The sequence below is a fragment of the Elusimicrobiota bacterium genome, assembly GCA_028718185.1.
GTDB lineage: Bacteria > Elusimicrobiota > UBA8919 > UBA8919 > UBA8919 > JAQUMH01.
In genome coordinates, this window is the sequence record JAQUMH010000001.1 from 57,672 (window position 1) to 115,342 (window position 57,671).

The following is a 57,671-nucleotide window of genomic DNA, read 5'->3' on the forward strand; positions in this document are numbered from 1 at the left end:
TGACTTCAGTTATTATCCTGGCAACAAAACTTCCTATAAGCGGCATATCTACCATTTTATGTAATATAAGAATTATTAACGTTACAACAATAGCACCAATAATAGTCATGCCAAGAAGCAACCCTACTCCTCTAGCAACACCTATCAAAAAGTTAGCCCATATAAGCTTCCATGGTTTTTTTACAAAATCAAGTATATCCCTGAATTCACATGTAACCATGTTTTTCACCTGTTTTGAAATGTGCTCATATTGTTGGTCTGTATCTTCTTCTTTATCCGGCATATACTCTCCTTAATTCAAATTCCAACAATCTGAATTACCTTATGTCTGGATTTTTCACCTCTTTTAATAAAAATACTGTTTTTTCTAACATTAAAACTTTCAGATAAAAATTCTATCAACTTTTTATTTGCTTTTCCCTCAACTGCAGGTGCAGTTATGTAAATCTTATATTTATCTCCTTCTTTTTTTATCTCGTTCTTTTTAGCATTAGGAATAATTTTTATCTCTAAAATCATTTCTTCTCCAACTTTTTTACCATTTTAAGAAGTGCTTTATTAACTGGAACCTCTACTTTAATCTTATTAGCAATATCTACTACCGCACCATTTAAATAATCAATTTCTGTTTTATGACTAGCAACAACATCCGCAAGCATTGAATTTATATTTCGGGAAGTTGAACTGCATACTTTTTCAATCTTTTCTGAAATTTTTGAAAATAATATTTTAATTCCCAGCACTTTCGCTACTTTCATAACCTCTTTCCCTGATTCTACCGCTACCTCTTTGTAATTTTTATTTTTAGCTATCTCTCCGTTTTTAACACCTGTAACAGCAGCAACAGGGTTTATTGCACAATTCAAAATAAGTTTTGACCATATTACCGAATCAATACTCTTACTTAGACTTGTTTTTATACCGCAATGATTAAAAATATTGCAGATCCTCTTTGATAGTATATTATCATTTTTATCAATTATTGTATCACCTTTCCCCGTATGAATAACTTCTCCATATTTAACAAATATTGCTGATTCTAAAGTCACCCCTCGTATTATTCTGTTTTTAGTGATATATTTTGAAATATTCTCATAATTTCTTAAACCATTCTGAAGGGTTAATACAACTGTGTTTTTACCCATCATTTTTCTTATTGATGGAATTACTGAACTTGTATCATAAGATTTTACAAAAATTATTATTAAATCCTGGGAACTTACAGAATCGGGCAGCGAAGTAATCCGCACTTTTGCGGGTGATATGAAGAATTTAGATAGTCCTGTAATTTTTATTCCTTTTTTTTTAAGGATTATTTCTTTTTTTTTATCTCTTGCTAAAACCGTGACATTATTTCCGCCTTTTGCCAAAAATCCCGCAAAAAGTGTCCCCATTGCACCGGCACCGACAATTACAATATTCATTTTTTATATTGAGTTATATATTTTTCTATAGACCTGTCATATGTCTTCTCCAAATCTTTAGAAAAGAAACAGCCCGGCAATTCGCTGTTTTTTAAGTGATATGCCACGCATTCGCAGCACTTTCCTCTCCTTGAACAGGAATTGTACGTGCATTTACATTCTTTCAGATTTCTATCTACATTACAATTAGGCATTTCCAAATCCAATTTTTCGGTCTAATTCACTTGAAACTTTTATCGTTCCAAATTTATCTTCATATTTTTTAATATTTTCGGAAAGCGCCTGCAAAAATCTCTTGGCATGTACCGGACTTGAAATTATCCTGGCCCTGACTTTTGCTTTAGGCTGCTGTGGTTGTACATAAGTGAAATCAAAAACGAATTCCATATCGTTATGTGTAATAAGCGCAAGATTAGAATATAATCCTTGAGCTGTTGCATCATCTATCTCAATCTGTATCTGGACCTGTTTTTGAACATTTTCTTCCGGCATACTCTTTACCTCCTTTATGTTGGGACCCCACTTCGTATAAATATGTTTCCCTTTTTTATATTTTTTTAGTTCTGACATAAAATTCAGCCGGTCTCTTGCTCCTCAATCCAAAATAAAACTCAATATATTCAACAGTTCTTAAAGCAGCAAACCCATCACCATACGGATTTACACTTTTGGCAATTTTTTCATAATATTTTTTATTAATAATAAGCTTTGAAACTTCATTAAATATTTTATGTTCATCAGGTCCTACAATCTTTACGGTACCCGATTTAACTGCTTCAGGTCTTTCTGTCACATATCTTGTTACAAGTACGGGCTTACCCAAAGCAGGCGCTTCCTCCTGTAACCCCCCTGAATCCGTTAAAACCAGATATGATATCCTTAAAAGATTTGTAAAATCAAGATAGTTGAGCGGTTCAATAAGGTATACATTTTTTATCTTATTTAATAACTTATAAACCACTGCTTTTATATTCGGATTAGGATGTACAGGATAAATAATACTATAAGTAGGAAATCTATACGAAATCCGTTTTATTGCTTTACAAATATTTTCAATGGGTTTACCGAAATTCTCACGGCGATGTGCGGTAACTAGTATTAGTTTAGAGTTTAAAGTTGAGAGTTGAGAATTAAACAATTCTTTTAATATTTGATTTTGAAATTTATGCTTCTTTTTCAAAATCATATATAGCGCATCTATAACCGTATTTCCGGTTATAAAAATATTTTTTGTATTTATGTTTTCTTTAACAAGTGCTCTTTTAGCAGTTAAAGTAGGACAGAAATGTATATCACAGACTGCATCTGTTAACCGGCGATTAACCTCTTCCGGATAAGGGTTGAATTTATCATACGAACGAAGACCTGATTCAACATGCCCGATAGGAATTTTTCTATAAAAAGAAGATATCGTGGATGCAAAAGTAGTTGTTGTATCACCATGAACAAGAATTAAATCCGGTTTTTCTGATATAAGAATTGGTTCTAAACGGTTAAGCACAGTAGAAGTTATATGAAAAAGCGTTTGATTATCTGTCATTATATTCAAGTCATAATCAGGTTCTATTTCAAATGTTCTTAAAATATCGTCTAAAAGATACCTGTGCTGGGCAGTCACACATACCTTAACTTTAAATCTTTTAGAATTGGCTTTCAGCTGTTTTACAACAGGTGCCATTTTTACGGCTTCAGGTCTTGTTCCGAATATACACAATATTTTTTTCATAATATTAACACTCACTTTTGTCTATATGTTTTAAAATATATCTTAGCAATTCTAATATCATCTTCAATTCTTTTAACAAGTTTTTCAACAGTAGGGAACTTTTCGTCATTTCTTATTTTTGAGATTAATTCTATAGTCAACTTCTTATTATAAAGTTTGTCTGAAAAGTTAATTATATATATTTCTATAGTCTTTTTATGCAATCCGAATGTAGGTCTTTTGCCTATGTATGCTATTGCCTGGTATTTTCTCTTGCCTACTTTGACATTGGCTATAAAAATTCCTTCAGGCAACATTTTATTATTATTCACTTTTAAATTTGCTGTAGGAAACCCGAGTTTTGCTCCTAAACCCCAGCCTTTAATAACATTACCCTCGAAATCATACCTTCTTCTTAGTAAATTATTTACACGCTCAATTTCCCCTGAAATCAACAATTCTTTTATGTTTGTAGATGAAATTATTTTGCTTTCATACTTTACCGGTTTTACCACAAGCGTGTGAACCGCTTGTGGTTTTACTCCCATCGTATTTTCATAAAATTGTTTTATTGTATTTATATTACCTTCTTTATTTTTACCAAATCTAAAGTTATATCCAACTACAATAGCGGAATAATTTTTAAGGTATTTCTTTAAAAAACCGACAGGTGAAAGGTTTTTAACTTTTTGAAAATAAATAATCTTTACTGTTTTTATACCAATGGATTTTATAAGTTTTATTTTTTCCTTTAAGGTGGAAAGATTTCCATAATTATTTTTTGGAATATTATCAAAAGTTAATACAACGCTTCTTAGTTTTTTATTTTTAGCATATTCAACCACTGTTTTTAACATTCTTTGATGTCCTAAATGAACACCATCAAACATCCCTATAGTAACTATTTCTTTTTCCATAAAACAGCTCTCTCTTTGCTTGAAAATACGAACTTATTACTAATATTAGCGTGATATTCGCGATATTTCTATTATTCGCATTTATTCGCGCGTATTAGCTTAAAAATAGGATACTATAAACTATTTAAACTAATTGCTTCGTCAATTGAGTATTTCCCGATACCTTCTCTTATTAGCTGACTGACAACGGCACAAGTCTTAAGTCTTTCCCCAATATCTTCAGCTAATTTTCTTATATAAGTTCCTTTTGAACAAGTAACATTCATTACAATTTCTTCTTCATTAAAATTCAAAAGCTTGATTTTGTAAATCTGAATCATCCTTGGTTTTATTTTTATATTTATTCCCGCTCTTGCATATTCATAAAGTTTCTTACCCTTATATTTTATCGCAGAATAGATATGAGGCACTTGTTTTATTTTACCTTCATATTTTTTTAAAACTGCTGATATTTTCTTCCTATCCAACACAGGCACGCGACATTTTTTTATTACCACACCTGCCAAATCCCCGGTATCTGTCTTAATACCCAACCTCATCTTTACAAAATATTTCTTTTTCATCTCCATAAACTTGTTTGATTCTTTTGTAGCTTCATTAATTAAAACAATTAGCAATCCGGAGGCAAGCGGGTCAAGGGTTCCTGCATGTCCTATCTTCTTAGGATGAAGTTTTCTTTTAATTATCCTTATAACATCATATGACGTAATTCCTGACGGCTTATTTATTAAAAGAACATTTTCCATTTAGTTATTCCAATTATGCAGTTTATTACAAGCGGTTTACTCGCTAATGATTTAATTCACTTTCAACATAACCAATAACAATGTCTATAACTTTATCCAAATTACCATTAATCGTACAACCGGAAGCATTTTTATGACCGCCACCACCGAACTTATTGGAAATTTTATTAACATCTATTTCCTTTGCAGAGCGAAAACTTACTTTTACTAAATTTTGTTTATGCATTTCTTTAAAAAGTAACCATACTTGAACATTCGGAATCATTCCGGCATAATTAATAATTTCTTCCGTATCTTCAATTGTAGTTTTTGTTTTATTTAAATCATCTTCCGTAATCGTTGTATATGCAATTCTGTTTGACCTACTCATTTTTATCTTAGTTAAGACAATGCCTAATAGATGAAGAGCATTAAGCGTTTTTGTTCCATAAATATGTTTATTAATTATATTAGTTTCAACACCGTATTTTAAAAGTTCAGAAGTTATAATATGTGATTGAGATGTAGTATTGGCATGCCTGAAATTATAAGTATCCGTAACTATTCCGGTATAAAGTAAAGTTGCCTCTTCTTTTGTTAAAGACATTTTTAAATATTTAAAAACATAATAAATCATTTCAGAAACTGATGAAGAAGTTGAGTCGAACCAGTTAATATCCGCCCACTCCTGTTGAAACAAGTGATGATCGATATTTATCGCTGTTTTTATATTTTTTTTTACATCTATCATATTGCCAAAACGGGAAATTTCCGAACACTCCAAAAACACACCTACATCGAATTTTTTATCAACTTTTTGAGTAACTACTATTTTTTCCGAATAGGGCAGAAACTTCAGAAAAGACGGGGTCGGATCATAATTGTATAAAAAAACGTCTTTTTTTAAACGTTTTAAAATCGAATACATAACAAGTGCAGCACCGATAGTATCGCCATCCGGTTTTTGGTGACCTGTTATAAAAAAACTTTTATTTTTTGGATTTTTTAGAACTTTTTTTATATCGGCGAGGTTTTTTAAAAACTGTTTCGGTACGTTCAAGATTTTCCTCCTCAATTTGATTCAAAAGCTCAAAAACACGCGATGCACGGGCAGGTGTGTTGTCATACTCAAATCTGATTACCGGGGTATATTTTATATGAAGGTCTTGTCCTATTTGCTTATTAATATACGCTCTGTAATTTTCAAGAACTATAGCTGTTCTTTTTCTTTCATCTTCATTTCCTAAAACACTGTAGGAAACCGTGGCATTCCTTAAATCAGGGGTTACTTTTACTTCAGTTATTGTAGTAAAACCCATCTTATCGCGCAAATCCCTAATTATAACTTCAGAGATCCTTGCTTTTAATATTTCAGAGATTCTTGCACATCTTAATTCATTCATATTTCTTACCATCCTTATAAATCAATTTATATTTAACATCAAACAAACATTATGTATGACTTTCAGCCCGTTATCAAAACAGAATTTCAATGCGGCTTCATTTTCCGCGCCCGGCTGCATCCATACATATTTTATATTTTTTCCTTTACAATCCTTGACTATTTGTTCGGTAACTTTCGGCGGAGTTACTATGTCTACAGCATCAATAGGATACGAAATATCATTTATAGTAGGATAACATTTAATATTTTCCACTTCCGACAAAGCCGGATTTACAGGAAAAGCATTGTAACCTTTTTCTATAAGTTTTAAAAATATCTTATATGCTATCTTGTCTTTTGAACAAAAAGAACCAATAACTGCGATGTTTTTCTGTTCCAAATATTCTTTAATTATATTTTCCATTAATAATTTTCTGATAATACTTCATAATAGCTTTGTGGATGTTTGCAGGCCGGACATTCCTTCGGCGATTCTTTGCCTTCATAAATATAACCGCAGTTGCGGCAGTGCCATTTTACGATTTTATCCTTTTTAAATAAACTATTCCCTTGCAGCTGTTTAGCAAGAATTCGATATCTTTCCTCATGAAATTTTTCCACTTTAGCTATCTGATTAAATGATTCAGCAATATTATTAAATCCCTCAGCTTTTGCTGTCTTTTCAAAATCCGAATAAATAGTTGTCCATTCCATATTTTCACCTACAGCGGCATGAAGTAAATTTTCCTCTGTTGATTTGATAATACCCGCGGGATAACTCGCTGTAATCTCCACATCGCCACCTGATAGATATTTAAAAAATATCTTAGCGTGTTCTTTTTCATTTTCTGCTGTTTCAATAAAAAGAGATGAAATTTGTTCGTAACCTTCTTTTTTTGCAGCAGATGCAAAATAAGTATACCTATTTCTTGCCTGCGATTCACCTGCAAATGCCTTCAAAAGATTTTTTTCTGTTTTACTTCCTTTTAATTCCATTCTTATTCTCCTTTAAAATATCTTTAACTTTATCCCATCTTTCTGCTCCGATACACTCTCTTGCAGACTTGCACCATTCGATACAAGACGGGATTTTATCTTTAAAAACAAACTTTTTGCATTTTGGACACTTGACCCGAAACTCATCAGAAAATATTTCAACTTCCTGAGCACAATAAGAACATTTATATATTCCTACTTTTAGATTTCTTGTCGATTGACCGGGACACTTTTCAAACATAGCCTTTTAATTACTTTTTTATTTTACTATCTCTGTAAAACTTGTACAATAACGGTTCATCAGAAGCGACAACATCACCATTAATAACATCCGCAACAATTATCATATGTGTGCCACAATCAATAAACATCTCTGATATAACTTTACATTCCATCCAGGCAAGAATATCGTCTAAAATAGGTGCTTTTACAGTAGAGAGGTTATATTTAACATTTTCAAATTTATTAATATCGCGCCCGGATTTAAGCCCAAAAAGAGAAACCAATTCTAACTGGCTCTGTTTTAATATATTTATCACAAAAACACCGCTTTCTTTAATAAGTTCATAAGTATAATTTTTCTTATTTATTCCAATGGCTACCCGTAAAGGCACTGACGTTATCTGAAAAACAGTGTTGCCTATTTGACCATTTATGCGACCGTCGCTACTTACTGATGTTATCACATAAAGCCCATAAGATATTTTATTTACTGCTTCGATTATTTTTTTTCTATTTTGTTCCATATTTATAAATTCATCCAGCTCCATGTTTTACTCTCTTCTTCCTGAAACCAATCGCCAGTTTTTGTTAAATAAAAATAAACATTGCTCAATGAATCCAAATGTTCTTTCTCTTGTTTCATTAATTGTCCGAAAAAATCTTTTTCTAAATCATTTTTAGCGTTCTCGCGAAAATTAGCATATGCACTGTAACCCTTTTTTTCCATTTCCATTGCAATATCATAACCGAAAACATTTTCAGAATCTTTTTTTAAATCTATGTTTTTTGCCCGAATAAAATATTCCTTAATTTCTTTTTCAATAGAAAAAACACTTTTCGACATATCTAATTCAGAATTATTATTTACTTTTATTTGTTCATATATCTCTTCCACATCTTTAGCATGATTAACTTCTTGTGATGCCAACGAATAAAAAAGCTGTTTAGATAGTATATTTTTAGTTTTTTTAGCAATCTTAAGATAAAGTATTGTTCCTTTTATTTCGAAATCAAGTGCAAATTCCAAAGATTTAATTTTTCCCATAATACCTCCATATGCCTTAAAATTGTTTAAGAAAATCCAGTTCATTCTCATAGAAAAGACGCATGTCATCAATACCATATTTCAACATGGCGATACGTTCAATACCCATGCCAAAAGCATAACCTGAATATTTCTTAGCATCATAACCCACGAATTCAAAAACCTTAGGATTCACCATTCCGCAACCCAGCAACTCAAGCCAACCGCTCTGTTTACAAACACTGCAACCTTTACCTTTACAAATCAAACATTGTATATCCACTTCAGCAGATGGTTCTGTGAAAGGAAAATAACTTGGTCTAAATCGTGATAATACATCAACTCCAAACATCCTTTTGACGAAAATTTCAAGCAGCGTTTTTAAATCAGCAAAAGTAATATCCTCATCAACAGCAAGACCCTCAACCTGATGAAATGTAAATGAATGTGAAGCATCAACAGCCTCGTGTCTATAAACCTTACCAGGTGCTATTATTCTTACAGGCGGCTTCTGTTTTTCCATCACATGTATCTGAACCGGTGAAGTATGTGTTCTTAAAAGCAAATCGTCTTTCCCTTCTATATAAAAAGTGTCCTGCATATCTCTCGATGGATGATCTTTTGGAATATTTAAAGCTGTAAAATTATAATAATCAGTTTCAATTTCAGGTCCCGTTGCAACTTTAAAACCAAGGCTTAAAAAAATATTTTTCACTTCGGACATTATCTGTGTGATAGGATGAATTTTACCTATTATAAAAGGTTTCCCCGGAAGCGTAACATCAATTAAATCTTCCGAGTTGTTAGTTGTTGTTTTCTTTTTATTTATTTCAACTATACGTTCTTCAATTATATCGCTTAATTTTTGCTTTAAGATATTCAGTTTCTTACCAAAAGTTTTTTTGTCTTCTAAAGATAATTTTGAAAGATTAGACAATTCTTCAGTAACTATACCTTTCCTGCCCAAATACTTAATCCGGATTTTTTCTATCTCTTCTATTGTTTGAGATTTAGATATCTCTTCGAGTGCTTCTTTTTCAATGTCTTTCATATTCCTACCAGCTTATCAAGATGTTTTTTTGCCGTTTTATGGTCCGGCTTTATTTCAAGGGTTTTTTCAAACATTTTCTTTGCACCATCAATATCATTCTTAGCTTCCTTGACAATCCCCATGTTAAAATATGCATCCGCACTTTTAGGATTTATTTTTATAACCTTTTCAAATTCCGAAATTGCCTCATCATATTTTTCACTCAAAAAATAAAACTTGCCCATCTCAATCAAATCAATTTCATTTTTTGAATCAATTTCTAAACTTGAATCTTTATCTTTCATATCTTTTTCACCCTATCGATATCAGTATAAGTCCCAATAATAACTATTGTATCACCATCCTGTAAAATATCTGATGCAGAAGGAGCAATAATCAATTCCTCTTTGAAATCGGTATCACCATCATCTTTTACATATGGTATTTTCCTTTTTATTCCTATAATATGTAATTTATACTTAGCTCTGATATCCAAATCTTTAATCGTTTTATTAATAAATTCTTTAGGAACTATTATTTCAGCTAAATTATATTCAGGTGAAAGTTCTATCTCTTCTATAATATTGGGTGATATCAGCATTTCAGCAAGTTTTATTCCCATATCTCTTTCCGGAAAAACAATTCTATCAGCACCAATCTTTTGGAGTACTCTTGAATGCAGCGGGTCAAGTCCTTTTACTATAATATGTTTTATGCCTAATTTTTTCAATATTAAGGTAGTCATAATACTTGCTTCACGATTATCCCCTGTAGCAACAACCACTGTCTCGCAATCATGTAATCCTAATTCTTTCATCGTTTTCTCATCAGTAGAATCTGCAACAATTGATTGTGTTACAAATGTAGAAATATCTTGTACTTTCTGCTCGTTTGTATCAATAGCTAATACTTGGACTCCTTTATCAGAAAGTTCCTTTGCAACTGCCACACCGAAAGTTCCAAGCCCGATCACTGCTACTTGTTTCATAATTAAGAACAGTTATTTAGTGACTTTATAACTATTCACTTTTTCACTGCCCCCTAACCGACAGCAATTTTATCTTCTGCGTAATAATATTTTTTATTACTGTTTTCTTCCATAACTGCAACCGCAATTGTTAAAGGACCTAATCGACCGACAAACATAGCAATTATTATTAAAAACTTGCCCAATGGAGTAAAAAATGATGAAAAAGAAAGTGGAGTTCTTAATGCTGCGGATAATCCACATGTAGCAAAAGCAGAAACTACTTCAAAAAGTGTCCTTAAAAAGTCCTTACCTTCAGTAACAAGTAAAGTAAAAGTTATGCCTAAAACAAAAATGAAAGATAGTAATGTCAAAATAAAAGATTTTTGAACAATTTCCGAAGAAATGGACCGTTTGAATAAAGAAACATTCTTCCTGTTCTTAAAGGTCGCCCTTATGGCTGCAAAAAGAGTAGCAAAAGTAGTTGTTTTTATTCCGCCGCCTGTACCCGATGGTGAAGCACCTATGAACATAAGTCCGATAATCAATAATAAAACCGGTGCATTAAGAACTGATATATCAACAGTATTAAAACCTGCTGTTCGCGGGGTTATAGCCTGAAAATAAGCAGCTAAAATTTTACCTTTAAGTGACAATGCTCCAATTGTCATAGGATTTTTATATTCAAGCCAAAAAATTAAAACAGTAGATGATATTATGAGAAAAATTGTTGTAACTAATACTATTTTTGTATGTAAAAGAAGTCTTTTTGTCCTTTTGTAAGAATGTAAATCACTTATTACTATATAACCAATTCCGCCTATAATAATAAGAATGGTTATCCCTAAATTTACCGGTACTGAATCAACATATTTCATAAGATTGGTTTCAAATGTTGAAAAACCGGCATTACAAAAAGCTGAAACTGAATGAAAAATAGAATGCCCTGAACCGGCTAAAAAACCATACTCCGGAATCCATTTTAAAGATAGAATTAAAGCACCTATAAACTCAAAAAACAACGTAATTTTTACAACATAAACAATAAATTTTCTTATTTCAGTAAATGAAAATGTTTGTATGCCTTCCACAAACGCCAATCTATCTTTAAGAGATATTTGTTTCCCAATCATTATAACAAAAAGAGTAGCTAGAGTCATATAACCTAACCCGCCAATCTGAATAAGTAATGCAATTACTATCTTCCCGAATAAAGACCAGTGTACTGCCGTATTAACAACAATCAACCCGGTAACACAAACAGCAGATGTTGTAGTAAACAAAGCATCTATAAAGCTAGTAAACAAACCTGATGCTGAAGAGATAGGTAAAGATAAAATAACACTTCCTGTAAAAATAACCGCAGCAAAACCAATTACTAGAATTTGTTGTGGTGAAAATTTCATCTTAGATTAAGCAGCCGGTAACGATTGCGATTTTGCAACATTAGCAAGTTGAGCAAAATCATCTGGCGAGGAAACAGCAATTTCTGCTAACATTTTCCGGTTTAGCAATATGCCTGCTTTTTTTATTCCGCTTATAAACTTACTGTACGTCAAACCATTGATGCGGGCAGCCGCATTAAGCGTCATAATCCATTGGCTTTTTTTATCTCGTTTTTTTTGTTTCCTGCCAACATAAGAATGAACCAATGCTTTATCTACCCGTTCAGAAGCATGAATATAAACATTCTTGTTTGATAACCGAAAACCCTTGGATTTCTTAAATAATCTCTTTTTTCTTCTTCTTGTAACAATACCGCCTTTAATTCGCATGATAAATTCAGTGATTAAGCAATTAAGTGATTAAGCGTTTAAGTAAAAACTAAACTACTTATCTGCTTATCTGCTTTTTATCCCCGCCTCCTTTATAGATAAGGTAGAATAGTCCTTATCATTTTCGTATCCGTCTTATTAAGTACACCAGATTTCCTTAAACTACGCATTTTGCTGGATGATTTATCTGTCAGAAGATGACGGGCAAATGCTTTTTTCCTTTTAATCTTTCCGGTCGATGAAATAAAAAATCTTTTTTTTGCGCCACTATGTGATTTTAACTTTGGCATTTTTCTCTCCTATAATAGAAACCCTGCAGACCCCTACTCAGTAACTATAAAAAACTAAACAGCCACTGAGACTCTAACTTGTGTAATCCAATTTTTAATCTATTGAATTACAATCCTTGTGCTTTTTCAACTAAAAACTATTTATAATTTGTCGGTATTTGCTATTCGTGTTTGGTTTTTGGTGAAAGAATTACATTTATAGAATTTCCTATTAAACGAGGCGAAGCATCAGGTGCACCATATTCACTAACTTCTGCAAGCAACCGGTTAATTATCTCTCCACCTATTGAGATATGCTCTCTTTCTCTGCCAAAAAACTGCATTAATACCTTCACCTTATTTTTCTCTTCAAGAAACTTTTGAATGTGCCGTATTTTAACTACTAAGTCATGTTCTCCAATTTTAGGCCTTATCTTTATTTCTTTCATTACACCTGTTTTATGCACCACTTTATTTTTCTTTTCCTGAATATACCTAAACTTTTTATAATCAATAACCTTACAAACCGGCGGAACCGCCTGTGGGGCTATTTCAACAAGGTCCAATCCTGCTTCTCTTGCCAGATGCAATGCTTCCTGTATAGGCTTTATTCCAAGCTGAGATCCATCTTCACTGACAAGCCTAACATTCTGTGCCCTAATCTGACCATTAATCCTTAAAAAACTTTTTGCGATTTTACACCACCCCCTATATAAAAAAGATAGCCCAGTGGCTATCTTAAATTCGGTGCTTTGCACCACCTTTTCTCCACTGGATTAAGGTGACTCATAAAACAAATGAGTTCTTATATTGCAATTATACAATTAAAAGTTTATTTGTCAAGCCCAATTGTGTTTTTTATTTTTTCAACAATTTTTTAGATTCGTTAAGTTTCTGTTGAGCATCTTTATAAGAAGGAGCTACTTTAAGAACATTCTTAAATTCAGCAATAGCAAGTTCATATTCTTCATTGTTAAAGTATATTACCCCTCTTTGATAAATTTCGTTCAACATTACTGCCATTTTTTTCTCTGAAGGTTCAGATGATTCACTACCAAACAACCGATAATAAAGTGCAATGTTACAAACAAATTCTACACCGTCAACTTTTACATCGTCAGAATTAAGGGCAATAAATGTCGGTGAAAAATCCAATGCAAGCGATAATTCTTCTGTAATAAAATACTCACTTCCAACAAACAATGCACCTTCATATCCTGTACCTTTGATATCCAAAGTGTCAAACCCTATATACCCGCCTTCAAGTCCTATGAATAACCTTAATTTATCAGCAGAATAAAAATTGTAATACAATCTTCCTGCATAAACATTTATTCCGTCACTTGTAGCAAACCTTCCTTCACCAACAAGTTTTGAGAAATCATATTTCAATCCAATATAAGGCCAACCAAGTCCGATACTAACCTCACCAGCATTAAGGACAGTGAGAAAACAAGAGAGTAAGAGGGTAAAAACAAAAAACCTATTAAAAAACAAGTGAGCAAAACTACGAATTTGAGACCGTTTTGAAAATTGATACATGTTCTTATATCCTGTTATTGAGCATTCTATCTAACGTTTCAGACTATATGAAGTCGGCGTAAACCTATTTGGGTGAATGCATTGAGCCATAATCATTAACCCCTAATTATTCTTATGTGAATTATACGGACTTGGATATACATTTACATTACTTAAATTATCTCCATGAATTATTTTATATTTTCTTGTATAGCTTTTTTATATGCATAGAATGCTGGTGTTTCTTTAAAATCTGTTGTATGTAGATTTCTTCCATAAAAGAGAACATATCCATCAAAATTATTTTTTTGTGCAAAATATATTGTAGCTTTTATGTAATCTTCTGCTAAACTATCTAAATACTGTCCAGCATTATCCCAAGTTTCTCCAATCCAAAGTTTTTTATTATTTCTGTTAGGAAGAATTTTTGACTCAATCCAATCTTTATATCCACTAAGCACATAAGGATTCAAACCAATAACATCTATGCTTTCCACTAATGATAACTTTTGAAATAATACGGTTGGATCATTACTGCATATAGAATTTATTACAATACATTGTGGTAAAAGTTGCTTTACTCTTTTGGATAAAACAGAAATAACATTTATCCATTCATCTACCGAAGGACTACCACTTACACGCGTTCCAGTCCATCCATAAGGTTCATTAGCTACTATAACATACTCTGGCATATAACGAGGGATTAATGCTTCAATTTCTTGCAGGCATATATCCTTATAGTTTTCAAGGGTTGTTGGAGTATCCCATTCCTTAAGCCCACGTATATCAAGACAAAATTTCTTATTATTTTTCCTTATTTGCTCAACCGCAGTATCAGTTTTATTAATTATCTCAGTATTATTATCTTTAAACCAAGTGTAAAAAACATCCAATCTAATTATATCAACCCCTGTATTACTTCCCATATCTATTTCGTTTCTTATATATTCTAATGTAACAGCAGAATCTTTTATATTATCGTAACTTGGTGGATCAAACTGAACTGCAAATTTCATCGGATGATAATTGCCAGGTGCATATTTTTCTATAAATGCTTTATACTCTGATGTAAGGTATTTTGCGCGTAACGTTCTTTCTAAAGGAATAATATTAATTCTTTTTTCTTTTACTTGTAAATAATCATTGTATAAAATATTTGCATCTGCGTCTGAAAGAGGTATACTCATACTAACAAGAGCATTTGTGGATATGTTTATAGCACTATCTACTTCTGCTTCTTTAAGATGAAGGTTGCTTACATCTTCAGAAGAGAATTTATTTTCTAATCCTAACAATAAAGTGATAGGATATACCCATTTTACCCTAACCCAGTAACTTAACACGCTGTTTTTATCAAAATCAACCCATAAGCGTAATTGTTCTTTTGATAATGAGAGAAACAAATCATTTATAGTAGTGTTTATATAATGTTGGTCGTAATCATTTGTTGTCCATAATATACCGATCGTTATTACATTCACGCTCCGTTGTGCAGTTCCGCCTTTACCATCCGAAACAATACACGAAACAATATAAGTACTTGAAGATGCTGGTGCAATCCAGTTAACGGATGAACCGCTACCAGAGATCGTTCCACTGGTGCAACTCCAAGTATACGTTAATTTATCCCCGTCAGGGTCAGAGGCAGTGCAGGTAATGGTAGTTACTGCAACTATATAAACATTTGTAGAATTTACAACAAGTGAAGATATTACCGGTGAGTGATTAGCAGATTTCTCTTCCTTTACTTTTTTCAGTTCTTTTACTTTAGTTTTAACTGCTGATGTTATTCCCAAATTAGTTTTTGCTACCATACATGTCGTAGGGAAAAAAACTAAAATACCTAAAACCAACAAAACCATTTTTACATTAAAACTCTTACCCATTTTGTTCCCTCCTTTAAAATCACACTTTTTTAGTGACCTTTGTATGTTTAATTTTATTTTACTAAAAACATAAAACTTGTAAAGCGAAAAAGGGCAATGTGTAAAAAGTCACAATTTGAGGTTCACCGAAAAAAAGCAAAGTTTTTTTAGAAATACTGATGGAAAGAAGCTATAACAGGGTTATCAAGATTTTGTAGGTTGAAAAGCAGTCTTCACAAATTGAGGTTCACTTAAAAACTTAGACTTAATCAAAAATGTAATATAAATTGATTAATTATTTGGTTAAAAAATTGGGGAGGAATTAAATATAAGACTGAGGGCTCTTATTATTTTGTTTTTTGACTTTTTAATTTCTCCTGATCTTTCTTCATTTGCTGTACTGTTGCTTTTGCGTCAAGGTAAACATCTTTACCTGATAATTTATATGCTATCATAAATTCATTTTCAGCATTATCAAGTTCCCCCGTAACTTCATAATATACTCCCAAATTATTATATACTTTGGGATATATTTTTTTAAGCGATGGGTCATTTAATATTTCCATCCAAATATTTTTTGCGTCCTCCCACATACCTCTTTTAACCAGATCATATGACTGCTTCATCTTCTTATGTCCGCTATTCTCAACATATCTCAATTCAGATACATAATAAGGCGCAATCTGTTGAATAAGGTAATCTAAAACCTTATTTGCAGCAAGTAATAACATCTTCTCAGAATCAGGAAGATTTGAAGTAGCTTCATCTTTTGCTTTCTCTTCAGAACTTCTAAAATCCTTATTAATAGCCTTTTCGGCAATTGATTCGAGACTGAAATATTCCTTCAACTTTTCAGGCTTGTATTCCACCCTTTCCGGCTCTGATACAATCTTCTCAGATTTGGATATTGTATGTAAAACCTTACCTGTTTCAGCACTGACTATTTTTAAAATAATATCAACCTTAGCTTCCCGTTGAACAACATAATAATTTTTCTTTACCTTTGTTTTAGTTTTTTTATCTTCGTATTCTTCTTCTTTTGCTCCCCCAACATCATTAAAAGAATAATCAATAACATTACCTGATATGAACATATCAACCTTTAATTGTTTACCAAGTTTTATTATTTCTTCTGAATCAGATAAGTCTATCTTTTGCTCTTTTGTTGTTTTAGAAGGTTGTTCCTTTTCAATAATTTCATAAGATTTATTATCTAAAAGTTTTTTGACAAATAAACCAGTAACCACTTCGCTTTTTTTACCTTCAAAATCAAGAACGGATATTCTTTTTATTCCGGCAAGATAGTTCGTCTCAGCCGGCTTTAAATATTTTATATTAATTTTTCCCGTTCCACAACCAACAATTAAAATTGGAAGTGTGAAAAATAAAAAATAACTAATTATCTTTTTTCTCATATGATGGCAAGAATTATTTATTTGCTACCGGATTTTTTTCTTTTTTTAATATCACCAATTACTTTAATACGGGCAGTAGCGCGTTGAATTGCCGCCTGGATTTGAATTGAATCAATATTAGGTTCTTTTAATTTCTCTTTTGCTCTCATCTTTGAGAGGTTCGCTCTTTCTATATCTATCTCTTCTGCTGATTCTGCTGTTTCACATAAAACAACAACATTCTTCGGGTGAATTTCAACAAACCCGCCGGAAATAGCAAGCAACTCTAAATCATCACCATTTTTTATTCTTATCTCACCGGGTGTAAGTAATGATAAATAATCTATATGTCCCGGCAAAACCCCTAATTCACCGTTATATGCCGGTACAACAACGCTTTCCACGTTGTTGCTATAAGCTACTTTATCGGGTGTTATTATTTCAAGTAAAAATGTCTTCATATAAATACCACGGAACCGACACGGAACTAATACACGGAACTTTTAGCGTTCTTTTCCGCATCCTACTGTTAATCGCGAAGCGAGGAAGAAATTTTCGCAGAGCATAGATTTGCGACTACGCTCTCAAGAGCAAATCTCAGAGCGAGTTGGTGCCGAGCGACTCAAGAAAATTTACTTCTGAGCGTTTACTTCGTCTATTGTCCCAACCATATAAAAAGCTTGTTCGGAAATTGCGTCGTGTTTTCCTTCTATAATTTCTTTAAATCCTCTTATTGTTTCCTTCAGCGAAACATATTTCCCCTCTCTACCTGTAAATTCTTCTGCAACAAAAAACGGCTGGGATAAAAATTTCTGGATTTTTCTGGCACGGGATACAACAATCTTATCATCATCAGAAAGCTCGTCCACACCCAAAATTGCTATTATATCCTGTAAATCCTTATATCTCTGTAAAACCTTTTGAACACCTCTGGCAACCGAGTAATGCTCTTCTCCTAAAATCTTTGGGTCAAGTATTTTTGAAGAAGAATCTAACGGGTCGACTGCAGGATAAATACCCAACTCAACTATTTGTCGAGATAGAACTGTCGTAGCATCAAGATGTGAGAATGTAGCAGCAACACCGGGGTCCGTTAAATCATCTGCAGGCACATACACTGCCTGCACAGATGTAATAGAACCGTTTTTAGTTGATGTTATTCTTTCCTGAAGCGCAGCCATCTCAGTCTGCAATGTGGGCTGATACCCGACAGCAGAAGGCATTCTGCCTAAAAGCGCTGAAACTTCACTGCCCGCTAAAACATACCTGAATATATTATCTATAAACAAAAGAACATCCTGTCCTTCGACATCCCTAAAATATTCGGCTTGTGTCAATGCGGATAGTGCTACACGAAATCTTGCACCGGGCGGTTCGTTCATTTGACCAAAAACCAAAACAGCTTTATCAATAACTTTAGAACGTTTCATTTCAATCCAAAGGTCATTACCCTCGCGGCTTCTTTCACCGACACCGCCAAATACGGATACACCATTATGGTGAATTGCGACATTATGTATAAGTTCCATGATAACTACCGTTTTACCTACACCCGCCCCGCCGAAAAGTCCGATTTTACCGCCTTTCTGATATGGACATAAAAGGTCGATTACTTTTATTCCGGTTTCAAATATTTCAGGTGTAGTTTTTTGTTGAGTAAGTAAAGGTGCAGGAGCGTGTATTTCTTTGTAAATTTCCGATTTAATCTCGCCTTTATGGTCAATCGGTTTCCCGAATAAATCCATAACCCGTCCAAGACAAGCTTGTCCTACCGGTACTTTTATATGTTCACCTGTACTAATTGCCTCCATTCCTCTTGCAAGACCATCCGTAGGTGAAAGCGAGATACATCTTACTGTGTCGTCACCTATGTGGGCAGCAACTTCCAAAACAGCATCTTTAATTTTAATTTCGCTGTAAATTTTAGGAAGCCTACCTTTTGGAAATTCGCAATCTATAACCGGACCAATTACCTGAACAACCTTACCTTTATCCATAATTTATACCTTATGATGATTTTTTAACACCTATTACATTGATTAAAACATATCCCTATTAACTAAAATCTGTGTAATCTATTTTTTAATCTGCGTAATCAGACACTCTTACGCTTCACTCGCATTTACTATTTCCGTCAATTCTTTGGTTATCTGTTGCTGGCGAAGTTTATTTAAATAAAGTGATAGACCATCTATAAGTTCTGATGCATTTTTGGTTGCATTTTCCATAGAATTTCTTCTTGCTGCTATTTCCGAAGTATACGCATTAATGAGAATCCTAAAAAACTCTGATTTTACATATCTACTGAAAAGTTTATCTAAAATAATCTCTTTTGACGGTTCATATATATAATCATATTTTAGTTCATCTACAGGTACTTTTTCTATAGGAAGTATCTGTTTTATAACAATCTGTTGAGAAAACAGCGATTTATATTCCGCATATATTACATTAAACCTTAAAAGTTTATTAAAAAAAAATAACTTTGTAATTTCATCTGAAATGATTTCCGCTTGATTGGAAGAAAAATTTTTAAATACATCAAAATAATCATGATTTATTTTTAGCCCGTTCCTCCTGAAGAATTCCCTGCCTTTTTTTCCTATAACGGAAATATCCAATTCAGTTTGTGGTTTTGATTTTATAAATTCAAAAGTTTTTTTTATTATATTGGTATTATACGAACCACAAAGTCCTTTTTCTGATGTTATTACAAGAAGCCCTTCGTTATTTGTTATGCCGGCTTCTAAAAACGGATGTGACTTCCCTGTTTTCTTAAGCAAATCAAATAGCAACTGTTGGATTTTTTGTGAGTAAGATTTTGTTGAATTTATTTGTTGTTGTAATTTCTGAAACCTTGCGGCAGAAATCATCTGCATCGCCCTGGTTGTTTTCTGTATTGATTTAGTTGATTTTATCTTTTTTCTTATTTCCCTTAAAGTCGCCATAATAAAAAATTACTTCTGCTGTCATTGCGAGAGCCAATTTATTGGCTCGTGGCAATCCTGTCTTAGACGGACTACATTTTACGAGATTGCTTCGCTAACGCTCGCAATGACAAATTACGAGATTTTTCAATATACACTATTTAGATTTATACTCTTTTATTGCACTATCTATTTTCTCATTAAGTTCTTTCGAAATTTCATTTTTCTGTCTTAATTCATCCAATATTCCAGGATATTTATTTTCAAAATACTCATATAATTCATTTTCTGTTTTTTTCACTTTTGATATTTCTATGTCATCAAGATACCCGCCAATACCTGCAAAAATAATAATTACCTGTTTTTCAATTGGAAGCGGATTATATTGGTCCTGTTTCAATATTTCAACAAGTCGTTCGCCCCTGGTTATTTGCGCTTTTGTTGAGGCGTCTAACTCAGATGAAAACTGGGCAAATGACGATAAATCGTTATACTGAGCAATTTCAAGTCTAAGACGACCGGCAACCTGTTTTATTGCCTTAGTTTGTGCATGCCCTCCTACACGGGAAACCGATAACCCGACATTTACGGCAGGACGGATACCTGAATAAAAAAGGTTACCTTCTAAAAAAATCTGACCGTCAGTTATTGAAATGACATTTGTAGGAATATAAGCTGAAATATCACCTGCCTGGGTTTCTATTATAGGAAGTGCAGTTATAGAACCACCGCCATTTTCGTCGGAAAGTTTACATGCCCGCTCAAGAAGCCGGGAATGTAAATAAAACACATCTCCGGGATATGCTTCTCTGCCAGGAGGCCTCCTTAAAAGAAGCGATATCTGCCTGTATGCCTGCGCATGTTTTGAAAGGTCGTCATATACAATAAAAACATCTTTACCTTGCCACAAAAATTCTTCCGCAATCGCACAACCGCTATATGGTGCAATATAAAGAAGCGGAGCAGGGTCAGAAGCAGAAGCTGATACCACAATAGTATATTCATCTGCTTTATTTTTCTTTAATGTTTCAAAAATACCTGCTATAGTTGATTGCTTCTGTCCTATGGCAACATATATACAAATAGGTCTATTTTTAACGTTCTTTTGATTTATTATTGCATCTATCGCTATTGCTGTTTTACCAATCTGCCTATCTCCTATAATCAACTCGCGCTGCCCTCTTCCAATTGGAATCATTGAGTCAATTGCTTTTATACCTGTTTGAAGCGGAACCTTGACCGGTTGTCTTTCAGCCATATTCGGTGCAACAACTTCTATCGGTCTTTTCTTGTTAGATTTTGGATTTTCTCTGCCATCTAACGCTCTACCTAAAGGATCTATAATCCTTCCTATGAGCGAATCACCGACAGGTACTTCCATTATACGGCTAGTTCTTTTTACAATATCCCCTTGTTTGAGAAATTTTTCATCACCAAATAAGATACAGCCTACTTCCTCTTCTTCAAGATTAAGGGCTATACCCATAATATCATTTGGAAATTCTATTAATTCATTGACAAAAGCATTTTCTAATCCCTGCACCCTGGCAATACCGTCGCCGACAGTTACAATACTACCAACTTCATTTATAGAAATATCTTTATTAAAAGAAGCAATTTTTGACTTTATTATCTCAGTAATTTCCCCAGTTTTCATTTTCTAACTTTCTCCTTCTATTCATCGCGGAGCGAAGGAGTTGTTGAGCAGAACTTCACGGAGTCCCGCTTAAAACATTCAGCGGGACGAGTGAGAGTGCCCCGACGTAACGTCGGGGACAACGGTTCTGCGAAACAAGCTTCCGAACGCATATTACTTACGAGCGATTTCCCGACTCAAAATACCAACCCTTCCTCTTATACTTCCATCAATTACAAAATCCCCTACTTTTATCAACAAACCACCGATAAGCGATTTATCGATTTCTTCGTCAACTAAAATATCCTTATTAGTAATCCTGTTTATCGCTTTTTTTATTTTTTCAATAGATGTTTTTTCAAGCTTATCGGTAGAAATTATTTTTGCCTTTATAATATTTCTTGAAAGTAAAAATGCATCATTATATTTTTCTTCTATTTCCGATAAAAGATACATCTTATTCCTATCAATAAGCATATACATAAGATTTAAAATAATTTCAGGCAAATCAGGAAAATTATCTTTTACTAAATTTATTTTCTCTTCTTTATCCACAAAAGGATTCACTAAAAACCTTACAACATCTTCACTATAAAGAAACTTAATTTCCCTGAATGAATCTTTGATTATTTCTATTTGCTTTGTTTCATCTGCTAATTGAAACAACGCCTTTGCATACTTTTTTGAATTGTCTTTCTTCATTAACATCCTCACCGCTGCTCAGAATAGGCGGATATATCATTTAAAAACTTATCAATAAGCTGCTTTTGAGTACCTTTATCAATAGTCTTCTCCATAATTTTTTCAGCAATAGAAATAGCAATTGGAACTATCTCCCGCCTTAAGTCATCTTTAACCAAATCTCTTTCCTGTTCAATTTGTTTTTTTGCTATCTCAAGAATTTTCTTTGCTTCCTCTCTAGCTTCAGTTATTATCTTTTGCTTATTTTCCTCACCGGAAAGAGTTGCTTTTTGAAGAAATTCCTGTGCCTTTTTATCAATATCTGCTACCATCTGTTCATACTCAACTTTTAATTTATCTGTTTGCAATTTCAAACTTTCAGCATCTGAAATGCTTTTGGCAATATCACTTTTTCTCTTTGATAAAACATCAACAAGTGATTTCCATGCTATTTTCCATAAAACAAAAACAGCAATCAAAAACGTTATAACCTGCACCAGAATAATTTTAAAATCAATATCTAACATAAAAATTCGCGAATAAAACATCACGAATATTATCACAAATGTTCACGAATAAACCAACGTCGTTATTCGTGTATTGTTCGTGATGTGTGCCTTTATTCGTGTGCTTCTATTCGTGACTACTGTACGAAGTACTTAGTAAACGGATTCGCAAATAAAAGTATTATACTTATAAAAAGCACGTATAAAACCAACGATTCAATAAATGCAAGACCTATAATCATTACTAATTGCAATTGCCCGCCTGCTTCAGGTTGCCTCGCTATTCCTTCCAATGCTTTTTTGATTGCAACCGACTGCATACTTGCGCCGACAGCAGCAACAACTACAAGACCCATTGCCGCTACAACAACTGATGTCTTAAAAAAATCAGCCGCCCCCTGATTTAATACAACCGCTACCTTATCTTCAGCAAAAACAACGCTACTCAATAACATAAGAACACAAGAACACAAGAACATAATAACACAAGAACGCCTTTTCATAACCCTTTCCTCCTTTTTAATGTTCCGACTTTACTGCACCACCAACATATATTATACTCAAAATCAAAAAAATCAGTGCTTGAACTAGACCAACTACTAAAGCTAATAAAATTATAATTGGTCTTAAAAACAAAGGCATTACTAATATCGCTTTAAGCATCCCTGGTAATGAATAAAAGGTAATAATAAGAAATCCTAATACACCTAAAAGCGTCTCTTTAGCGAATACATTGCAAAACAAACGAAGTGATAAAGAAAAAGGCCTGACAAACTGGCTTATCACTTCAATAGAAAAAATTAATATATTTATAGGAAACATCCACTTTGGAAGACCAGGCACAATAAAATGTTTCAAGTATGATATTTTATGTTTAATGAAACCTTGTATATTATAATAAACAAAAACAATGATTGCGAGTGAAATCGGTATATTTATATTTGATGTCGGCGATATCATTCCCGGAACAATTCCTAAAATATTAGAAATAAAAATGAAAAAAAATATTCCTAAGAAAAGAGGGTAATATCTTTTCGCTTCATCACCGATTATAGTGTCTGCTAAATTAAAGATCTGCTCAAAAACCATTTCAAGAAAATTCTGCATCCGATTGGGAACAACCGAAACTTTTATTGTACCCAATATTGACAAAATAAAAACCACAAACCATACTATTAATGACATTAAAACTATTGTCGGTAAATGCGGTATATTAAATTCTATTGCTTCTTTAACAATCTGCATCTAATTACCTCAAAACACATAATAAACAAGGGTATCCCAAAACCGCCAAGCACAGCAATAACATTTACTTTCAACTTCAATAAAATATAAAACAAAAGCAGAATAGTGATAAATTTTATTATTGTCCTGATGAAGTATCTTTTTAAATCCAGATTCTTTGTTGTAAAAAACGTAAATAAAATGTTAATAAGACCCAAAGATACACCACCCAAAATACCAAATATTACCATTTTATCTCTAAAAATAAACAAAGACACAATTACAACAATTAGCGTTTCAATAATTATTGTTTTTTTTGAAATATTCTAATCTCCTTAAATACAGAATATATGCCACTCACCATTCCGATTGCTGTAAAAATCACAGTAAAAACCGGATGCGTCTTAAAAATTTTGTCAAGAAATATTCCGATACCCAACCCGACAACAATAGATAAAACAAATATAAATCCAAAAGACGCCGCAGATATAAAATTATAAATATTCTTCATTAAAAACCACGAAACCGACACGGAACAAAACACAGAACTGACACGAAAAGTTTAATGTTTACCTTATGAGACGACAGAGGTCTCCACGAGACGGTTTTGAACCGCTTAAAACCTTTGCAGTAGAACCATTGTCGCCAAAATAATCAGCAACCGCTACTTCACCGACTTTTTCTTCTGTTTTACCGATTACCATCCCGGTATCAGGACTTCTAATCTCTTTTCCCTGGTGATAGACTACTAATTTTGTTCCTATTTTCAGATTAGATTCTTGTCCTGCATCAAGATAGATATTATTTTCATCAACTTCGGCAACTCTGCATGACCAGGGGCGAGCATTAACCTGAAAAACTATGTTGTCAACAAATTTTGCAATAGCTGCTCTCAACGCCTCACCTTCAAGCGTTTCATCATAACCACCTTTTGTCCCCATTCCTAAAAACGAGCCTTTGGAAGATTTTGCTACACCCTTACCCGAATCAATATAAATTATTCTTCCGGTTTCTACTTCAATTACTCTTATATCAACAGTACATTCTGCAACCTGTTGCTTTGATTGGGTAATAAGATAATCCGAACCTCCGGTTTTAACCCCGAATTGTGAAATAGAACCAACAACAATAGCATCAAGTCCTAAAATTTTTCCCATCTGGACAGCGGTGTTTGCATCAGTCATACCTGTTGTCTGAAGTTTTTGTTCTTCCATAACCTTATCTAATTTTGACCTTTCAATTAGAATAAACTTTTTTGACTTGCCAAGTTCAGTCAGAAGAACATCAGAAGCTGCAGTTCCAAGTCGCCTTTGACCATATGCGGTTTTGTTTTCAAACTCAACAACTGATATCTTCTTCTTAGGTGGAATAAATTCATCTTTTGGTTTCTCAATAGTTATCGCCTCTTTTTTCCTCACCGATGTTGACGGTGCACAAGATGTTAGAAACAAGAGACAAGAGACTAGAGGCAAGAGACAAGATGCAAGATGCAAGATGCAAGAAGACTTTGCCCGCTGACTACTGTGTGCTGAATACTGAATGCTGACTTTCATACCTACCTCCCTGGAAGCGTCTGAATAGAAATGTTTACTACTCCATTCGCTTCTTCTTTTAAAGGAGAACGCAACGCCTTATCAACTGTTTTCTCAATAAGCTGTGAAGCGAATGCTTTCCCTATATCTTTAAATTCAAATTTTTTATTCGATATCTTTCTTTCATCTTCCCATAATAACTGTTCTTTCTTTACATCAAACAACTTGAAATTGGCTTGAACAGTTCTTGCATAATAAAAACCAAGCGTTGTATACTTAAATTCAATAACATCGCCATAAACAAGCCCGTCAACATTTAGTTTTTCGCCAAGCTCTTTTATTGTCGCTGTAGGCAACTGTCCTGCGTCGGTAATCCCTAATTCCCTAAGTTCTGAATCTATTATTTCAAACGATATAGTGTCATAACCACGATTTATTAATCTCTTATTAAAAAGGTATCTTAATAAAACCGGTGCATCTAAATCTATTGATTGGTTAGAAAACGGCAATACTGCAACTTTTGCAGGAGGCACATAATTTTCAATTAAATATTTAGCCTTAGGCGCACAACCCCAAAAACCAGCAGACAGCACACAAAATACAGCAAACAGTAGTAAAACCCACTTCTGAATCCTGAATTCTGAGTGCTGAATTCTGAGTACTGAATCATCAATTCTGACTTCCACCTATCCTCCCCTTGCCATCGCTATTATTCCTGTTCTTGCCATTTCTTTTATACCAAATGGTTTAAGCATATTTAATAGAGCCTGTATCTTTTCTTCGTCTCCTGTCATTTCTATAATCAGTACATTTGTCGAAACATCAACTATTTTTGCTCTAAAAATATCAACAATTTGTAATATTTCGTTCCTGGTGCTTTTATCAGCTTTTACTTTAAGTAGCACTAAATCCCTTTCAACGTGTTCCACGTTGAGAAAATCGTTAAGTTTTATAATGTCAATTAGTTTATTTAACTGTTTTTCGACCTGTTCAAGAATTTTCTCGTCACCGCGAACAACAATGGTCATCCTGGAAATACTCGGATCGTCAGTTTCACCGACAGAAAGCGAATCAATATTGTATCCCCGCGCAGCAAAAAGTGTAGCAATCCGCGCTAATACACCTGACTTATTTTCTACTAAAACAGAAATAGTATGCCTCATAAACCCCCCATCGCATAGCGAGGGAGTTGTTGAGCAGAACTTCACGGAGTTCCGCTTAAAACATTCAGCGGAACGAGTGAGAGTGCCAGCACAGGCTGGACACGGTTCTGCGAAACAATCTCCCGAGCGATTTTTATGCTAGACTCGTTATAATTTCATCCAATGCTGCGCCTGCGGGAACCATCGGAAAAACATTCTCTTCTTCCTCAACTAAAAAATCCATAACTACCGTTTTTTCTATCTTTAACGCTTTTATAAGAGTATTTTCAACATCTTCCTTTTTTGTAACTCTTATACCAACAGCGCCATATGCTTCGGCAAGTTTTACAAAATCAGGTATCATCAATGGTGACCTCTTAAAAGAAAGTTCTGAAGCAAGACACCCGTTTGGTTTTGCTAAACATACAGCAGAATATCTTTTCTTATAAAACATTTCCTGCCATTGACGAACCATTCCCAAACAATTGTTATTTAAAATAACAATTTTCACGTTTATATTATTCAGGACTGCGGTTGCAAGCTCCTGTATATTCATTTGTATAGAACCGTCGCCTGCAATATCAATAACCGTTTTTTTAGGATTAGCTATTTTAGCTCCGATAGCCGCAGGAAAACCATAGCCCATCGTCCCAAGCCCGCCGCTTGACAAAAAATGCCGGGGATACTTTGGTTTATAGAACTGTGCAGACCACATCTGGTTCTGACCCACTTCCGTAACAACAATCGCTTCGCCTTTCGTTATCTCTGAAATTTTATCGATAATATATTGCGGACGAAGTTTATTATCTTTTTTATATGAAAATGGATTTGCTTTTTGCCATTCTGATATTTTTTTAAGCCAATCTTTATTGTTTTTCTTATTCACATACTTTAAAAGTTCAGTAATAACATTTTTTGCATCACCGACAATAGGTATATCAACCATAACATTTTTAGAAATTGAGGTTGGGTCGATATCAATATGGATTATTTTGGCTTTTGGTGCAAAAGCAGAAAGCTTTCCCGTTACCCTGTCATCAAATCTTGCACCGATTGCTATTATTAAATCGCAATTCTGGAATGCGTGGTTAGCTGCATAATTTCCATGCATGCCCGGCATATAAAGATTCAATGGATGATCCGGAGGAAAACATCCTATTGCCATTAGAGTTGTAGTAACCGGCGTATGTATTTTTTCAGCAAGTTTCAAAAGTTCGGTTGAAGCATCTGATGAAACTATTCCGCCGCCTACATACAACAATGGCTGTTTAGCAGAGTTTATCATATCTGCAACTTTCTTTATTTGTCCGATATGACCCGAATAAACCGGTTTATATGAACGTATATCTACTTTTTCAGGCCAGACAAACTCTGTAGTTGCTCTTTGAATATCAGCGGGAATATCTACAAGAACCGGTCCCGGTCTGCCGGTTTTTGCAATATAAAACGCTTCACGTATTGTTCTTGCTAAATCTTTAACATCTTTTACTAGAAAATTATGTTTAGTAACAGGTCTGGTTATACCTGTTGTATCAGCTTCTTGAAAAGCATCATTTCCTATAAGTGTTGTTACTACCTGTCCGGTAAATGCAACAACCGGAATTGAATCCATGTTTGCTGTTGCAAGCGCAGTAGTTAGATTTGCTGCTCCGGGCCCGCTAGTTGCAATACAAACACCAACATCACCTGTAGATCTGGCATACCCGTCAGCCATATGCCCGGCACCCTGTTCATGTCGTGTCAAAACAAACTTTATTTTATCCCTTGCGTCAAATATTTTATCAAAAATCGGAAGCACCTGTCCACCCGGAATTCCAAATAACACTTTGACATTTTCTTTTAAAAGACATTCAATAAATATTTCAGCCCCGGTTTTTATCATAATTTAATTCTCCTATAACATTAAATATAAAGTTATTGGGTTATAGCGTTATAGAGTTATAGGGTTTTAGTGTCATAGGATTGCAACTCTACAAACTCTATAACACTATAAACTCTAAAACTACTTCAATATTGCACCCAAATCTGCAGAAGTTACCAGCTTGGCGTATCTTGAAAGCCAACCGGTTTTTACTTTTGATTCAAAAGGTTTTCTCCTTGCTAAACGAAGTTTTACTTCTACATCAGTAAGACGGACATTTATCGTTCTATTCGGTATATCTATTGTAATTTCTTCTCCATCTTTTATAATTCCAATAGGACCGCCATCTACTGCTTCCGGTGCAATATGACCTATACACGGACCGCGAGTCCCGCCAGAAAATCTACCATCAGTAATTAAAGCAACTGACTCTGAAAGTCCCATGCCGACAATTGCTGAAGTCGGAGAAAGCATTTCTCTCATACCAGGCCCGCCTTTGGGTCCCTCATTCCTGATGACTATTACTTCTCCTTTCTTAATTCTTTTAAGCGTAATTAAATTCATAGCCGATTCTTCGGACTCACAAACCCTTGCTTTTCCTGAAAATTTTAACATTTTTGAACTAACAGCTGATTGTTTTACAACACAACCATTAGGAGCGATATTACCAAAAAGTATTGCTATACCTCCGGTTTGGCTGTAAGGTTTGTTCAAAGGTCTAATAACTTTGTCATCGCCAACTTTTCCAATTTTGGAAATTTCCGAAATTCTTTTCCCGGATATAGTCGGATTATCTTTTAATTTACCCTTTAAGACAGAAATAACTGCCGGAATTCCACCGGCATTATCAAGGTCTTCCATGTAATAATCTCCTGCCGGTTCAAGTTTGACTATATTTGGCGTCTTTTTAGATATTTCATCAAAAAGTGAAAGCGGAAGTTTTATATTACACTCATTTGCTATTGCAGGAAGATGCAAAACTGTATTAGTTGAACCGCCTAATGCCATATCCATAACTATTGCATTATAAAATGCTTCGCTTGTCATTATTCTTTTTGGTAAAATTTGCTTATTAACAATTTCAACAATCCTCTGACCTGATTCGTATGCAATCCGTCTCTTTTTACTTGATACAGCAGGAGCGGTAGCACATCCGGGAAGAGACATTCCCATAGTTTCCGTTAAACATGCCATTGTATTTGCAGTATAAAGTCCCTGACAACTTCCTGAACCGGGACATGCAGCCATTTCGAGTTCTTCAAGTTCAGTTGCATCCATCTTCTTTGCACGGAAAAGTCCGACCGCTTCAAATGAATCTCTAACAAGTGAACGCCTCTTGCCATTGTAAAAACCGGTCAACATTGGACCTGCAGTAACTACTATTGAAGGAATATTCAAACGTCCCGCTGCCATAAGCATTCCGGGCGTGATTTTATCACAATTAGTCAGCAAAATTAAACCGTCAAGCTTATGAGCATTTGCTACTGATTCAACACAATCAGATATAAGTTCTCTTGAGGGCAATGAATAACACATTCCCGAGTGTCCCATAGCAATTCCATCGCATATAGCAGGAACACCGAAAATAAAAGGTGTACCGCCGGCGGATTCTACTCCCCGTTCTATAAATCTTTCTAAATCTCTCATTCCAAAATGACCCGGAACCAGATCGGAGTAACTTGAAGCTATTCCGATAAATGGCTTCTGTACCGACGCTTTAGAAATTCCTGTTGCATAAATAAGACACCTGTTTGGAGCTCTTTCAACACCTTTCTTCGCATCATCGCTTCTCATTTCCTTCCTCCATTCACTTCGCTTACACGCAAATATTCGCGTGTATTCACGCTCTTTATATTTGCGTTTATTCGCGGTCCTTTAAAAGCTTATATTCTATTGCATCAACTAATGCCTGCCAAGACGCCTCAATTATGTTTTCTGAAACACCAACAGTATTCCATTCATCTTTACCGTCAGTGGATTGTATTAAAACCCTTACTTTCGCTTCAGTTCCGCCGGACGGATTTATAATCCTCACCTTGAAATCGGAAAGACGAACATTTCTCAGTTGCGGATAAAAATTTTCCAATGCCTTTCTTAATGCATTATCAAGTGCATTTACGGGACCATCGCCTTCCGCAGCAGTAAGTTCTTCTACACCTTTTACAAAAACCTTAATTGTCGCTTCTGATTTGATATGTCCCATTCTATCTTTTTCAACTGAAACCCTGAAACCGCCTAAACTAAAAAATGTTTTATGCTTACCAATATTTTTCTTTACTAAAACCTCAAATGAACCCTCAGCACCTTCATAAAGATATCCTTTCTTTTCATGGTCTTTTACAATTTGCAAAATCTTTTTTGTCGTATCGCTGTCTTTTTCAAAATCTATATTTAACTCTTTGGACTTAAGTAAAATATTGGCGCGACCGGAAAGTTCTGATATTAAAATTCTTCTTTGATTACCGACAATAGACGGATCAATATGTTCATATGTTGACGACTTTTTAGAAATTGCGGAAACATGAATACCACCCTTGTGTGCAAAAGCCGAGTAACCCGTATACGGCTGCTTGTCGTTGGGAATGATATTGGCAACTTCTGATATATAACGCGATGTCTCTGTAAGCAATTTGAGTTTTTGGTCAGAAATACAGTCAATTCCAACCTTAAGTTTGAGATTAGCAATCACTGCTGACAGATTTGCATTTCCACATCTCTCACCCCATCCATTGAGCGTCCCCTGCACAATAACGCAGCCCGATTGTATAGCAACTATTGAATTTGCGACAGCACATCCGGAATCGTTATGCGCATGAATACCTAATGGAACAGAAACATGGTTTTTTATTTCTGAGATTATTTCTATAATTTGATTAGGAAGCATTCCCCCGTTAGTATCACAAAGAGAAATATTATCTGCATCAGAAGCAGCTTCAAGCGTCTTTAATGCATAATCACTATTTGAAATATAACCGTCAAAAAAATGTTCGGCATCATAAATAACTTCCAGACCCTTTGACTTCAAAAATTTTATGGATGAATAAATCATATCCAAATTTTTTTCAAGACTTGTATTTAAAGCATATTTTACATGTAAATCCCATGTTTTTCCAAATATACAGGCACAATCCGGCTTAATTTTTACTATTGCCAGAAGATTCTCATCTTTTTCCGGCTTATTATCTTTGTGCCTGGTAGAACCAAAAGCAGTAATCTTTGCATTTTTTAATTTAAGCTTTTTAACTTTTTTAAAAAATTCAATATCTTTTGGGTTTGAATACGGCCAACCACCTTCGATATAATGTATTCCAATATTGTCCAGTGCTACTGCAATCTTCAATTTATCCTCAACAGTAAGAGAAATCCCCTCTCCCTGAGTTCCATCTCTTAACGTCGTATCAAAAACCTTTATCTCCATATTTTAACACCTCTTGAATTTATTTTATCAGACTATCTGCTAAATTAAATTTTCTATGTAACGACTTAACTGCTCTCTCCGTATCCCTGTTTGATATGATACAGGAAATCTTAATCTCTGAAGTTGAAATCATCTGAATATTTATACCTTCATCAAAAAATATTTTAAACATCTTTGCAGCAATACCGGGATGACTTCTCATCCCTATCCCGATTATCGATACTTTAGATACATTCTCATCGGCAATAACAGGACCACCGCCAAGTTTCTTAGATATGTTTTTCAACAATGGGACAGCATTTTTTAGCTCGTTTTTTGAAACAGTAAATGAAATATCATTAGTTTTTTCTCTTGCTGCCGACTGAATTATCATATCAACATTTATGTTTTTTTTTGCAAGCGCCCCGAATATTTTTGCAGCAATTCCGGGTTTATCAGGAACATCCGTTACTGAAAGTTTTGCTTCGTTTTTATCGTAGGCAACTCCTGATACAACAACATCCTCCATATAAGGAACCTCCTTTGTTATAATAGTACCTTTTTCATTGGAAAAAGTGGAACGAACATGTATATCCACGTTATATTTTTTTGCAACTTCAATTGAACGCGCCATCATAACCTGACTGCCACTACCGGCATATTCCAGCATTTCGTCGTATGAAATTTTATCAATTTTTCTTGCATCATCAACAATTCGTGGATCCGTTGTATAAACCCCTTTTACATCCGTATAAATTTCACATTCTTTTGCTTTAAGCGCTGCTGCTAATGCAACAGCTGTTAAATCACTTCCACCACGACCAAGAGTAGTAATATCTTCATTTGAGTTTAATCCCTGGAAACCGGCTACTATTACTATCTTATTTTTTTTAAGTTCTTCTATTATTTTCTTTGGCCGGATTCTTTTTATCCTTGCCTTTGTATGAACATTATCAACATGAATACCCGCCTGTGGACCGGTCAGAGAAATCGCATCTAACCCGTCAGATTTTATAGCCATTGAAAGAAGGGCAATTGACTGCATTTCACCGGTTGCAAGAAGCATATCCATTTCCCTCGGGTCAGGTGACTCTGTTATACTTTTTGCTTTTTCTATTAAATCATCAGTCATATCACCGGGCGCAGAAACAACCACAACAATCCTGTGTTTTTTTGCTTTTGCAGCCACGCGACCGGCAACATTTTTTATTTTCTCAGGGTTAGAAACCGACGACCCCCCAAATTTCATTACAATAAGATTATCCATAAATACACCTAATAACGGCGTTCACGTGTTCACGTGTTGATATGTTCACGTGTAAATTGCTAATAGAAAGTTAAAAATTTTATTAAGACTTTTAAAGAGCATATAATCCTTACAAATCAAAGCGAAGTAAGAAATTTCTGAAGAGCCTGAATTTGCGACTTATTTTTTCCAGGAGCAAATGTTAGAGCGACCACAAGGGAGCGTCTCAAAGAAATTTACTTACGAGCACACCTTTATTATCAAAATCACAAACGATATATTTTGACTTAATTCTATGTCCTGCAAACGCTCTTTGCATTGATTTCCCGATGCCAACTGATAGACGCTGACTACTGAGCGATAATATAGTAGAACCACTACCGGAAATACAAACACCGTAAGCACCTGATTTTTTGGCAGAACTGAAAACTTCTTCCATTCCCGGAATTAGTTTTTTTCTATACGGCTGATGTAGTCTGTCTTCCATAGCTGTCCCTAGTAGATTATATTTTTTTTGAATGATTGCCGATAAAAAAAATCCGACTCTGCTTGAATTAAAAACTGCATCTTCACGACTTATCATTTTTGGTAAAATTTTTCTTGCCTTATCTGTTGAAACTTCAAAATCAGGAATACAAAGAACTGCCTTTAAATCACCTGGCATTTTTATCTTTGTACATTTTATATCTTTTCCATTATAATTGCAAACACAAAGTCCGCCAAAAAGCGAAGGAACTACATTATCGGGATGCCCTTCAAGTTTCGTGACCATCTGTATAATTTCATTATCTGAAAGTTTACTACCGCAAATTTTATTTGCTGCAATAAATCCGCCAAGTCGTGCGGCAGCCGAACTTCCCAATCCCCGTGCAAGAGGAATATGATTAATAAACCGTATATGTAATGTGTTATGTGTAATATGTAATATATCGAAAACCTTTTTCATCGCCTGCCAAACAATATTTTTTTCATCTCTTGGAAGTTTCTCTTCCCCTTCACCTTCAATATCTATTTTTAGACCTCGGACATTGGACTTCGGACATTGGACGATATTTACTTCTATCTCATTATAAAGTTTTAATGCAGCCCCGAGCACATCATATCCGGCACCAAAATTTGATGTCGTAGCCGGAATTTTAATTTTTATTTTGTTCATAAACCTATTGTTTTTACAATTTTTTTCAAATCCGGCTCCATAATTTTAGGCTTTATTGCAGATTTTATCGCTCTATCCGGATCTTTAAGTCCATGTCCCGTAAGAGTGCAAACGATTGTAGTTTGTAGTTTTTGGTTTGCAGTTCGTGAACCCATAAACGCATGAACTCGTGAACGATATTTTATAAGCCCGGCTACCGATGCAGCAGATGCCGGCTCTACAAAAACTCCTTCAAGAGATGCAAGTAACTTGTATGCTTTTAGAATTTCAGTATCTGTAACTATATCAATAACTCCCTTTGATTCATCCCTCGCTTCTTCTGCTTTCTTCCAACTAGCAGGATTTCCTATTTTTATTGCAGTCGCTATCGTTTTAGGATTTTTTATTGGTTTTCCTTTAACAATCGGTGCAGCACCCGCTGCCTGAAAACCCATCATGTGAGGCAGTTTATTAGTTAATAGTTCATTGTTCATAGTTTTTTGATTTTTCTCTGAACTCTGAACCCTGAACTCTGAACTGTATTCCTTATATCCCTTCCAATATGCTGTTATATTTCCTGCATTGCCAACTGGGATAAAATGGTAATTAGGCGCTTTACCTAAAAAATCAATTATCTCAAAAGCAGCAGTCTTTTGTCCCTCAATACGATAAGGATTTAATGAATTTACAAGCGTGATGGGATATTTTTCTGTAATTTCGAGAACTATTTTTAACGCATCATCAAAATTGCCTTTTAACGCAATAACCTTTGCTCCATGCATCATCGATTGTGAAAGTTTACCGAGCGCAATAGAACCGTCCGGTATTATAACAACACATTTCAATCCTGCTCTTGCCGAATATGCAGCAGCAGATGCAGCAGTATTACCTGTTGATGCACAAATCACCGCTTTGCTACCCTCTTCAACAGCTTTAGAAATAGCCATCGTCATTCCACGGTCCTTAAATGAACCGGTTGGATTTGTACCTTCAAACTTAAGATATATATCAACGTTTATATTAAGATATTTTTCTAAATTTTTTGCTCTCAAAAGCGGCGTATTGCCTTCGTAAAGAGTGACAACAGGCATCTTGTCCATTACCGGCAAATATTTTCGATACCTTTCAATTATACCTTTATAAACCATATATAAACCTTAAAGCGTTCATGTGTTCACGTGTTGATGTGTTCAAATATTAATCATAAATGCGTTCACGTGTTCACATGTTCATATGTTCAAATGTTAATCGCAAAACAAGTTACATATTTTATCTTCTCTTCATCGCGAAGCGAGAAACAAACCTTATCCACGCTTAATCGCGAAGCGAGGAAGAAATTTCTGAAGAGCCTGAATTTGCGACTTATTTTTTCCAGGAGCAAATGTTAGAGCGACCACAAGGGAGCGTCTCGAAGAAATTTGCTCCCGAGCGTTATTCCATGATACGCAACACAACTGCTTTAGTTTTAACAAAAGATAAATTATTAATTATTTTTATCGCTTTCCTGATATTTCCTTCTTTTGCCTGATGTGTAAGCATTACTATAGGAACACCGTATTTTTTATGACACTCTTCCTGAAGACAAGCAGAAATAGAAACATTATTATCCCCTAATATTCCGAAAATTTTTGAAAGCGCCCCGGGTTTATCTGCTGTCATAACTCTTATATAATATTTAGTCTCAATATTTTCAACCGGCTTTATATTCAGTTTTACTTTTTTATCATACGAAATATATGGTGATTTCCCTGCTATACCATAAAAAATATTTCTTGCGAGATATATTATATCAGAAACAACAGCACTCGCAGCAGCAGAACCACCGGCACCTTTTCCATAAAACATCACATCACCTACAAAGTCACCATCGACATAAATTGCATTATATTCATTTTCCACTGATGCAAGAGGATGCTCATCAGAAATAAAAGTCGGATAAACAGTCGCAGAAATTTCATTATTTTCATTTTTCACAGTTGCTAAAAGCTTTAGAACATAGTTAAACTCTTCCTTGGCATATTTTATATCTATAGAATTTATATCAGAAATGCCTTCCCTGTAAATTTTTTCAAACGGCAAATGATTTCCATATGCTATTGATGCAAGTATTGAAAGTTTATGCGCTGCATCAGAACCGTCAATATCAAGAGAAGGATTTGATTCTGCAAAACCGGATTTTTGCGCTAATTTAACTGCTTCATCAAAACTCATATTATCATCTGTCATTTTTGAAAGAATAAAATTAGTTGTACCATTCAAAATACCAATTATTGACTGTATTTTATTTGCAGCCAGCCCTTCATTTAACGACTGAATTATCGGTATCCCTGCACCTACAGCTGCTTCGAAATATACAAGAACCTTTTTCCTCAGAGCAAGCGAAAATATCTCGTCCCAGTTACTCGAAAGTACCGCTTTATTGGCAGTAACAATATGTTTCCCACGATTCATTGCCTCTATAATTATTTTTTTCGAAACATCCATGCCGCCTATCAACTCAACAATAATATCAACTGACGGGTCAAGAATAATCTTACTTGCATCTGAAGTGAAAGTTTCCCTGGGTAAATTTGATTGTTTAAACCGCGAAGTATCTTTATCGCAAACCCATTTTATATTTATCTCGCAACCAACTTTCCTATTTACAATAGATGAATGCTTTAATAATATTTTTATAACATTTAGCCCTACGGTACCACATCCAACAATTCCAATATTAATTTTTCTCATAACGCTGATTTCCTGTACGCTGATTACCGCTGATAATCTGCGGTCATATGTGACATTTATCTGCCAGTATCTGCGTTTTTTATAAACTTTCCCAATCTTAACAAGGCATCGTGAAATCTGTTAAAATGAGTAACTAACGCAAACCGTAAATAACCTTCCCCATATTTTCCAAAACCGGTTCCCGGAGAGCAAGCAATACCTGTTTTTTTTATTAGTTCTTCAGAAAATTTCAACGAATCCATTTTTTGAGATTCAGGAATCTTTGCCCATAGATACATTGTCGCTTTTGGTTTTTCAACGACAAACCCAAGTTTATTGAGCCCATCACAAAATTTATCTCTTCTTTTTCTGTATTCTTCCAACGTTTTTTTCATCATATCTTCATTGGAATTTATCGCCGCAACACTTGCTAACTGCAAAAATGTCGGTACTCCATAGTCAACGTATGATTTAAATTTTTCCAGCGGAGCGATAACATTGGAATTCCCAAGGCAGAAACCAACCCGCCAACCACACATGTTATATGTTTTTGAAAGAGAATAAAATTCCACACCCACATCTTTTGCACCGGGCATTTGTAAGAATGAAGGGGCAACATAACCATCAAAAGTAACCTCGGAATATGCATTATCATGACAAACAATTATATTATATTTTTTAGCAAATTTTATCACTTCTTTAAAGAACGAAGTATCTTCTACGACAGCTGTTGTCGGATTGTTAGGATAGCTCAGGAACATAAGTTTTGCTTTTCTTGCAATCTTTTCCGGAATTTTTGTTAAATCGGGAAGCCATCTGTTCTTAGGAAGCAATGGCATATCATGAACTATTCCACCCGCTAAAATTACACCGTTAAGATGCACAGGATAAGCAGGATTTGCAACAAGTGCAATATCACCCGGCTCTAAATAAGCCATGCATAAATGAGCAATCCCTTCTTTAGAGCCAATTAAAACAAGGGCTTCATTTTCAGGATTTAACTCTACATCAAATCTTTTTTTATACCAACCACAAATTGCTTTTCTTAATTTTGGCATCCCCTTTGCTTGAGGATAACGATGAGTACCGGGATGATTTTTAACTGTGTCGACAAGCCGGTTAACAATATAATCCGGCGTAGCAATATCCGGATTACCCATAGCTAAATCAATAACATCCATTTTTTTAGAATGTGCTTCTTTTTTCAAAACATTTATTCTTGAAAAAATATAAGGTGGAAGTTTATCTAACTTTTTAGAATATGCTTTCATTTTCGCTTCGCTCATTACACGAACAACACATCCCGAATATTATCACGAATTTTCACGAATGAGATTTTTCATCTTCGGTTCAGAATGACTGCTTTTGTGATGTCATGCTGAGTGAAATGAAGCATCCTATCCTTGCATTTATTCGTGCTGTGTTCGTGATGTTCGCTTTTATTCGTGTTCCTTTATTCGCGTTCTATTACCTCAGGGATTCTTTTTGAAAATTCAAAAACTACTAAACCGACAACAATACAAGCAAGACCATACACTATTTCAAATCCTGCATATTTTGTCCATTTGGCAAGTGTAACAAACTCGGATTCAGGAAGTCCTAAAAAAGCATCATAAAACCCTTTTAGAGCTACTATTACTCCCCAAACGACAAAAATCCAACCACTGCCTTTGAAAACACCACGATACATTATCTTTTGCATAATTTAATACTACAATCACGAATAACTTATCACAAATGTTATCACGAATTTTCACGAATAAATAATTGCTATTATTCGTGTTGTATTCGTGATGTTGCATCTATTCGTAAGTAGTCATTCGCGATTAATTACTATTTCTTTTTGCCCCAGTTCTCAGGCCTCAACGACCTTACGGCGGCACCGGCTCGCCACATTTCAGATTCTCTAATCTGCTTTAACTCTTTTTCCAATTTTTCCCTGTAGTCAGAAGCACTGTTTATTTCAATTACCCTCTTTGTTTCCTTCCCGGAAAAAACTCTTTCATAAAGTTCATCAAATACAGGCTCAACGGCTTTCCTGAATTTTGGTGACCAGTCAAGTGCGCCTCGCTGGGCGGTTGTGCTGGTATTTGCATACATCCAATCCATTCCATTTTCGGCAACCAGCCTTATCAAACTCTGTGTAAGTTCTTCAACTGTCTCATTAAATGCTTCGGACGGACTATGACCATGTTTCCTGAGAACATTATACTGCGCTTCAAACATACCGGCAAGCGCCCCCATCAGAGTTCCTCTCTCACCTGTAAGATCTGAATAAACTTCATTTTCAAATGTTGTAGGAAAAAGGAAACCTGAACCAACAGCTATGCCGAGAGCAAGTGTTCTTTGCATGGCTTTTCCTGTTGCATCTTGAAAAACAGCAAAACTCGAATTGATTCCGCTACCACTTAAAAAATTTCTTCTAACAGATAGACCTGAACCTTTTGGTGCAACCAATATAACATCTATATCTTTAGGCGGTATAACTTTTGTCTGGTCTTTATATACAATAGAAAAACCATGTGAAAAATATAATGCTTTCCCTTTTGTGAGAAATGGTTTCAACTTGGACCACTGCATCATCTGTCCCGCGTCGGAAATCAGATACTGTATTATTGTTCCTTTCTGTGCCGCTTCCTCAATACTGAAAAGTGTTTTACCGGGTATCCAACCATCAGCAACAGCTTTGTCCCAATACGCTTTTTCCTCAGGTCTCTGACCGATAATAACATTTATCTTATTATCTCTCATATTCATCGACTGTGCAGGACCTTGAACTCCATATCCGATTACTGCAACAACTTCATCCTTCAAAACTTCCTGTGCCTTAGCCAAAGGAAATTCTTCCCTTGTTACAACTTCTTCCATAACTCCGCCAAAATCAATCTTTGCCATTGCTCTACCCTCCCTTTTTAATTTTTTTGAATTTTCTTTTGCCGACTTGAACTAAAATTTCACCGTCTATTTTTATAACTGTATCCGCTTGTATTTTTTCTTCGTTGATTTTAACTCCACCCTGCTTAATCAGCCGCTCAGATTCTTTTTTGCTTTCCGAAAGCCCTGCTTCAACAAGCAATTCCGATATCTTTATCTCGCCCTTCGATACTGTATATTCTTCTATTTGTGATGGTAATCCCTTATTGGAAAATATTTTATTAAATTCTTCTTCTGATTGTTGTGCAATCTCTTTTGAATAAAATTTACTGACAATGATTTTTGCGAGATTCTGCTTCATCTCCTTTGGATGCCCTTTCTTAACAACATCTAAGTTTTCATGCGTCAGGAGTTCATAATATCTATACATTAATTCATCGGAAACCGACATAATCTTTCCGAATATTTCTGATGGTAGTTCGGAAATACCGATATAATTCCCATATGATTTGGACATTTTCTGAATACCGTCTGTTCCTTCCAAAAGCGGCATTGTAATAACAACTTGCGGCAATTGCCCGTAATCCCTTTGTATTTCCCGTGCCATTAAAAGATTAAACTTCTGGTCAGTACCACCAAGTTCTATATCACTATTGACTGCAACAGAATCATATCCTGTCAGAAGAGGATACAAAAATTCAAGGATTGTAATATCATCTCCTTTTTTATATCTCTGGTCAAAATCTGAACGGGCAAGCATTTGAGCAACTGTTGAATGTTTTGTCAGTTCTAAAAGACCGTCAAGCCCTAATGAGTAAAGCCAATGGCTGTTAAATCTAATTTCTGTTTTTTCTTTATCAAGAATCTTAAATACCTGTTCCTGATATGTCTTCGCATTTTCTAAAATCTTTTCCTCACTTAACATAGGGCGGGTTTCACTCCTGCCGGACGGATCACCGATCCTTGCAGTAAAATCACCTATTATAAAAATAATTTTGTGCCCGAACTCCTGAAATGTTTTTAATTTCTCAATAACAACCGTATGTCCCAGATGTATATCAGGAGACGTTGGGTCGACACCCAGCTTTACTCTTAATTGTTTCCCTGATTTTAACTTTGTTGTTAATTCATCTTCAGAGATTATCTCAACAATACCTCGTTTTATTTCAGATAATTGTTCATTTAAATCCATAGATTTTTAATTTTAGCAAAAAATAAGTAAAAAATCAAGCAAAATAATGAAAAAACTGACACCCATTTTCCGACTATGAAATAATACGGCTTATATGCAAATCTGATTAAATGCCTGTCCGGGGGTACTTCTACGGCACGAAAAATATAGTCCGCTTTGTATATCTTTGTTTCTTGACCGTCTATAAATGCCTTCCAACCGGGATAAAAAGAGTCCGTTAAAACAAGAAACCCGCCATTGTCGGAAGTCACTTCTATTTCAACCTCCCCGTCTAAATACTTCTTAACACTAACATTACCCTTTCCGGTATAATGATATTTTCTAGTAGTTTCTTCTAAAACCACAGCCTGTGCGGGATTAAAATCTTTATTGAACATCTGTTCAATTACCTCGCTGCTTAAAACCATATCTTTAACAAAAAATGCCTTTTCCATGAAAAGTTTATTTTCGTAAATTTTTATCGCAGGCAGACTTGTATAATATTCATATTCTTTTTTTATGTCAAGATACGGCGATGTTATACTATATGTTGTAATTATATATTTCCCGCCGGCAAGACCTATAAATCTCAATGTTTCATAACTAATTCCTCTTTTCATCATTTCATCCCAGATTTCATAAAACCTTTTCGGACGAAGCCCGCCGTGACCCTCTATTGCAGGAATATTCCAAATAATATTGGAATTGGGTTGCAAAAAATTCCTATAATTAAGATATGGCATTAATTCACCTGAAAAACCATTAACACAATTAAATGCTAAATTATATGAATTTATGTTCCATACACGGTAGTCGCTCTTATCCTTTTTCATAAATTCAACTACAGGCGGAGCATCCATCCAATCAGACTTCTTATAAAAAGCATTTTGCTTATTGGCAAAGTAAAATAAATCGGCAACGACTAAAAGAAAAACAAGAATCTTTAAAAAATTATTTTTAAGCTTCTCAAAAATATACCCAAAAAATAAACATAATGAAAAAACAGTAAAAATTAAAATGCGCTGGTGAAGACGAAACTGCTCAAAACCGGGAACACTGTCAAGAAAAGCTGTAATTCCCAAAGATGACGAAAGTGCAATGATAAAAGTTAATATTACGGTTACTGCAAAAAATGTATTTTTTTTAAATCTATAAAACAATCCGATAACTCCTGTAACAAATGCTATCTTGCTCATATAAAATGAATTCTCAATAAATATAGAGTGCAACTTGTGAAATGAATTATTGAAAGGCAAACCGTATTTAAAAGGAACCAGCCATGTAATTAAATCTGAGAAATCATATGCCCACCACCATCTGGCAGGATCTTTTGCAAAACCAGTTTTTCTTGCAGTAAAATTAACAAGCTCAAGCGTGGGAAGCCACTGAATAGCAGAAATCCCCAACCCAATCAGAACAAACAACAAAAAACCTTTAACTCTATATAAGACATTTCCCCCGGTTTTACTTTGTAAAACTGACAGGGGAATAACTTTTTCTACAAAAAAGTATAGAAACGAAAATATTAACGTATAATATGCAAATTGTGGAAAACCTGCAAGAATTTGGATGCCAAACGAAATCCCTGCACCGGCGATGTTTTTATAATCACCGCTTTTTAAATATCTTTCTATAAAATAAAAAATCAACGGAAACCATATAACAGCATTCAACATATTCAAATGCTGAATATGACAGAAAAAGAATCCGGAAAAAGAAAATATAGTTGCAGAAAATACAGCAGTTTGCTTTTTAAGTCCGATTTCGGCAAAAAATAAAAAACTAAAAAAAGTGCACAGAACGAAATTTAGAATAAAAGACAGATTAAAACTGATATCTGCCGGAAAAACTGAGAATAACATAACATTTAGCGGATAACAAAACCCACCCTGCCCCTCAGCATGAAGAGGATATCCACACCAAATCAGATTAGACCAAACAGGAACTTTGTAATTCTTAAGCGAATTTGCTAAAAAATGTCTATATGGGAAATTCAAATCAGTTATATCGCTTCCACCCAGACCCGGTGTAATCGGCAAATGTGTCATTAGACATATTTTCGGTAGAAAAATTAGTGTAAGTACTGTTGAAAATATTATAATAGAAGCATTTTTTTTCACGAGACCTCTCAATTTGAATGCCTTTTTATTAAACGTTATTATTTTATCATATTTTTTACCACTTGACAATATCGTTATCCAAAGATATAATAAAAATATGAAAAAATGGATTTATTTGGCACTTGGAGTTATTCTGTTTTTTGCTTTCATTGAGCGACTGATAAAATATTTAGGCGACATTCCGGATCCGGCTCAGTTAATCAATTATACCCCCTCTTTAACCACGAAAATTTACGATATAAATGGTGAAATGATTGCCGAGCTTTTTACTGAAAAAAGAACCTTTATACCGATTTCTCAAATTCCAAAAGACATGATAAACGCAGTAATTGCTATTGAAGATACCCGTTTTTTCAACCATTGGGGGATTGACCCTTACAGGATTGTCGGTGCATTTGTTTCCAATTTGAAAGCAGGAGGAGTAGTTGAAGGTGGCTCAACAATTACCCAGCAACTTTCAAAAATAATATTTTTATCCAGAAGAAAAACCCTGACGCGCAAAATTAAAGAGGTAATTCTTGCACTACAATTAGAGCGAGATTACTCAAAATATGAAATCTTAGAAATGTATCTTAATCAAATTTATTTTGGAAGCGGCGCGTACGGTATTACCACGGCTGCAAAACTTTACTTCGGAAAAAATGTTCAAAATTTAACCCTTGAAGAATGCGCATTATTAGCAGGTTTACCAAGAGCACCATCTATGTATTCGCCGTTCAAAAACCCAGAAAAAGCAATCCAAAGAAGAGCAATCGTTTTAGCAAGGATGCGGGATGTCGGTTTTATTACAAATGAACAAAAAAAAATAGCAGAAGAAAAAAACATTGTTATAGCACCGCCATTTATAACAACTAAAATAGCACCTCATTTTATTGATAATATCAGACAGTCGCTTGAGGTAAAATATGGAAGTCAGTTATACGAAGGCGGACTTGAAATTTATACAACACTTGACAAAAAAATGCAGATAGCAGCAGAAAGTGTTTTTCAGCGAAATCTTACAAACTTTGATTCTTTAAAAAAATCAACCAGTCCGGTAGAAGGTGCACTTTTGTGTTTGGATGTTAAAACTGGTGGAATAAGAGCTTTAGTCGGAGGTAGAAACTTTCAGACAAGTCAATTTAACAGGGTTTTCCAGGCACAACGGCAACCCGGCAGTTCTTTTAAAGCTTTTGTTTATACTGCTGCTATTGAAAATGGATTTACACCCGTATCAATTATAGAAGACACACCGGTTACATTTTTCAACAACGGCAGAGATTGGGAACTCTTATCAAACACAACCGATTTTTCAGATGTCCAGGATAAAATTTTACTTAACAATCTTATAAAAAAAGATAAAGAAGCAAAAAATCCAAATGAAAAGGTCTTATGGAAACCACAAAATTACTCGGAAAAATTTTACGGATTAGTTCTTTTAAGAAAAGCACTTGAACATTCTCTAAATATTTGTTCTATAAAAATAACTGAAAAAATCAGTCCGACAGTAGTGGCATATTATGCAAAGCAACTTGGCATAGAATCCCCGCTAACAGCAACATTATCACTTGCACTCGGCTCATCAGAAGTTACGCTAAAAGAAATGACTTCTGCTTTTGAATGCTTAGCTAATTCAGGCATTAAAACAATTCCTTACTCAATTGTAAGAATTTTAAACAGTAAAGGCAGGATATTGGAAGAATATGCTCCTGAAGAAAAAGATGTAATAACACCTCAGACGGCATTTATAATGACAAATCTTTTAAGGGGCGTTATAGAACACGGAACAGGTGTAAATGCCAAAGAGTTAAGAAGACCGGCTGCAGGAAAAACAGGTACAACTAATGATTGTGCAGATGCATGGTTTATTGGTTATACCCCTCAACTTGTATGTGGTGTATGGGTTGGTTATGATAACCACCAATCGCTTGGTAATAAAATGACGGGGGGACGAATTGCGTGTCCAATATGGACTGAATTCATGAGAGCGTCCCTCAAGGGTCAGCCAACAATAGACTTCTCACCTCCATCTAACATAACATTCGTAAAAATTGACCCTAAAACAGGACTTTTATCATTAGGTAATTCAAAAGAAACATATCTTGAATCATTCATTACAGGAACAGAACCTAAGGAATTCTCGTTTAGTAAAGACATAGCCACACAAAGCAAGATAAAAAAAATTGATGATGAAACGGAAGTAAATGCATCAACTGTTCCGGCAATATCAGTAACAAAAACAAATCTTGTTGACGGTACAACCAAACCTGCACCTGTTTTACCTACAATTAATAATGATTCAGAAGGCGGATTCTAGAGAAAACCGCAGATTTAGGCAGATATCTCAGATAAACGCAGATAAAACCAGGAGGATGTATGAAAATTGAATCTAATAATGCAGAAATAAGCGGAATTATAACTGTTGCTAATATTATGTGTGTTGCAGCGAGAACTGCACCAAAAGCAAGAGGTATTGACAATATAGTTACTTTAATTTTAGATGGCAAAGAAAAAGATGAACTTATCGATAAAATGATTGAAGTAGCCAATAGCGGGTATAGAACAAACACATTTTTAAGAGACGCTGAATGCGTTAGAAAAGCGACCGCAATCGTTTTAATAGGAACCAAAATTTCTACAATTGGACTGGATTGTGGTTTTTGCGGGTTTGATACTTGTAAAAATTGTGAAGAAAAGAAAGGCGTATGCTCTTATAATTCCGGTGATCTAGGAATTGCAGTTGGATCCGCAGTATCTGTAGCTGCAGATAATCGTATTGACAACAGGGTCATGTATACAGCGGGTTATACAACAATAAAAAACAAACTATTTGGTGATAATGTAAAAATCGCTTTTGGAATACCACTTTCAGCTTCCGGTAAAAATATTTTTTTTGAAAGAAAGTGAATAGTTTTTGTACCTCTTTCAGCAAAAACTAAAATGTTCTTCTTACAAATAGCGCAGGAACAAAATTGGTGTTTCTCAGGGAACCAAAATATATATCATAATTGTTTTTTGCAAATCTCTGATATTCCACTGCCTCGTTATTATGCATTTCAGCAGAAATAAAAGTAAGCATCTGAAGACCATATATTAACCTTAGGATGTTCCTGCAATCAGTTCTAATATTTTTTCTATCAGAACTGTCACCATTAATTCCTCCCGGTATCGGATTGACCAATTTGTAATAAAAAAATCCTGTCCAGCAAATATAAGAAAGTCCTGCTTCCGGATTATCGCCAATATATAGTTGTCCCCAACCCGGAAGGACAACTGATCTTAAAAATGCGCCCTCTGGTGATTTCATCTCCCAATGTTCCTTATTATTCCTGTTCTCCGCATAAAGATATGCACCGATACTACTTGAAAGATAAAAGCTTAAACAAGAAAAATCAAGAAAATCTTTTGGAAATGAAGCTAAAGGGTTACTTTTATATTCATGTATCTGTGTAATATTATAATTAAAACCTATCAGCATCCATTCTGAAACAAAATCAATAATTCCTTTTATTGGTCTATCTGTATAGATTTGACCTAAACCGGGAAAAAACAATGAATACTCCATAGCACTAAAAGGTTCTTTGCTTTCCCAAGTATCTTGTTTTAATTTTATTCTTTCTTTCGGTTTTTCCATAAGATTTTCATATCCGATAATACCCCTAATATTTTCTTCTAAAGTTTTACTATTATTAACAGCACTATATGTTCCACTTGAAACAACAGCAATTTCTTTTAACATTTGTTCGTCTTCTTTCCCAACAGCATAACCAATAACATTTATGACAATATTAAAACCTTCATTTCTAAGCTGCTTTGCAACAACGACAGGGTCGCCACCACCACTCTCCCGTCCATCAGTAATAAGAATAATCATATTGTTGCCGCCTATTGGAAAATCATAACTTGCCATTAGCAAAGAATATGCTATCGGGCTATAACCGCTTGGAATTATATTATTAAGTTTATATTCGAATTCTTTAAGATTTAATTCTTCAAGCGGAATAAGAAGCTGGGAATCCTTTTTATAATCAATATCTTTTTCTTCACCAAAAGTCCTTAACCCTATCCTAAAATAAGATGAAGTACTTGGTGAGATATCTGAAAGTATTTTTAAGATTGTTTTTCTGGCAATATCTATTTTTTTATCATCGTTAATTTCACCGTTCATACTTACAGATGCGTCAAGTATAATCTCAATGTTTTTATTTTTAGCCTGCGGGAAAACAAAAGACATGCCGCAAATTAAAAAAAGAGCAAGTGTCAGAAACACACTTAAACTCTTTTTAAAAACACTTGTCAACATTTTATAATTATGGATTTTGTCTTTGTTATTTATTTGTTTTTTTTCTTATAAGCTCATTGAGAACTTCAACGAATTCATGTAACTCATCGTTTTTTCGAATTTTAATCTCAATCAATTCCCCGTTATCAAGCCCTTCTTTTATCACTTTCTCTATCCTGTATAAAGGTCCCGCTATTTTATGAGAAAGTCCTAAACTCAGCCAGGAAGCAATTGCAACAAAAATTATTGTCTCAACCAATATTATAGCATTTAACCATAAAAGCATATCTTTTATTTTACCCAAAGTATAATATTCCAAAGATATCTTTTCTAGTCCGAAAAGAAATGATATATATATTGTCAATACAACTATAATCATCATTGCAATAATAGTAAAAACTATCGTTAAAAGATATTTCATCTGCATTCTTTTTTTTCTAACAAGTGTCTTCAGACTTCTTTTATCAATTTCATTATTCATCTTTGCCATTCTCCTTTTCCTTGATGTTTTTCTCTATTACATATGCTTTATTAAAAAGTCTCAGGGATTCATTATTGTCGCCTTCTTCCTGATATATTCTGCCGATTTTTCTTAGTGATTCTGCAGATAGGTAACCATTGTTTATTTTAGAGCTTATTTCGTAAGATTTTTGGTAATAATCTATCGCCTGGTTATGCTTACGTAAATAAAAATACATATCACCTATACTATTTAAAGTTATTGCTTTAAGCTTGTCGTTTTTCAAACTATTAAGCATACGTAAAATATCATCGTATGTTTTTAATGCATTTTCATAATCTTCTAACTTTTCATATGCAATAGCAAGATGGTTCAACACCACCACCATATCTGATTTATTATCAAACATTTTCTTTATTTCATATGATTGCAAATAAAACTGTATAGCTTTTTTATATTCACCTTTGTTCTTATAACATAACCCGATATTATTCAAAGCAGTTGCTTCAATTTCTTTTAAATAGTTTTCTTGTGCAATTTTCAAAACTTTAGCAAAACTTTCGATTGCCGAATCATATTTTTTTTCATTATACAACTTCAATCCTTCCAGATAATATTGTGATGATTCCTCTCTTGTTTGAGAGAAAACAGGTGCCAAAATAGAAATTAAAATAAAAAAACAAATAAGCTTTTTTAACATTATCTCACTTGTTAAAATCTTCCAATTGTTTAAAAAGATCACCGCCAAAATCTGATTCTTTTTTAGCCGGCTTTCCCTGGTTTTTATCTGCAGGCTTATCGGCTGGTTTTTCCTTTGATTTTTCTGCTACATCTTTTTCAATCACTTCTTTTTTATGAGTATCTAATTTATATTGTGAAAGTGTAACCCTTTTTACATTTATTTTCGGAGGAAGTTTACCTTCATTCAACGCAACAATCCCCCCTGCATTTCCATTATAATAAATCCTGAATGGCGCATCTTTAATAGTCGGCTGGTAAGAAACTCCCTTAATTTCAAGCTCAGATTCCCATTTTGGATGAATTATTAGCTTACCGTTTGCATCGGCAATACCTTTAACAATGGGAATCGAAAACCTAATTTTATATACACCATTAACATCAGTTACTGCATTTTCATAACCTATACCGTCAACCATTACCTGAATATCTGCCAGCGGGACTCCTTCTTCATCAACAATTTCACCTTTTAAAAATCCCTCAAACCAGTCAGTATAATTGGGGCTCGAAAAAAACATAAATTTTTTATAACCGGCAAGTTTTTTAGTAATTGATAAATCAGCCAAACGGTCCGGGCTCAAATTCTCGTTTATTGTAGTAATCTTACCTGTTGACTTTTTCCCGATTAACGGAAAACCGGCACAACCAGTAAAGACAGTAAGTAGGAAGTAGAAAGTAGGAAGTAGGAAAAGCATATTAAAAATCTTTGTTTTCCACATTGAACCTTTGCCTTTAGACATCGGACATTGGACATCGGACTTCGGACTTATTCTGTCGTTCATAATTACTCCGTTTGTTTTTTTATAATTATTTTATCAATCTCTTCTATTTTCTTTTTAGCCCATCTGTTTTCAGAATATTTTGTAAGTAGTATTTCCTTTATCTTTTTTACAGCATCCGGTCTCTGCGGCATAGTGTAATATTCCTCAATTATTCTCTGGTAAATCCTGACCGCTTCCCTGAAATTTGAAATCTGTTCGTAAATTTTTGCCGATTCATCTAAAGCCCATGATGCATATTGACTCTTTGGAAACTTATTAGTAAGTTCTTCGTATGATTCAGCCGCTTCATTCCATTGATTCATTCTGACAAATGATTCAGAGATTTTTTTTTGTGCTTCATCTCCATAATAAATATCACCGAATTGGTCGATATAATACTGGTATTCAGCAATTGCTTCATTATATTTACCATCGTAGTAATATTTTTCTGCCCTTTGGAATTGTTGTACCGCTGCCTGGTTCCCCCAATAATCACCCGTTCTTATTGCCCTATTTGTAGAACAACCGGAAGATAAAACAAGAAACAAGAAGCAAGAAGCAAGAAACAAGAAATCTTTAGCTTTTATCATTCTTCCCTCACTTATAAAATATTTACTTTTTCAATTTGCCTTCTACTACTGCTTGAGCAGCAGCAAGTTTGGCAATTGGTACCCTGAACGGAGAACAAGAAACATAATTCATACCTACACGATGGCAGAACTTTACCGATTCCGGGTCGCCGCCATGTTCACCGCAAATTCCTACTTCTAAATTCTTTTTAGTTTTTCGTCCTCTTTCTATTCCAATTTTTATTAACTCACCTATACCCTCGAAATCAATAGTTGCAAACGGGTCACAAGGAAGAATATTCTTATTTAAATAATCAGGCATGAACCCGCCTATATCGTCCCGTGAAAAACCAAACCCCATTTGTGTAAGGTCATTAGTTCCAAAAGAGAAAAACTCTGAAATTCCCGCAATTTTACCAGCAGTCAGTGCTGCTCGCGGAATCTCAATCATTGTCCCGAAAAGATAAGGAATCTTCTTTATTCCGAACTTTAGAATCACTTCCTTATATATCTTCTCAACAATAATCTTCTGGTCTTTAATTTCGTTATCTACTCCTACAACAGGAATCATTATTTCAGGAATGATTTTTCTGCCTTCCTTTATAAGTTCTGCCGATGCCTCAAAAATTGCCCTAACCTGCATCTCTGTGATTTCAGGATAGGTAATTCCCAGACGAACTCCCCGATGACCCATCATAGGATTTGATTCATGTAGAGCATCTGCCCTTTTATTAAATTCCTCACTACCTATTCCTAAACTTTCCGCAAGTTTTTTTCGTTCATCTTCCCTTTTTGGAACAAATTCATGAAGCGGCGGGTCAAGAAGACGGACAACTACCGGGAAACCTTCCATTGCAGAAAGAGTTCCTTTTATATCACTTTTAACAAAAGGAAAAAGTTCAGCAAGAGCTTTTTTCCTTTCTTCTAAATCCTTAGAAATTATCATTTTTCTTAATAAAAACAACGGTTGTTCAGAGTTTTTTCCATAAAACATGTGTTCAGTTCTAAAAAGCCCGATTCCTTCAGCACCGAAACTCCTGGCTCTTTTTGCATCATCGGGAGTATCGGCGTTTGTCCTGACGCCGAGTTTCTTCACAGAATCGCATATTTTCACAAACTCCACAAAATATGGATTCTCTTCGGCAGCTTTTACCATTGGAAGTTGGCCATTGTAAATATAGCCTTTTGAACCATTCAACGTAAGCCAGTCACCTTCTTTTAATGTGACATCTCCTGTTTTTAGTGTTTTATCCTTGTAATCTATGCGAAGCTCGCCGGCTCCGACAATACAACATTTACCCCAACCCCGTGCAACAAGCGCTGCGTGAGATGTCATCCCGCCTCTTGCAGTTAAAATCGCATTCGCAGCACGCATACCTTCAACATCTTCCGGGTTAGTTTCTTCTCTTACAAGAATAACGTTCTTTCCATCCTTTTTCCACTGGACAGCGTCGGATGCAGAAAAAACAATCATTCCCGTAGCACCACCAGGACCAGCAGGAAGTCCTTTTGCTATTGGTTTTGAATTTTTTTCTGCAGCAGGGTCAACAATCGGATGCAAAAGTTCGTCCAACTGAGAAGGAGTAACGCGAACTACTGCCATTTCTTTAGAAATAAATTTTTCTTTTACCATATCAACAACCATTCTTACCGCAGCAGGACCATTCCTTTTACCGACACGACACTGAAGCATCCAAAGAATACCTTCCTGAATAGTAAACTCAATATCCTGCATATCCTTATAATGCTTTTCAAGTTTAATTTGAATAGTATCAAGCTGCTTATATAATTCAGGCATCTTCACTTCAAGTGAAGAAAGATGCTTATTGTGTTCAGTTTTACCCTGTTCATTTATAGGATTCGGCGTTCTGATACCCGCAACAACATCTTCACCCTGAGCATTAACTAACCATTCACCATAAAATACTTTTTCACCTGTTGCAGGATTTCTGGTAAATGCTACTCCGGTAGCAGAAGAATTACCCATATTTCCAAAAACCATTGCCTGAACATTTACTGCAGTTCCCCATTCTTCCGGAATATTTTCTATTTTGCGGTAAGATATAGCTCTCCTACCGTTCCAAGATTGAAAAACAGCGCCGACTCCGCCCCAAAGTTGTTCCATAGGGTCTTCCGGAAAATCTTTTCCCAAAACTTCTTTTACCTTTGCTTTATATATCTCAACAAGTTCTTTTAAATCTTCAGCAGTAAGATCCGTATCCTGCTTAACACCTCTTTTCTCTTTCATTTTATGAAGTTCTTTTTCAAGCTGTTGACGTACACCTTTACCTTCCGCAGGCTCAATACCTGCTGCTTTTTCCATTACAACATCAGAATACATCTGTATAAGACGGCGATGTGCATCGTAAACAAATCTTGGATTATTTGTTTTTTTGATTAGCCCTTCTCTCGTTTCATTATTAAGCCCTACATTTAATACCGTCTCCATCATACCGGGCATTGATTTCCTCGCGCCGCTTCTTACGGACACAAGTAAAGGATTTTCTTTATCACCAAACTTATAACCCATTAGTTTTTCAACTTTTTTTAATGAGTCTTCAACTTGCTTTTTAAGTTCTTTCGGATATTTCTTTTTATTTTTATAATAAGCTGTACAAACCTCTGTTGTGATAGTAAATCCGGCAGGAACCGGAAGTCCGATTTTTACCATTTCTGCAAGATTTGCACCCTTGCCACCCAAAAGATTCTTCATCTTTTCATTTCCATCTGCATGTCCCTTACCAAAAAAATAAACATACTTCTTTGCCATTTACTTTGCCTCCCCTTCTGGTGAAACCAGTTTTATTAAAAACACCACCCTTCTATTTTTAGCTTTATTTGCATCTGAATCATTTGGAACTATCGGCTTGTGTTCTCCATATCCAATCGCTGCCATTTTTTCAGGTGAAATTCCCTGACTTATAATATATTTTACAACATTTGTCGCGCGCGCAGTTGAAAGCTCCCAATTGGATGCAAATTGAGTTGTTGCTATTGGAACATTATCCGTATGACCTTCAACAATAAGAACGTTATTTTTTAGTGCAAGTCCTTTTTTCAATACCGGTGTTATTTTGTTAATATACTGTTTCATTGCAGGAAGAAGTTCAGCACTACCTGAAACAAAAAAAGGAACACTTTGTTGCTCTTCAAATGTAATCTTTAATCCCTCTTTAGTCATTTTTGCTTCACCGGCTATTCCTTCCTGTTTCATAGTTTCTTTTACTTCTTTTGTTGCCTTCTGCATTGTACCTGAAAGTGCAGATGCCATAGCATACATCATTATAAAAAATGCAGCTAATTCCGTCATTAAGTCAGCATAGTTTATAAGCCATGGAGGTGCTGCATGTCCCACTTGTGAAACTCTTGCATCAGTTTCAGAAATGTATCCTCTTGGTGGTTTTAATATTGACATAAGTTTTTATACTTGATTAGTAGTAGTCTTAGCTGTTTTTACAGCAAGCCGCTGTGCCGGTTCAAGATACGCTTTCAAATTCGACTCCATTATTAACGGGCTTACACCTGACTGCAAAAGCAACACTCCGCGAATTATAATTTCTTTTACCAATAGTTCTTCTTCACTACGCCGTCTCAACTTTCCTGCCATCGGATAAAACAACAGGTATCCGGCAGAAAGCCCGTAAAATGCTGCAGCAAGAGCCAATGCCATTCTTTTTGGGACCATTGAAACATCATCTACTCCACTTAATAAAAGTATCATTCCGAGAACAGTACCTATAATTCCAAAAGCCGGCGCATATGTCCCCAATGAATTGAAAATTTCCTGGCCAACCTTATGCCTCTCCCTGATAAATCCTATTTCTGTTTCTGTCATATTCCTTATAAATTCCGAATCAAATCCATCTATTACAAGCTGTACACCACGCCTCATAAAATCATTCTTAATATTCTTTACGTCAGATTCAAGAGAGAGAAGCCCTTCTGTTCTCGCTTTTTTTGTAAAATTAACAAATGTACTTACTATTTCTGTAGTATCTTCGCCAATTGATAAAAGAACTTTTTTTAAGACTTTTCTCACCCCTAAAACCTGGCTCAACGGGTAATTTACGAGTAATGCACAGAAAGTACCGCCAATAACAACTAAAAATGCTTCCACATTTATAAACGGTTTAAAACCTCCGATACCTTCCGACATAAAAATAGAAGCAAAAACAAATCCAAGAAATACAATTATACCTGTAAATGTTGCTATATCCATTTAACACCTCACTGATTAACGCTGATAAATCTGCAGCCATCTATCAGCATTATTTAGAAAATATTCTTTTTTTAAATTCAACAATTTTGTCTATTACTTCTTCCGGCTTTTCTTTAACAATAATTTTTACACCTGTAGTTAAAAGAATAGTTGTGTTAGGATGACACTCCATACTATCAATCAAATCAGGATTTAAAAATATTTCTTTATCGTTGAGTTTAGTTAATTTAACCACTATTTGATAGTTTTTTGCAGAAAACCTTATGATTTAATTCAAGGAATGAATGCTAAAAACGTATCCCCCTGTCAGTTTTGTCTACGACAAAACTAGGGGGAATAATATATTTTACTTTCATTCTCCGTAAGTATCACGAAGAATTAAGATTTTAACCCCCTATCTTTAATTATATCACTTTCAACCGAATTGTCAAGTGCTTGCCCTCGTTGACGATTTACTTCATAGAAAATTATAGATGCAGACATAGCGGCATTTAAAGAATTTATTTCTCCTGTTATTGGAATCTTTATTAAGAAATCACATCTCTCTTTTGTAAGCCGTCTCAACCCGCTGCCTTCGTTACCAATTACAATTGCTATTTTTCCTTCTATTTTTTTCTGAAAAACCGGTTCTCCCGACATATCGGCACCATAAACCCAAAAACCGCTTTTTTTGAGCGATTCTATCGCCTGAACAACATTAACAACCCGTACAATGGGTATATATTCAATAGCTCCCGCTGATGCTTTTGCCGTTCCGGTTGAAATTCCTGCAGAAGCCCTCTGCTGGGTAACTATAGCATCAACCCCAAAGCATACAGCAGAACGGATAATTGTACCAAGATTCTGAGGGTCTTCAATCTCGTCAAGTATACAAACTACCGCATCTTTTTTATCTCTGACAAAAGCAAGCAGTTGTTCAAATTGCCAGTATTCTTTCGGAGACACATACGCAACGACACCCTGATGGTTTCCCGAATACGCAATAAGTTTCTTACCGTCCACAAACTGTACCAGAATATTTTTTTTTCTTGCAAGTGCTATTATTTTTTCAACAATTTCACCTTCGTACTTTTTTGCGACTAAAACTTTCCTAAAATTTCTTTTACCCGCAGTCAATGCTTCAAGAACAGGATGACGACCAAAAATAATTTCAGTATTCATAGTTTTTTTATTTTGGGACCAGATTTTGTATCTTCCACCTCAAATCCCTCTCCTTTAATTTTTTCTCTCAATTCATCTGAAAGTTTCCAGTTCTTAGATTTTCTTGCCTCTTCACGCTGATTAGCAAGAAGTTTAACAATCTCCGGAATTTCAATTTTTCTTTCAACCAACAACCCGAAAACATTACAAAGTTCTAAAACCTTGCTTTTATATTCAAAAATAGACTCTTTAATTTCATTTTTGTCCGGTTGCTCAACCAAATCCTCATAAAAACCATTTAATTTTGTAACAAGCTCATGAATACAAGCCAATCCACCTGATGTATTAAAATCATCATCCATAGATTTAACAAATTCTTTATCAATCCCAGTATTTTCAAATACGATATTTTTAGTTATAGGCACTTCTTTTGTCTTCTCTATAATATTAAAAATATTTTCAATAGCACTTTTGGCCTGTTCAAGCTTATCTTGTGTAAAATCCAGAGGTTGTTTGTAATGTTGTGTCAGCAACATATACCGGACAACCATTGGGTCATATTTTTCAAAAATTTCCCTTAATGTAAAAAAATTGCCAAGTGATTTTGACATTTTTTCTTTATTTATGGTTACAAACCCATTATGTATCCAGTATTTTACAAACTGTTTTCCAAGTGCTGCTTCTGATTGCGCAATTTCATTTTCATGATGCGGGAAAATCAGGTCCTGCCCGCCACCGTGTATATCAAATGTTTCATGACCAAACTCATTTAGCGACATTACGGAACATTCAATATGCCAGCCTGGACGTCCTTTTCCCCAAGTACTGTCCCATGAGGGTTCATTCTCTTTTGCTTTTTTCCAAAGCGCAAAATCCAGCGGATCATTTTTTCTCTCATCTACTCCAACTCTTGCTCCACTCCTTAAATTCTCTATATCTCTTTTTGAAAGTTTCCCATAATCCTTAAATTTTCTTACTGAAAAATAAACATCACCATCTATGATATAGGCGTAACCATTATCAATTATTTTTTGGATAAATTTCTTTATATCTTCTATTTTTTCAGTTACTTTTGGATATGAATCAGCACGCAAAATATTAAGTTTATCCATCTGTTCAAAATATTCATTTATGTATTTTTCTGCCAAATCATTACTCGTTACCCCTAACTCATTACTTCTTTTTATTATCTTATCATCTATATCAGTGAAATTTTGGATGTATTTAACTTTATAACCTTTATATTTTAAATAACGGCGAATAACATCGAAAACAACATAACATCTGGCATGCCCCAAATGAACTTCATCATATGGCGTAACTCCACAAACATACATGTTGATATTTTTACCATTTTTATCAATAGGTATAAATTCTTCTTTTTTCCCGGATAGCGTATTATAAACTTTTAACATTTTTCAATCAAACATACAGCATAAGCACATATTGCTTTGCCTTTGCCTATATCCCCAATTCCTTCGTTTGTGGTCGCCTTTACACTTATATTTACATTTGCAACAATTTTCGATATTTTGTTTTTCATCTCTTTAATATATGGAAAAATCTTCGGCTGCTGGGCGACAACCATTGAATCGATATTTATTATTCTGTAACCGGCTTTTCTTAATAAATTACATGTTTCTTTAAGTAAAATCAAACTGGAAATGTTTTTATATTTTTTACTTGTATTAGGAAAATGCTGCCCTATATCACCAAGATTCGATGCACCGAGAAGCGAATCACAAATTGCATGCAAAAGAACATCACCATCAGAATGGGCAAATAACCCTTTAGAAAAAGGTATCTTTACACCACCCAACAAAAGAGGCTTGCCTTTGACTAATTTGTGAATATCGTAACCAAAACCGACCCGAATACTGCTAAATGCGTTCATGTGTTCACGTGTTCAAATGTTCATGTATTAAAAAACATTTAATTCGTTTCTTTATTAAACATTTTACTTTGACTTCATCGCGGAGCGAGGGAGAAATTTCTGAAGAGCCTGAATTTGCGACTTATTCGTTCCAGGAGCAAATGCTAGAGCGACCTCAAGGGAGCGTCTCGAAGAAATTTACTCCCGTGCATATATTTAATATTAGAGCGAAGCAAGAAATTTTCGCAGAGCCTAGATTTGCGACTAC

The 57,671-nt window shown here is 34.6% G+C and carries 64 protein-coding genes (1 of these 64 only partly in view); 2 read left to right on the forward strand and 62 right to left on the reverse strand.

Annotated elements, in window-relative coordinates:
- The 50 genes from PHE88_00270 to PHE88_00515 all read right to left on the reverse strand — a co-directional run.
- Window positions 1-283, reverse strand: the 5' portion of a protein-coding gene (locus tag PHE88_00270; GenBank protein MDD5686253.1) for a DUF5665 domain-containing protein. Its footprint begins 29 nt before the window's first position; the window shows 283 of its 312 coding nt (coding positions 1-283); the start codon lies at window positions 281-283; its stop codon lies beyond the left edge, outside the window.
- A 14-nt stretch (window positions 284-297) separates the two neighbouring features.
- Complete coding sequence (locus tag PHE88_00275; GenBank protein ID MDD5686254.1) at window positions 298-519, reverse strand: DUF167 domain-containing protein; 222 nt, start codon at window positions 517-519, stop codon at window positions 298-300.
- Entirely contained in the window at window positions 516-1,424 is a 909-nt protein-coding gene (locus PHE88_00280) for a 2-dehydropantoate 2-reductase (GenBank protein MDD5686255.1), read from the reverse strand. The genes PHE88_00275 and PHE88_00280 overlap by 4 nt, the downstream gene beginning before the upstream one ends.
- A complete protein-coding gene (locus PHE88_00285) occupies window positions 1,421-1,618 on the reverse strand; it encodes a DUF6485 family protein (GenBank protein MDD5686256.1) in 198 nt (65 codons plus the stop codon). The genes PHE88_00280 and PHE88_00285 overlap by 4 nt, the downstream gene beginning before the upstream one ends.
- The gene (locus PHE88_00290) at window positions 1,611-1,916 is read right to left on the reverse strand and encodes a DUF3467 domain-containing protein (protein ID MDD5686257.1); all 306 of its coding nucleotides are present in this window, start codon (window positions 1,914-1,916) and stop codon (window positions 1,611-1,613) included. The genes PHE88_00285 and PHE88_00290 overlap by 8 nt, the downstream gene beginning before the upstream one ends.
- A gap of 55 nt (window positions 1,917-1,971) precedes the next feature.
- Window positions 1,972-3,150: a UDP-N-acetylglucosamine 2-epimerase (non-hydrolyzing) gene (gene wecB, locus PHE88_00295; protein MDD5686258.1), complete on the reverse strand. Its 1,179-nt coding sequence runs from the start codon at window positions 3,148-3,150 to the stop codon at window positions 1,972-1,974.
- An 11-nt stretch (window positions 3,151-3,161) separates the two neighbouring features.
- Window positions 3,162-4,046 carry a bifunctional riboflavin kinase/FAD synthetase gene (locus PHE88_00300; GenBank protein ID MDD5686259.1) on the reverse strand — a complete coding sequence of 295 codons (885 nt, stop codon included), beginning with the start codon at window positions 4,044-4,046 and terminating at the stop codon, window positions 3,162-3,164.
- 113 nt (window positions 4,047-4,159) lie between these two features.
- Window positions 4,160-4,792 carry a tRNA pseudouridine(55) synthase TruB gene (gene truB, locus PHE88_00305; protein MDD5686260.1) on the reverse strand — a complete coding sequence of 211 codons (633 nt, stop codon included), beginning with the start codon at window positions 4,790-4,792 and terminating at the stop codon, window positions 4,160-4,162.
- A 43-nt stretch (window positions 4,793-4,835) separates the two neighbouring features.
- Window positions 4,836-5,831, reverse strand: coding sequence for a bifunctional oligoribonuclease/PAP phosphatase NrnA (locus PHE88_00310; GenBank protein MDD5686261.1), 996 nt, complete (start codon window positions 5,829-5,831; stop codon window positions 4,836-4,838).
- Window positions 5,761-6,174 (reverse strand): 30S ribosome-binding factor RbfA, encoded by a 414-nt coding sequence (gene rbfA / locus PHE88_00315; GenBank protein MDD5686262.1) that lies wholly within the window; start codon window positions 6,172-6,174, stop codon window positions 5,761-5,763. The genes PHE88_00310 and rbfA overlap by 71 nt, the downstream gene beginning before the upstream one ends.
- Before the next feature lie 21 nt (window positions 6,175-6,195).
- Window positions 6,196-6,579, reverse strand: a complete 384-nt coding sequence (locus tag PHE88_00320) for a CoA-binding protein (GenBank protein ID MDD5686263.1) — start codon at window positions 6,577-6,579, stop codon at window positions 6,196-6,198.
- On the reverse strand, window positions 6,579-7,157 hold the full coding sequence (locus PHE88_00325) for a rubrerythrin family protein (GenBank protein ID MDD5686264.1): 579 nt from the start codon (window positions 7,155-7,157) through the stop codon (window positions 6,579-6,581). The genes PHE88_00320 and PHE88_00325 overlap by 1 nt, the downstream gene beginning before the upstream one ends.
- Complete coding sequence (locus PHE88_00330; protein MDD5686265.1) at window positions 7,132-7,392, reverse strand: phosphohydrolase; 261 nt, start codon at window positions 7,390-7,392, stop codon at window positions 7,132-7,134. Before PHE88_00330 ends, PHE88_00325 begins: the two co-directional genes overlap by 26 nt.
- 10 nt (window positions 7,393-7,402) lie before the next feature.
- Entirely contained in the window at window positions 7,403-7,897 is a 495-nt protein-coding gene (locus tag PHE88_00335) for a flavin reductase family protein (protein MDD5686266.1), read from the reverse strand.
- Window positions 7,898-7,899: 2 nt separating this feature from the next.
- A complete protein-coding gene (locus PHE88_00340; GenBank protein ID MDD5686267.1) occupies window positions 7,900-8,418 on the reverse strand; it encodes a ferritin family protein in 519 nt (172 codons plus the stop codon).
- A 16-nt stretch (window positions 8,419-8,434) separates the two neighbouring features.
- Window positions 8,435-9,448 (reverse strand): phenylalanine--tRNA ligase subunit alpha, encoded by a 1,014-nt coding sequence (gene pheS, locus PHE88_00345; protein ID MDD5686268.1) that lies wholly within the window; start codon window positions 9,446-9,448, stop codon window positions 8,435-8,437.
- Window positions 9,445-9,732 (reverse strand): tetratricopeptide repeat protein, encoded by a 288-nt coding sequence (locus PHE88_00350; protein ID MDD5686269.1) that lies wholly within the window; start codon window positions 9,730-9,732, stop codon window positions 9,445-9,447. The genes pheS and PHE88_00350 overlap by 4 nt, the downstream gene beginning before the upstream one ends.
- Window positions 9,729-10,415, reverse strand: a complete 687-nt coding sequence (locus PHE88_00355; GenBank protein MDD5686270.1) for a TrkA family potassium uptake protein — start codon at window positions 10,413-10,415, stop codon at window positions 9,729-9,731. The genes PHE88_00350 and PHE88_00355 overlap by 4 nt, the downstream gene beginning before the upstream one ends.
- 53 nt (window positions 10,416-10,468) lie before the next feature.
- Window positions 10,469-11,800 carry a TrkH family potassium uptake protein gene (locus PHE88_00360; GenBank protein ID MDD5686271.1) on the reverse strand — a complete coding sequence of 444 codons (1,332 nt, stop codon included), beginning with the start codon at window positions 11,798-11,800 and terminating at the stop codon, window positions 10,469-10,471.
- A gap of 6 nt (window positions 11,801-11,806) precedes the next feature.
- Window positions 11,807-12,172, reverse strand: coding sequence for a 50S ribosomal protein L20 (gene rplT / locus PHE88_00365; GenBank protein MDD5686272.1), 366 nt, complete (start codon window positions 12,170-12,172; stop codon window positions 11,807-11,809).
- 89 nt (window positions 12,173-12,261) lie between these two features.
- Window positions 12,262-12,459, reverse strand: a complete 198-nt coding sequence (gene rpmI, locus PHE88_00370) for a 50S ribosomal protein L35 (protein MDD5686273.1) — start codon at window positions 12,457-12,459, stop codon at window positions 12,262-12,264.
- 161 nt (window positions 12,460-12,620) lie between these two features.
- A complete protein-coding gene (gene infC, locus PHE88_00375) occupies window positions 12,621-13,199 on the reverse strand; it encodes a translation initiation factor IF-3 (GenBank protein ID MDD5686274.1) in 579 nt (192 codons plus the stop codon).
- 97 nt (window positions 13,200-13,296) lie between these two features.
- Window positions 13,297-13,980 carry a hypothetical protein gene (locus PHE88_00380; protein MDD5686275.1) on the reverse strand — a complete coding sequence of 228 codons (684 nt, stop codon included), beginning with the start codon at window positions 13,978-13,980 and terminating at the stop codon, window positions 13,297-13,299.
- A gap of 170 nt (window positions 13,981-14,150) precedes the next feature.
- Entirely contained in the window at window positions 14,151-15,848 is a 1,698-nt protein-coding gene (locus PHE88_00385) for a hypothetical protein (protein ID MDD5686276.1), read from the reverse strand.
- A gap of 326 nt (window positions 15,849-16,174) precedes the next feature.
- On the reverse strand, window positions 16,175-17,242 hold the full coding sequence (locus PHE88_00390; GenBank protein MDD5686277.1) for a DUF6340 family protein: 1,068 nt from the start codon (window positions 17,240-17,242) through the stop codon (window positions 16,175-16,177).
- 17 nt (window positions 17,243-17,259) lie between these two features.
- The gene (locus PHE88_00395; GenBank protein MDD5686278.1) at window positions 17,260-17,682 is read right to left on the reverse strand and encodes a F0F1 ATP synthase subunit epsilon; all 423 of its coding nucleotides are present in this window, start codon (window positions 17,680-17,682) and stop codon (window positions 17,260-17,262) included.
- Between the two features lie 171 nt (window positions 17,683-17,853).
- Window positions 17,854-19,218 carry a F0F1 ATP synthase subunit beta gene (atpD, locus tag PHE88_00400; protein ID MDD5686279.1) on the reverse strand — a complete coding sequence of 455 codons (1,365 nt, stop codon included), beginning with the start codon at window positions 19,216-19,218 and terminating at the stop codon, window positions 17,854-17,856.
- Window positions 19,219-19,326: 108 nt separating this feature from the next.
- Complete coding sequence (gene atpG / locus PHE88_00405; GenBank protein MDD5686280.1) at window positions 19,327-20,169, reverse strand: ATP synthase F1 subunit gamma; 843 nt, start codon at window positions 20,167-20,169, stop codon at window positions 19,327-19,329.
- Between the two features lie 136 nt (window positions 20,170-20,305).
- Entirely contained in the window at window positions 20,306-21,805 is a 1,500-nt protein-coding gene (gene atpA, locus PHE88_00410; GenBank protein MDD5686281.1) for a F0F1 ATP synthase subunit alpha, read from the reverse strand.
- A 153-nt stretch (window positions 21,806-21,958) separates the two neighbouring features.
- The gene (gene atpH, locus PHE88_00415; GenBank protein MDD5686282.1) at window positions 21,959-22,486 is read right to left on the reverse strand and encodes an ATP synthase F1 subunit delta; all 528 of its coding nucleotides are present in this window, start codon (window positions 22,484-22,486) and stop codon (window positions 21,959-21,961) included.
- 8 nt (window positions 22,487-22,494) lie between these two features.
- Window positions 22,495-22,992 carry a F0F1 ATP synthase subunit B gene (gene atpF, locus PHE88_00420; protein MDD5686283.1) on the reverse strand — a complete coding sequence of 166 codons (498 nt, stop codon included), beginning with the start codon at window positions 22,990-22,992 and terminating at the stop codon, window positions 22,495-22,497.
- Window positions 22,993-23,108: 116 nt separating this feature from the next.
- Window positions 23,109-23,474, reverse strand: a complete 366-nt coding sequence (gene atpE, locus PHE88_00425) for an ATP synthase F0 subunit C (GenBank protein MDD5686284.1) — start codon at window positions 23,472-23,474, stop codon at window positions 23,109-23,111.
- Between the two features lie 16 nt (window positions 23,475-23,490).
- Complete coding sequence (atpB, locus tag PHE88_00430; protein ID MDD5686285.1) at window positions 23,491-24,216, reverse strand: F0F1 ATP synthase subunit A; 726 nt, start codon at window positions 24,214-24,216, stop codon at window positions 23,491-23,493.
- Entirely contained in the window at window positions 24,192-24,446 is a 255-nt protein-coding gene (locus PHE88_00435; protein MDD5686286.1) for a hypothetical protein, read from the reverse strand. The genes atpB and PHE88_00435 overlap by 25 nt, the downstream gene beginning before the upstream one ends.
- A 53-nt stretch (window positions 24,447-24,499) precedes the next feature.
- Window positions 24,500-24,706: an AtpZ/AtpI family protein gene (locus tag PHE88_00440; GenBank protein ID MDD5686287.1), complete on the reverse strand. Its 207-nt coding sequence runs from the start codon at window positions 24,704-24,706 to the stop codon at window positions 24,500-24,502.
- Window positions 24,707-24,764: 58 nt separating this feature from the next.
- Entirely contained in the window at window positions 24,765-25,748 is a 984-nt protein-coding gene (locus tag PHE88_00445) for a CsgG/HfaB family protein (GenBank protein ID MDD5686288.1), read from the reverse strand.
- 2 nt (window positions 25,749-25,750) lie between these two features.
- Window positions 25,751-26,413, reverse strand: coding sequence for a DUF799 family lipoprotein (locus PHE88_00450; GenBank protein ID MDD5686289.1), 663 nt, complete (start codon window positions 26,411-26,413; stop codon window positions 25,751-25,753).
- Window positions 26,414-26,890 carry an acetolactate synthase small subunit gene (gene ilvN, locus PHE88_00455; GenBank protein ID MDD5686290.1) on the reverse strand — a complete coding sequence of 159 codons (477 nt, stop codon included), beginning with the start codon at window positions 26,888-26,890 and terminating at the stop codon, window positions 26,414-26,416.
- Window positions 26,891-27,023: 133 nt separating this feature from the next.
- Window positions 27,024-28,751, reverse strand: a complete 1,728-nt coding sequence (gene ilvB / locus PHE88_00460; GenBank protein ID MDD5686291.1) for a biosynthetic-type acetolactate synthase large subunit — start codon at window positions 28,749-28,751, stop codon at window positions 27,024-27,026.
- A gap of 120 nt (window positions 28,752-28,871) precedes the next feature.
- Window positions 28,872-30,524: a dihydroxy-acid dehydratase gene (gene ilvD / locus PHE88_00465; GenBank protein MDD5686292.1), complete on the reverse strand. Its 1,653-nt coding sequence runs from the start codon at window positions 30,522-30,524 to the stop codon at window positions 28,872-28,874.
- Window positions 30,525-30,591: 67 nt separating this feature from the next.
- On the reverse strand, window positions 30,592-32,148 hold the full coding sequence (cimA, locus tag PHE88_00470) for a citramalate synthase (protein ID MDD5686293.1): 1,557 nt from the start codon (window positions 32,146-32,148) through the stop codon (window positions 30,592-30,594).
- Window positions 32,149-32,167: 19 nt separating this feature from the next.
- Window positions 32,168-33,394 carry an aspartate kinase gene (locus PHE88_00475; protein MDD5686294.1) on the reverse strand — a complete coding sequence of 409 codons (1,227 nt, stop codon included), beginning with the start codon at window positions 33,392-33,394 and terminating at the stop codon, window positions 32,168-32,170.
- A 205-nt stretch (window positions 33,395-33,599) separates the two neighbouring features.
- Entirely contained in the window at window positions 33,600-34,529 is a 930-nt protein-coding gene (gene thrB, locus PHE88_00480; protein MDD5686295.1) for a homoserine kinase, read from the reverse strand.
- Window positions 34,526-35,656 (reverse strand): threonine synthase, encoded by a 1,131-nt coding sequence (thrC, locus tag PHE88_00485; protein MDD5686296.1) that lies wholly within the window; start codon window positions 35,654-35,656, stop codon window positions 34,526-34,528. Before thrC ends, thrB begins: the two co-directional genes overlap by 4 nt.
- Before the next feature lie 283 nt (window positions 35,657-35,939).
- On the reverse strand, window positions 35,940-37,238 hold the full coding sequence (locus PHE88_00490) for a homoserine dehydrogenase (GenBank protein MDD5686297.1): 1,299 nt from the start codon (window positions 37,236-37,238) through the stop codon (window positions 35,940-35,942).
- A 56-nt stretch (window positions 37,239-37,294) separates the two neighbouring features.
- Window positions 37,295-38,503 (reverse strand): LL-diaminopimelate aminotransferase, encoded by a 1,209-nt coding sequence (locus PHE88_00495; GenBank protein ID MDD5686298.1) that lies wholly within the window; start codon window positions 38,501-38,503, stop codon window positions 37,295-37,297.
- Window positions 38,504-38,670: 167 nt separating this feature from the next.
- Window positions 38,671-38,919: a hypothetical protein gene (locus PHE88_00500; GenBank protein ID MDD5686299.1), complete on the reverse strand. Its 249-nt coding sequence runs from the start codon at window positions 38,917-38,919 to the stop codon at window positions 38,671-38,673.
- Window positions 38,920-39,050: 131 nt separating this feature from the next.
- On the reverse strand, window positions 39,051-40,112 hold the full coding sequence (gene ilvC, locus PHE88_00505) for a ketol-acid reductoisomerase (GenBank protein ID MDD5686300.1): 1,062 nt from the start codon (window positions 40,110-40,112) through the stop codon (window positions 39,051-39,053).
- Between the two features lie 4 nt (window positions 40,113-40,116).
- On the reverse strand, window positions 40,117-41,283 hold the full coding sequence (gene tyrS / locus PHE88_00510; GenBank protein ID MDD5686301.1) for a tyrosine--tRNA ligase: 1,167 nt from the start codon (window positions 41,281-41,283) through the stop codon (window positions 40,117-40,119).
- A complete protein-coding gene (locus PHE88_00515) occupies window positions 41,274-43,382 on the reverse strand; it encodes a YfhO family protein (GenBank protein ID MDD5686302.1) in 2,109 nt (702 codons plus the stop codon). The genes tyrS and PHE88_00515 overlap by 10 nt, the downstream gene beginning before the upstream one ends.
- A gap of 97 nt (window positions 43,383-43,479) precedes the next feature.
- On the opposite strand from PHE88_00515, the gene PHE88_00520 reads away from it, so the two are divergent.
- Both PHE88_00520 and PHE88_00525 read left to right on the forward strand, forming a co-directional pair.
- Complete coding sequence (locus tag PHE88_00520) at window positions 43,480-45,678, forward strand: transglycosylase domain-containing protein (GenBank protein MDD5686303.1); 2,199 nt, start codon at window positions 43,480-43,482, stop codon at window positions 45,676-45,678.
- Window positions 45,679-45,737: 59 nt separating this feature from the next.
- A complete protein-coding gene (locus tag PHE88_00525) occupies window positions 45,738-46,268 on the forward strand; it encodes a DUF2148 domain-containing protein (protein ID MDD5686304.1) in 531 nt (176 codons plus the stop codon).
- A gap of 28 nt (window positions 46,269-46,296) precedes the next feature.
- Here PHE88_00525 and PHE88_00530 read toward each other — a convergent pair whose 3' ends face one another.
- From PHE88_00530 to ispF, 12 genes are all read right to left on the reverse strand, one after another.
- Entirely contained in the window at window positions 46,297-47,631 is a 1,335-nt protein-coding gene (locus tag PHE88_00530; GenBank protein ID MDD5686305.1) for a VWA domain-containing protein, read from the reverse strand.
- Window positions 47,632-47,689: 58 nt separating this feature from the next.
- The gene (locus PHE88_00535; protein MDD5686306.1) at window positions 47,690-48,124 is read right to left on the reverse strand and encodes a hypothetical protein; all 435 of its coding nucleotides are present in this window, start codon (window positions 48,122-48,124) and stop codon (window positions 47,690-47,692) included.
- A complete protein-coding gene (locus PHE88_00540; protein MDD5686307.1) occupies window positions 48,117-48,803 on the reverse strand; it encodes a tetratricopeptide repeat protein in 687 nt (228 codons plus the stop codon). The genes PHE88_00535 and PHE88_00540 overlap by 8 nt, the downstream gene beginning before the upstream one ends.
- A gap of 4 nt (window positions 48,804-48,807) precedes the next feature.
- Window positions 48,808-49,623 (reverse strand): hypothetical protein, encoded by an 816-nt coding sequence (locus tag PHE88_00545; GenBank protein MDD5686308.1) that lies wholly within the window; start codon window positions 49,621-49,623, stop codon window positions 48,808-48,810.
- Between the two features lie 2 nt (window positions 49,624-49,625).
- Window positions 49,626-50,192, reverse strand: a complete 567-nt coding sequence (locus PHE88_00550; GenBank protein ID MDD5686309.1) for a tetratricopeptide repeat protein — start codon at window positions 50,190-50,192, stop codon at window positions 49,626-49,628.
- Between the two features lie 22 nt (window positions 50,193-50,214).
- The gene (gene ppdK / locus PHE88_00555) at window positions 50,215-52,941 is read right to left on the reverse strand and encodes a pyruvate, phosphate dikinase (protein MDD5686310.1); all 2,727 of its coding nucleotides are present in this window, start codon (window positions 52,939-52,941) and stop codon (window positions 50,215-50,217) included.
- Complete coding sequence (locus tag PHE88_00560) at window positions 52,942-53,586, reverse strand: flagellar motor protein MotB (GenBank protein ID MDD5686311.1); 645 nt, start codon at window positions 53,584-53,586, stop codon at window positions 52,942-52,944.
- A gap of 6 nt (window positions 53,587-53,592) precedes the next feature.
- Window positions 53,593-54,390 (reverse strand): MotA/TolQ/ExbB proton channel family protein, encoded by a 798-nt coding sequence (locus PHE88_00565; GenBank protein MDD5686312.1) that lies wholly within the window; start codon window positions 54,388-54,390, stop codon window positions 53,593-53,595.
- A gap of 49 nt (window positions 54,391-54,439) precedes the next feature.
- A complete protein-coding gene (locus PHE88_00570) occupies window positions 54,440-54,625 on the reverse strand; it encodes a flagellar FlbD family protein (protein ID MDD5686313.1) in 186 nt (61 codons plus the stop codon).
- A 143-nt stretch (window positions 54,626-54,768) separates the two neighbouring features.
- The gene (gene rlmB, locus PHE88_00575; GenBank protein MDD5686314.1) at window positions 54,769-55,551 is read right to left on the reverse strand and encodes a 23S rRNA (guanosine(2251)-2'-O)-methyltransferase RlmB; all 783 of its coding nucleotides are present in this window, start codon (window positions 55,549-55,551) and stop codon (window positions 54,769-54,771) included.
- Window positions 55,548-56,945 (reverse strand): cysteine--tRNA ligase, encoded by a 1,398-nt coding sequence (gene cysS / locus PHE88_00580; protein MDD5686315.1) that lies wholly within the window; start codon window positions 56,943-56,945, stop codon window positions 55,548-55,550. The genes rlmB and cysS overlap by 4 nt, the downstream gene beginning before the upstream one ends.
- Window positions 56,939-57,406, reverse strand: a complete 468-nt coding sequence (gene ispF / locus PHE88_00585; GenBank protein ID MDD5686316.1) for a 2-C-methyl-D-erythritol 2,4-cyclodiphosphate synthase — start codon at window positions 57,404-57,406, stop codon at window positions 56,939-56,941. The genes cysS and ispF overlap by 7 nt, the downstream gene beginning before the upstream one ends.
- Window positions 57,407-57,671 lie beyond the last annotated feature (265 nt).

Excerpts from the sequence above, each read along its gene's own strand:
- PHE88_00275 (MDD5686254.1), bottom strand. The coding sequence starts at position 519 with ATGATTTTAGAGATAAAAATTATTCCTAATGCTAAAAAGAACGAGATA.
- PHE88_00280 (MDD5686255.1), bottom strand. The coding sequence starts at position 1,424 with ATGAATATTGTAATTGTCGGTGCCGGTGCAATGGGGACACTTTTTGCG.
- PHE88_00285 (MDD5686256.1), bottom strand. The coding sequence starts at position 1,618 with ATGCCTAATTGTAATGTAGATAGAAATCTGAAAGAATGTAAATGCACG.
- PHE88_00290 (MDD5686257.1), bottom strand. The coding sequence starts at position 1,916 with ATGCCGGAAGAAAATGTTCAAAAACAGGTCCAGATACAGATTGAGATA.
- wecB (MDD5686258.1), bottom strand. The coding sequence starts at position 3,150 with ATGAAAAAAATATTGTGTATATTCGGAACAAGACCTGAAGCCGTAAAA.
- PHE88_00300 (MDD5686259.1), bottom strand. The coding sequence starts at position 4,046 with ATGGAAAAAGAAATAGTTACTATAGGGATGTTTGATGGTGTTCATTTA.
- truB (MDD5686260.1), bottom strand. The coding sequence starts at position 4,792 with ATGGAAAATGTTCTTTTAATAAATAAGCCGTCAGGAATTACGTCATAT.
- rbfA (MDD5686262.1), bottom strand. The coding sequence starts at position 6,174 with ATGAATGAATTAAGATGTGCAAGAATCTCTGAAATATTAAAAGCAAGG.
- PHE88_00320 (MDD5686263.1), bottom strand. The coding sequence starts at position 6,579 with ATGGAAAATATAATTAAAGAATATTTGGAACAGAAAAACATCGCAGTT.
- PHE88_00330 (MDD5686265.1), bottom strand. The coding sequence starts at position 7,392 with ATGTTTGAAAAGTGTCCCGGTCAATCGACAAGAAATCTAAAAGTAGGA.
- PHE88_00335 (MDD5686266.1), bottom strand. The coding sequence starts at position 7,897 with ATGGAACAAAATAGAAAAAAAATAATCGAAGCAGTAAATAAAATATCT.
- PHE88_00340 (MDD5686267.1), bottom strand. The coding sequence starts at position 8,418 with ATGGGAAAAATTAAATCTTTGGAATTTGCACTTGATTTCGAAATAAAA.
- pheS (MDD5686268.1), bottom strand. The coding sequence starts at position 9,448 with ATGAAAGACATTGAAAAAGAAGCACTCGAAGAGATATCTAAATCTCAA.
- PHE88_00350 (MDD5686269.1), bottom strand. The coding sequence starts at position 9,732 with ATGAAAGATAAAGATTCAAGTTTAGAAATTGATTCAAAAAATGAAATT.
- PHE88_00355 (MDD5686270.1), bottom strand. The coding sequence starts at position 10,415 with ATGAAACAAGTAGCAGTGATCGGGCTTGGAACTTTCGGTGTGGCAGTT.
- PHE88_00360 (MDD5686271.1), bottom strand. The coding sequence starts at position 11,800 with ATGAAATTTTCACCACAACAAATTCTAGTAATTGGTTTTGCTGCGGTT.
- rpmI (MDD5686273.1), bottom strand. The coding sequence starts at position 12,459 with ATGCCAAAGTTAAAATCACATAGTGGCGCAAAAAAAAGATTTTTTATT.
- PHE88_00380 (MDD5686275.1), bottom strand. The coding sequence starts at position 13,980 with ATGTATCAATTTTCAAAACGGTCTCAAATTCGTAGTTTTGCTCACTTG.
- PHE88_00385 (MDD5686276.1), bottom strand. The coding sequence starts at position 15,848 with ATGGGTAAGAGTTTTAATGTAAAAATGGTTTTGTTGGTTTTAGGTATT.
- PHE88_00390 (MDD5686277.1), bottom strand. The coding sequence starts at position 17,242 with ATGAGAAAAAAGATAATTAGTTATTTTTTATTTTTCACACTTCCAATT.
- PHE88_00395 (MDD5686278.1), bottom strand. The coding sequence starts at position 17,682 with ATGAAGACATTTTTACTTGAAATAATAACACCCGATAAAGTAGCTTAT.
- atpD (MDD5686279.1), bottom strand. The coding sequence starts at position 19,218 with ATGGATAAAGGTAAGGTTGTTCAGGTAATTGGTCCGGTTATAGATTGC.
- atpG (MDD5686280.1), bottom strand. The coding sequence starts at position 20,169 with ATGGCGACTTTAAGGGAAATAAGAAAAAAGATAAAATCAACTAAATCA.
- atpA (MDD5686281.1), bottom strand. The coding sequence starts at position 21,805 with ATGAAAACTGGGGAAATTACTGAGATAATAAAGTCAAAAATTGCTTCT.
- atpH (MDD5686282.1), bottom strand. The coding sequence starts at position 22,486 with ATGAAGAAAGACAATTCAAAAAAGTATGCAAAGGCGTTGTTTCAATTA.
- atpF (MDD5686283.1), bottom strand. The coding sequence starts at position 22,992 with ATGTTAGATATTGATTTTAAAATTATTCTGGTGCAGGTTATAACGTTT.
- atpE (MDD5686284.1), bottom strand. The coding sequence starts at position 23,474 with ATGAAAAGGCGTTCTTGTGTTATTATGTTCTTGTGTTCTTGTGTTCTT.
- atpB (MDD5686285.1), bottom strand. The coding sequence starts at position 24,216 with ATGCAGATTGTTAAAGAAGCAATAGAATTTAATATACCGCATTTACCG.
- PHE88_00435 (MDD5686286.1), bottom strand. The coding sequence starts at position 24,446 with ATGGTAATATTTGGTATTTTGGGTGGTGTATCTTTGGGTCTTATTAAC.
- PHE88_00440 (MDD5686287.1), bottom strand. The coding sequence starts at position 24,706 with ATGAAGAATATTTATAATTTTATATCTGCGGCGTCTTTTGGATTTATA.
- PHE88_00445 (MDD5686288.1), bottom strand. The coding sequence starts at position 25,748 with ATGAAAGTCAGCATTCAGTATTCAGCACACAGTAGTCAGCGGGCAAAG.
- ilvN (MDD5686290.1), bottom strand. The coding sequence starts at position 26,890 with ATGAGGCATACTATTTCTGTTTTAGTAGAAAATAAGTCAGGTGTATTA.
- ilvB (MDD5686291.1), bottom strand. The coding sequence starts at position 28,751 with ATGATAAAAACCGGGGCTGAAATATTTATTGAATGTCTTTTAAAAGAA.
- ilvD (MDD5686292.1), bottom strand. The coding sequence starts at position 30,524 with ATGAGAAGCGATGATGCGAAGAAAGGTGTTGAAAGAGCTCCAAACAGG.
- cimA (MDD5686293.1), bottom strand. The coding sequence starts at position 32,148 with ATGGAGATAAAGGTTTTTGATACGACGTTAAGAGATGGAACTCAGGGA.
- PHE88_00475 (MDD5686294.1), bottom strand. The coding sequence starts at position 33,394 with ATGGATAATCTTATTGTAATGAAATTTGGGGGGTCGTCGGTTTCTAAC.
- thrB (MDD5686295.1), bottom strand. The coding sequence starts at position 34,529 with ATGAACAAAATAAAAATTAAAATTCCGGCTACGACATCAAATTTTGGT.
- thrC (MDD5686296.1), bottom strand. The coding sequence starts at position 35,656 with ATGGTTTATAAAGGTATAATTGAAAGGTATCGAAAATATTTGCCGGTA.
- PHE88_00490 (MDD5686297.1), bottom strand. The coding sequence starts at position 37,238 with ATGAGAAAAATTAATATTGGAATTGTTGGATGTGGTACCGTAGGGCTA.
- PHE88_00495 (MDD5686298.1), bottom strand. The coding sequence starts at position 38,503 with ATGAGCGAAGCGAAAATGAAAGCATATTCTAAAAAGTTAGATAAACTT.
- PHE88_00500 (MDD5686299.1), bottom strand. The coding sequence starts at position 38,919 with ATGCAAAAGATAATGTATCGTGGTGTTTTCAAAGGCAGTGGTTGGATT.
- ilvC (MDD5686300.1), bottom strand. The coding sequence starts at position 40,112 with ATGGCAAAGATTGATTTTGGCGGAGTTATGGAAGAAGTTGTAACAAGG.
- tyrS (MDD5686301.1), bottom strand. The coding sequence starts at position 41,283 with ATGGATTTAAATGAACAATTATCTGAAATAAAACGAGGTATTGTTGAG.
- PHE88_00520 (MDD5686303.1), top strand. The coding sequence starts at position 43,480 with ATGAAAAAATGGATTTATTTGGCACTTGGAGTTATTCTGTTTTTTGCT.
- PHE88_00525 (MDD5686304.1), top strand. The coding sequence starts at position 45,738 with ATGAAAATTGAATCTAATAATGCAGAAATAAGCGGAATTATAACTGTT.
- PHE88_00535 (MDD5686306.1), bottom strand. The coding sequence starts at position 48,124 with ATGAATAATGAAATTGATAAAAGAAGTCTGAAGACACTTGTTAGAAAA.
- PHE88_00540 (MDD5686307.1), bottom strand. The coding sequence starts at position 48,803 with ATGTTAAAAAAGCTTATTTGTTTTTTTATTTTAATTTCTATTTTGGCA.
- PHE88_00545 (MDD5686308.1), bottom strand. The coding sequence starts at position 49,623 with ATGAACGACAGAATAAGTCCGAAGTCCGATGTCCAATGTCCGATGTCT.
- PHE88_00550 (MDD5686309.1), bottom strand. The coding sequence starts at position 50,192 with ATGATAAAAGCTAAAGATTTCTTGTTTCTTGCTTCTTGCTTCTTGTTT.
- ppdK (MDD5686310.1), bottom strand. The coding sequence starts at position 52,941 with ATGGCAAAGAAGTATGTTTATTTTTTTGGTAAGGGACATGCAGATGGA.
- PHE88_00560 (MDD5686311.1), bottom strand. The coding sequence starts at position 53,586 with ATGTCAATATTAAAACCACCAAGAGGATACATTTCTGAAACTGATGCA.
- PHE88_00565 (MDD5686312.1), bottom strand. The coding sequence starts at position 54,390 with ATGGATATAGCAACATTTACAGGTATAATTGTATTTCTTGGATTTGTT.
- rlmB (MDD5686314.1), bottom strand. The coding sequence starts at position 55,551 with ATGAATACTGAAATTATTTTTGGTCGTCATCCTGTTCTTGAAGCATTG.
- cysS (MDD5686315.1), bottom strand. The coding sequence starts at position 56,945 with ATGTTAAAAGTTTATAATACGCTATCCGGGAAAAAAGAAGAATTTATA.